At 51.2% G+C, this 43,833-nt stretch carries 40 protein-coding genes; 22 read left to right on the forward strand and 18 right to left on the reverse strand.

Translation table 11 applies throughout. The features are described 5' to 3' along the window. The first annotated feature begins 148 nt into the window (after window positions 1–148). The 3 genes from AAGJ81_12910 (at window position 149) to AAGJ81_12920 (ending at window position 5,654) form a co-directional block, all read left to right on the forward strand. Window positions 149–505, forward strand: a complete 357-nt coding sequence (locus AAGJ81_12910; protein ID MEM0967040.1) for a DUF3147 family protein — start codon at window positions 149–151, stop codon at window positions 503–505. 107 nt (window positions 506–612) lie between these two features. Beyond that, the gene (gene carB / locus AAGJ81_12915) at window positions 613–3,858 is read left to right on the forward strand and encodes a carbamoyl-phosphate synthase large subunit (GenBank protein MEM0967041.1); all 3,246 of its coding nucleotides are present in this window, start codon (window positions 613–615) and stop codon (window positions 3,856–3,858) included. Window positions 3,859–4,016: 158 nt separating this feature from the next. Further along, window positions 4,017–5,654 carry a hypothetical protein gene (locus AAGJ81_12920; GenBank protein MEM0967042.1) on the forward strand — a complete coding sequence of 546 codons (1,638 nt, stop codon included), beginning with the start codon at window positions 4,017–4,019 and terminating at the stop codon, window positions 5,652–5,654. 117 nt (window positions 5,655–5,771) lie between these two features. Here the strand turns inward: AAGJ81_12920 and AAGJ81_12925 are convergent, their stop codons facing one another. Then, complete coding sequence (locus tag AAGJ81_12925; GenBank protein ID MEM0967043.1) at window positions 5,772–5,939, reverse strand: hypothetical protein; 168 nt, start codon at window positions 5,937–5,939, stop codon at window positions 5,772–5,774. Here AAGJ81_12925 and AAGJ81_12930 point away from each other — a divergent pair. From AAGJ81_12930 to AAGJ81_12955, 6 genes are all read left to right on the forward strand, one after another. After that, the gene (locus AAGJ81_12930) at window positions 5,886–8,021 is read left to right on the forward strand and encodes a penicillin acylase family protein (protein MEM0967044.1); all 2,136 of its coding nucleotides are present in this window, start codon (window positions 5,886–5,888) and stop codon (window positions 8,019–8,021) included. The two genes, AAGJ81_12925 and AAGJ81_12930, sit on opposite strands and share 54 nt — an antisense overlap. Window positions 8,022–8,135: 114 nt before the next feature. Further along, window positions 8,136–8,561 (forward strand): DoxX family protein, encoded by a 426-nt coding sequence (locus tag AAGJ81_12935; protein ID MEM0967045.1) that lies wholly within the window; start codon window positions 8,136–8,138, stop codon window positions 8,559–8,561. Between the two features lie 42 nt (window positions 8,562–8,603). Then, a complete protein-coding gene (locus AAGJ81_12940) occupies window positions 8,604–9,086 on the forward strand; it encodes an Lrp/AsnC family transcriptional regulator (protein ID MEM0967046.1) in 483 nt (160 codons plus the stop codon). Window positions 9,087–9,089: 3 nt separating this feature from the next. After that, a complete protein-coding gene (locus AAGJ81_12945) occupies window positions 9,090–10,286 on the forward strand; it encodes an aminotransferase class I/II-fold pyridoxal phosphate-dependent enzyme (protein ID MEM0967047.1) in 1,197 nt (398 codons plus the stop codon). Beyond that, window positions 10,283–11,698, forward strand: coding sequence for a ribosome biogenesis GTPase Der (gene der / locus AAGJ81_12950; GenBank protein ID MEM0967048.1), 1,416 nt, complete (start codon window positions 10,283–10,285; stop codon window positions 11,696–11,698). Before AAGJ81_12945 ends, der begins: the two co-directional genes overlap by 4 nt. Window positions 11,699–11,951: 253 nt before the next feature. Next, window positions 11,952–12,896, forward strand: coding sequence for a methionyl-tRNA formyltransferase (locus AAGJ81_12955; protein ID MEM0967049.1), 945 nt, complete (start codon window positions 11,952–11,954; stop codon window positions 12,894–12,896). A 22-nt stretch (window positions 12,897–12,918) separates the two neighbouring features. On the opposite strand, the gene AAGJ81_12960 is transcribed toward AAGJ81_12955, so the two are convergent. The 5 genes from AAGJ81_12960 to trpS form a co-directional block, all read right to left on the reverse strand. Next, on the reverse strand, window positions 12,919–13,845 hold the full coding sequence (locus AAGJ81_12960; GenBank protein MEM0967050.1) for an SDR family oxidoreductase: 927 nt from the start codon (window positions 13,843–13,845) through the stop codon (window positions 12,919–12,921). Between the two features lie 107 nt (window positions 13,846–13,952). Continuing rightward, window positions 13,953–15,107 carry a glycosyltransferase family 1 protein gene (locus AAGJ81_12965; GenBank protein ID MEM0967051.1) on the reverse strand — a complete coding sequence of 385 codons (1,155 nt, stop codon included), beginning with the start codon at window positions 15,105–15,107 and terminating at the stop codon, window positions 13,953–13,955. A gap of 82 nt (window positions 15,108–15,189) precedes the next feature. Next, window positions 15,190–15,702 (reverse strand): dihydrofolate reductase, encoded by a 513-nt coding sequence (locus tag AAGJ81_12970; GenBank protein MEM0967052.1) that lies wholly within the window; start codon window positions 15,700–15,702, stop codon window positions 15,190–15,192. A gap of 90 nt (window positions 15,703–15,792) precedes the next feature. Beyond that, a complete protein-coding gene (locus AAGJ81_12975; GenBank protein MEM0967053.1) occupies window positions 15,793–16,365 on the reverse strand; it encodes a hypothetical protein in 573 nt (190 codons plus the stop codon). Window positions 16,366–16,368: 3 nt separating this feature from the next. Then, the gene (trpS, locus tag AAGJ81_12980) at window positions 16,369–17,454 is read right to left on the reverse strand and encodes a tryptophan--tRNA ligase (GenBank protein MEM0967054.1); all 1,086 of its coding nucleotides are present in this window, start codon (window positions 17,452–17,454) and stop codon (window positions 16,369–16,371) included. A gap of 193 nt (window positions 17,455–17,647) precedes the next feature. Between trpS and AAGJ81_12985 the strand changes: the two genes are divergently transcribed. From AAGJ81_12985 to AAGJ81_13000, 4 genes are read left to right on the forward strand one after another with little or no spacing between them, the layout of a single operon-like run. Beyond that, window positions 17,648–18,589, forward strand: coding sequence for a phosphopantetheine-binding protein (locus AAGJ81_12985; GenBank protein ID MEM0967055.1), 942 nt, complete (start codon window positions 17,648–17,650; stop codon window positions 18,587–18,589). Between the two features lie 29 nt (window positions 18,590–18,618). Further along, a complete protein-coding gene (locus AAGJ81_12990; GenBank protein MEM0967056.1) occupies window positions 18,619–19,893 on the forward strand; it encodes a glycosyltransferase in 1,275 nt (424 codons plus the stop codon). After that, the gene (locus AAGJ81_12995) at window positions 19,890–20,894 is read left to right on the forward strand and encodes a glycosyltransferase family 9 protein (protein ID MEM0967057.1); all 1,005 of its coding nucleotides are present in this window, start codon (window positions 19,890–19,892) and stop codon (window positions 20,892–20,894) included. The genes AAGJ81_12990 and AAGJ81_12995 overlap by 4 nt, the downstream gene beginning before the upstream one ends. Before the next feature lie 55 nt (window positions 20,895–20,949). Next, window positions 20,950–21,429, forward strand: a complete 480-nt coding sequence (locus tag AAGJ81_13000; GenBank protein MEM0967058.1) for a TspO/MBR family protein — start codon at window positions 20,950–20,952, stop codon at window positions 21,427–21,429. Between the two features lie 58 nt (window positions 21,430–21,487). On the opposite strand, the gene AAGJ81_13005 is transcribed toward AAGJ81_13000, so the two are convergent. After that, entirely contained in the window at window positions 21,488–21,868 is a 381-nt protein-coding gene (locus AAGJ81_13005; GenBank protein ID MEM0967059.1) for a hypothetical protein, read from the reverse strand. A 231-nt stretch (window positions 21,869–22,099) separates the two neighbouring features. Here AAGJ81_13005 and AAGJ81_13010 point away from each other — a divergent pair, with 231 nt between their 5' ends. Beyond that, window positions 22,100–22,231 (forward strand): hypothetical protein, encoded by a 132-nt coding sequence (locus AAGJ81_13010; GenBank protein ID MEM0967060.1) that lies wholly within the window; start codon window positions 22,100–22,102, stop codon window positions 22,229–22,231. A gap of 51 nt (window positions 22,232–22,282) precedes the next feature. On the opposite strand, the gene AAGJ81_13015 is transcribed toward AAGJ81_13010, so the two are convergent. The 6 genes from AAGJ81_13015 to AAGJ81_13040 form a co-directional block, all read right to left on the reverse strand. Further along, window positions 22,283–23,026: a hypothetical protein gene (locus AAGJ81_13015; GenBank protein MEM0967061.1), complete on the reverse strand. Its 744-nt coding sequence runs from the start codon at window positions 23,024–23,026 to the stop codon at window positions 22,283–22,285. 82 nt (window positions 23,027–23,108) lie between these two features. After that, the gene (locus AAGJ81_13020; GenBank protein ID MEM0967062.1) at window positions 23,109–24,125 is read right to left on the reverse strand and encodes a hypothetical protein; all 1,017 of its coding nucleotides are present in this window, start codon (window positions 24,123–24,125) and stop codon (window positions 23,109–23,111) included. A 714-nt stretch (window positions 24,126–24,839) separates the two neighbouring features. Next, on the reverse strand, window positions 24,840–25,985 hold the full coding sequence (locus AAGJ81_13025) for an RHS repeat-associated core domain-containing protein (GenBank protein ID MEM0967063.1): 1,146 nt from the start codon (window positions 25,983–25,985) through the stop codon (window positions 24,840–24,842). Continuing rightward, window positions 25,985–26,656 (reverse strand): transglutaminase-like domain-containing protein, encoded by a 672-nt coding sequence (locus tag AAGJ81_13030; protein ID MEM0967064.1) that lies wholly within the window; start codon window positions 26,654–26,656, stop codon window positions 25,985–25,987. Before AAGJ81_13030 ends, AAGJ81_13025 begins: the two co-directional genes overlap by 1 nt. Window positions 26,657–26,681: 25 nt before the next feature. Continuing rightward, entirely contained in the window at window positions 26,682–27,365 is a 684-nt protein-coding gene (locus AAGJ81_13035) for a hypothetical protein (GenBank protein MEM0967065.1), read from the reverse strand. 9 nt (window positions 27,366–27,374) lie between these two features. After that, window positions 27,375–28,148, reverse strand: a complete 774-nt coding sequence (locus tag AAGJ81_13040; GenBank protein MEM0967066.1) for a hypothetical protein — start codon at window positions 28,146–28,148, stop codon at window positions 27,375–27,377. Between the two features lie 200 nt (window positions 28,149–28,348). On the opposite strand from AAGJ81_13040, the gene AAGJ81_13045 reads away from it, so the two are divergent. After that, window positions 28,349–28,570, forward strand: a complete 222-nt coding sequence (locus tag AAGJ81_13045; GenBank protein MEM0967067.1) for a helix-turn-helix transcriptional regulator — start codon at window positions 28,349–28,351, stop codon at window positions 28,568–28,570. A 201-nt stretch (window positions 28,571–28,771) separates the two neighbouring features. Next, window positions 28,772–29,524, forward strand: a complete 753-nt coding sequence (locus AAGJ81_13050; protein MEM0967068.1) for a TlyA family RNA methyltransferase — start codon at window positions 28,772–28,774, stop codon at window positions 29,522–29,524. A gap of 5 nt (window positions 29,525–29,529) precedes the next feature. Here AAGJ81_13050 and AAGJ81_13055 read toward each other — a convergent pair whose 3' ends face one another. Then, window positions 29,530–30,567, reverse strand: coding sequence for a stilbene synthase (locus AAGJ81_13055; GenBank protein ID MEM0967069.1), 1,038 nt, complete (start codon window positions 30,565–30,567; stop codon window positions 29,530–29,532). Between the two features lie 121 nt (window positions 30,568–30,688). Between AAGJ81_13055 and AAGJ81_13060 the strand changes: the two genes are divergently transcribed. Both AAGJ81_13060 and glnD read left to right on the forward strand, forming a co-directional pair. Beyond that, window positions 30,689–31,255 carry a hypothetical protein gene (locus AAGJ81_13060; protein ID MEM0967070.1) on the forward strand — a complete coding sequence of 189 codons (567 nt, stop codon included), beginning with the start codon at window positions 30,689–30,691 and terminating at the stop codon, window positions 31,253–31,255. Between the two features lie 116 nt (window positions 31,256–31,371). Beyond that, the gene (gene glnD, locus AAGJ81_13065) at window positions 31,372–34,194 is read left to right on the forward strand and encodes a [protein-PII] uridylyltransferase (protein ID MEM0967071.1); all 2,823 of its coding nucleotides are present in this window, start codon (window positions 31,372–31,374) and stop codon (window positions 34,192–34,194) included. Between the two features lie 21 nt (window positions 34,195–34,215). On the opposite strand, the gene AAGJ81_13070 is transcribed toward glnD, so the two are convergent. The 3 genes from AAGJ81_13070 to AAGJ81_13080 form a co-directional block, all read right to left on the reverse strand. After that, complete coding sequence (locus AAGJ81_13070; protein ID MEM0967072.1) at window positions 34,216–34,734, reverse strand: hypothetical protein; 519 nt, start codon at window positions 34,732–34,734, stop codon at window positions 34,216–34,218. A 269-nt stretch (window positions 34,735–35,003) separates the two neighbouring features. After that, the gene (locus tag AAGJ81_13075) at window positions 35,004–35,969 is read right to left on the reverse strand and encodes a DUF697 domain-containing protein (protein ID MEM0967073.1); all 966 of its coding nucleotides are present in this window, start codon (window positions 35,967–35,969) and stop codon (window positions 35,004–35,006) included. Window positions 35,970–36,016: 47 nt separating this feature from the next. Continuing rightward, window positions 36,017–37,528 carry a Do family serine endopeptidase gene (locus AAGJ81_13080; protein ID MEM0967074.1) on the reverse strand — a complete coding sequence of 504 codons (1,512 nt, stop codon included), beginning with the start codon at window positions 37,526–37,528 and terminating at the stop codon, window positions 36,017–36,019. Window positions 37,529–37,852: 324 nt separating this feature from the next. Between AAGJ81_13080 and AAGJ81_13085 the strand changes: the two genes are divergently transcribed. Then, on the forward strand, window positions 37,853–38,179 hold the full coding sequence (locus AAGJ81_13085; GenBank protein MEM0967075.1) for a DUF4212 domain-containing protein: 327 nt from the start codon (window positions 37,853–37,855) through the stop codon (window positions 38,177–38,179). Next, window positions 38,176–40,014, forward strand: coding sequence for a sodium:solute symporter family protein (locus AAGJ81_13090; GenBank protein ID MEM0967076.1), 1,839 nt, complete (start codon window positions 38,176–38,178; stop codon window positions 40,012–40,014). Before AAGJ81_13085 ends, AAGJ81_13090 begins: the two co-directional genes overlap by 4 nt. A 95-nt stretch (window positions 40,015–40,109) precedes the next feature. Here AAGJ81_13090 and AAGJ81_13095 read toward each other — a convergent pair whose 3' ends face one another. Beyond that, window positions 40,110–41,423: an MFS transporter gene (locus AAGJ81_13095; GenBank protein ID MEM0967077.1), complete on the reverse strand. Its 1,314-nt coding sequence runs from the start codon at window positions 41,421–41,423 to the stop codon at window positions 40,110–40,112. A 273-nt stretch (window positions 41,424–41,696) separates the two neighbouring features. Here AAGJ81_13095 and AAGJ81_13100 point away from each other — a divergent pair, with 273 nt between their 5' ends. After that, window positions 41,697–43,229, forward strand: coding sequence for an arylsulfatase (locus AAGJ81_13100; protein MEM0967078.1), 1,533 nt, complete (start codon window positions 41,697–41,699; stop codon window positions 43,227–43,229). A gap of 80 nt (window positions 43,230–43,309) precedes the next feature. Continuing rightward, window positions 43,310–43,833: haloacid dehalogenase-like hydrolase (locus AAGJ81_13105; protein MEM0967079.1), on the forward strand; the 524-nt coding region annotated here is incomplete at its 3' end.

Here is a 43,833-nt window from a genome sequence, read left to right on the forward strand (position 1 = left end):
CTCAGAAGCCTTCGTCAGAGAACAGGCTGTGGCCCAGCCGCCGCCCGCTTCCGTAAGACCCCCGGGACCCAAGCCCATGAGAGGGGCAAACTGGCGGGGACTCTCCACTCTTGGAGGACTCAGAAAAAATCTCTTCGGGTAAAATCGGATGAATCCACTACTCTTTTTTCTGACAAAGGTCATTATCTCCGCTCTCGTTGTCGCAGTTGTGAGCGAAGTAGCAAAAAAATCCGGCCTCTTGGGTGCGCTGATCGCCTCGATCCCTCTGACATCGCTCCTTGCTATCATCTGGCTATATCTCGACACGGGAAATACTAAACAGATCGCATCGCTGGCAACGGGTATACTGTGGCTCATTCTCCCTTCCTGTCTCTTTTTCTTCGCATTACCCCTACTCCTTCGATCTGGACTCAACTTCTGGATCTCCCTTTTTATCTCCTGCGCTACTACTGCTCTTGCCTACGCGTTCACCCTATGGATCTTACAAAAACTTGAACGTGTATAGATCGGATACCGGTGGATCCCCATCGGATTTGACCTGAAAAAAGACGAAACCTCAAAAGTCATAGTTTTTGCTTCATCCTGTAGGGTCGATCCTTCATCTTGCGCTTAATGCCAAAAAGAGACGACCTCCAAACCATACTAATCATCGGCTCCGGCCCCATAGTAATCGGCCAGGCTTGCGAATTTGATTACAGTGGTGCCCAAGCATGCAAGGCTCTGCGAGAGGAAGGCTACAAGGTTGTCCTGGTGAACAGCAATCCTGCCACAATTATGACGGATCCGGAGTTTGCCGATGTCACCTACATAGAGCCCCTCGTACCCGAAATTTTAGAAAAGATTATTGCCAAAGAAAAGCCCGACGCCCTACTCCCGACTCTCGGAGGACAAACCGGACTAAATCTCTCCATGGATCTCGCCCGCGAGGGAATTTTAGAGAAATACAACGTCCAGTTAATCGGTGCAAATTTTGCAGCGATCGAAAAAGGCGAAGATCGAGAACTCTTCAAAGAGGCCATGCTCAAGATTGGTCTCGACGTTGCGCGATCCAGAACCGTCTCGTCCATGGCTAAAGCAGAAGAGGCACTCTCAGAACTTGGAAGTTTTCCCGTGATCATTCGTCCCAGCTATACTTTAGGCGGAAGCGGTGGAGGAATTGCCTACAATCGACTCGAATTTGTCGATATCGTCGAAAACGGCCTTGAATTATCGCCTGTGCATGAAGTCTTGATCGAAGAATGTCTACTCGGTTGGAAAGAATACGAGATGGAGGTGATGAGGGACCATAAGGACCAGTGCGTGGTCATTTGTTCTATCGAGAATTTTGATCCAATGGGAGTCCACACCGGAGATTCCATAACGGTCGCACCCGCGATGACATTGTCAGACAAGGAGTATCAGCTGATGCGCGACGCATCGTTTGCCTGTATCCGCGAGGTAGGCGTTGAGACAGGAGGAAGCAACATACAGTTCGCAGTCGATCCGGAAACCGGACGAATGGTCGTCATTGAAATGAATCCACGCGTCTCGCGAAGTTCGGCATTGGCCTCCAAGGCAACCGGCTTCCCAATCGCAAAAATTGCGGCCAAGTTGGCTGTCGGTTACAGTCTTGACGAGCTGTCGAATGATATCACGCGCAAAACCCCTGCCTCATTCGAGCCAAGTATTGACTATGTTGTGACAAAGATTCCCCGATTCACTTTCGAAAAGTTCCCCGGTGCAGATGACACCCTAACGTCTTCGATGAAGTCTGTTGGGGAAGCCATGGCAATCGGAAGAACGTTTAAAGAATCTTTCCAGAAAGCGTTTCGCTCGATGGAAATCGGAATCGAAGGATTTGCAGATGACCGGTGGAATAGTCATGAAGAGGAGGAAATTCGCTCAGGCCTGGCGAGGGCTACTCACTTGCGCCCTTTTCACGTGCGCAACGCCTTGAAGAACGGATTCTCCATTGAAGAAATTCACAAAATCACCGCTATCGACGTCTGGTTTCTTCATCAATTAAGAGAGATTTGCGAAATTGAAGAAGAGCTTCGAACAACAGACTTCGATGAGCTTGATTCTTCATTCTTCCGAAAAGCCAAGGAAGCAGGGTTTTCCGACCAGCAAATTTCGAGACTCTGCGACACCACCCGCCAAACTGTTCGCAAAAGAAGGGAGGGGCTCGGAATAAAAACGACCTACCGCCTGGTGGATACCTGCGCAGGCGAGTTCGAGGCCTACACTCCCTATTACTATTCGTCCTACGGTGATGAAAACGAGATCACCAAGTCTGACCGGAAAAAGATTATGATCCTTGGGGGAGGTCCAAACCGTATCGGACAGGGAATCGAGTTCGACTACTGCTGCGTTCATGCCTCATTCGCCCTACGTGAAGCCGGATTTGAGACCATCATGGTCAACTCAAATCCGGAAACCGTTTCGACAGACTATGATACTTCGGACCGACTCTTTTTTGAGCCACTTACCCTTGAGGATGTGCTTGAGATTTACTCACAGGAACAGTGCTCAGGAGTGATTGTTCAATTCGGCGGCCAGACTCCGTTGAATCTCGCGACCGACTTAAAAGCTCACGGCGTCAACATCATCGGCACCTCACCTGACAATATCGACCTCGCCGAGGATCGGGGAAGGTTTAAGAGGATTCTTGAGAAAACCGGACTGAAACAACCCGTGAACAAGGCAGCGATCTCTCCCGAGGAAGCCTATGAAATGGCAGGTGAAATCGGTTTCCCAATTTTGCTCAGGCCCTCCTTCGTCCTTGGAGGAAGAGGAATGTTCATCGTTTACGACACACAGGAGCTCAAGGCCGTCGTAAGAGAGGCCTTCGATGCGGCTCCCGGCAAACCTGTCCTTCTCGACAAATTTCTCGAAGACGCGATCGAAGTGGATGTTGACTGCATATCCGACGGCGAGACCACAGTCATTGGCGGAATGCTGGAGCACATTGAGTATGCAGGCGTCCATTCAGGAGACGCGGCCATGGTTCTACCGCCGCACACCCTAAAAAATGAACTGATAGACGAAATGAGGACGGCGACCCATAAACTGGCAAAGTCTCTCGGAGTCGTTGGTTTAATGAACATCCAGTTCGCGATCAAAGACGATGAAGTATACCTCCTAGAAGTAAACCCTCGAGCTTCCCGCACCGTGCCTTTTGTTAGCAAAGCAACCGGTGTCCCACTCGCAAAGTATGCTGCTCGGGTGATGGCAGGAGAGAAATTGATTGACCTTGGATTTACCAAAGAAGTCACCCCGCCCTACTTTGCGATTAAGGAGTCGGTCTTTCCGTTCTCACGATTCTTGGGGGCGCCCATCGTTCTGACTCCTGAGATGCGGAGCACTGGCGAAGTCATGGGTATCGACGAGGATCTCGGCATTGCATTCGCCAAAACCCAAATGGCTGTGCAACCGCCTTTACCGAAAGAAGGCAATGTTTTCGTTTCGGTGAAACCTGCGGACAAGCAAAGAAGTGTCGAGATTGTCAAAGACCTGATTGATCTCGGATTTTCAATCGTCGCCACACGAGGCACCGCAAAATTTCTGCAAGATAACGGTTTTGAGGTCACTACCATCGAGAAGATCAGCGACGGAGGACGACCAAACGTGTCCGACCTAATCAAGAACAATGACGTTCAGATGATCATCAATACCCCTGTCGGGATGATGCCGCGAAAAGATGAAGGAGTCATCAGACGGGAGGCAATTCTCCATCGGATCTGTATAATGACCACGCTTTCAGGTGCAGCAGCAGCCGTGAAGGGGATTCGTTCCATAAGAGAGAAGCCCATTGAGGTCCGTTCGATACAAGAATTTGTCGAGATGACCCGCAAAGCACACAAAAAAACTCTTAACTAAGGTCGCGCCCGTCTCTTGGATCTCCCTCAACCGCGAGGAAAGGTTGGAAAGCTAAAGGGCAAAATTCCCGTGAGTAATTTTTGACAAGGCTAATCCCGACCTGGTAGCAGGGCTTTCTGCTGGTTGACACCACTCGGTTCCATGCGTCAAAAGAGAGGATGATTTCTTGGATTCAGAACACCCTTGAGAAAAAGGGGCGGTTTATCTTCATCCTCCTTTTAGCGGTTGTGATCGTCTCATTTGTCTTCGTGATCGGAGAGACACCCGGGTGCGTAAGCGGCGAGGTTGGCGTCTCGTCCCGCGACTATTACGGCTATGACCTGAATTCTGAGTCAGAAACCCGTGGCCTTATTCAGGAGGTAATCGTCAGCTCTATCGTTACGCGGGGGCAAAGACCACAGAATCAGCAAATGCTGGAACAGGAAATCCTTTCGCGGGCCGCCCTCCTTCACCTTGCCGATGTCGCAAAAATTCCCGAGCCTTCCCAAGAAGCATTTGTCCAGTATCTAGCTTCCATCCCTTTTTTCCAAGATTCCGAGGGAATCTTTGACCCGACACGCGTCACCAGCTTTCTTGACCTCACCCAACTCAGCCGGCAATTCGACGAGGCAACGATCGACAGAACACTCAGCAACGACTATCGCATTCAGCAACTCATGAGTGCTATTGCAGCTCCTGGATTCACTCTACCTTTTGAAATCGAAGAGCAGGCTCGTCGGACAGCCGCAACCTACGATCTGTCGGTAGCCACCTTGTCCTCAGATAGTGTCCCAGCCCCGACCGGACCTTCCGAAGAAGATCTAAACGCGTTTTTCGAGCAGCGAGTCGAAGCTTACAGGATTCCAGAGACTCGACTTCTCTCCGTTGTCCGTTTCGACCCCCAGAAATTCGCTGAGACATCTGAAGAACCCACTGAAGATCAGATAGAGGAGTTCTTTTCCAACCGCCGTTCGGACTACATCGATCCAGATGCGGAAGACCCTGCGCTCGCGCTGCCAAATCTTGAGAATGTCCGCGATCGTGTCGTCTCAGATTGGAAGGCTGAACAATCACAAACCGTTGCCGGAGAATCTTCTGCCGAATTTGTTTACGCGCTTTTCGATCAGGAGATCGACTATGGAACCCCGGAATTTGAACAGACAGTCGATGCCTTTTCAGGTGATTTAGAGGAATTACCAGAGATGGTAGGCACCACCCTTCCATTGAACGCCGGCCTTCCTCAATCGGCTCAAAATGAGGCACTTCGCTTGGACCAGATCCGTTACTACTCGGACCCCATGTCGACAGACAAGGATATCGTCGTCCTGATTCTTCGCGAAATCGTTCCATCCTCCATTCCCACGTTGGATGCGGTAAAAGAAAAGGTGACCGCGGACTTCAGAGCAAGTGCCGAGCAGGAAGCATTCGTTGCGAAAGGAACCGAAGTTCAGAAGGAGCTCTCGGAAAAGATTGCTGCAGGAAGTACCTTTTCAAGCGCAGCTGAAACTCTAGGCCTCTCAATCGAAAGCTTCACGGGAGCAAGCTGGGAAGAAATTCCGGAAGGAATGGACAGCTCAATTCTTCAACGCGCAGAAAGCCTACCAGACGGAGAGGTTTCCTCTATGGTAGTTACAGGAGACTCTGGTAACTTCCTTTTTGTCAGTTCGCGGACGGCCCCGGAACTTGGTCCTGACTCTGAGAATTACGCCCGCACACGGGATATGCTCGCTTCCAGCACTGCCCGACTGTACCTGTCCTCTTTTATTGGTGATCTGATTCAGTTCGGGCTTGCTCAGGCGGACCCAAGCAGTCGGTAAGGCCTCTGATAAATCCCTGCCTTGCGAGTCAAAAGAATACTTCAGGCAGCTACGGCCGTTTGTTCAGCAACGGTCGCTATACTCATTCTTCTCTTTCTCGGAGTTGGGTGCCGCGCGCTATTTCCCAAACAAGTATCCAGCGAGAACCGGATCTCTAGTTTCCCCAGTAGCAATCTCCCGATCGAAGCTCCCATAGAGATATACTGGAACGAGTACCTCGTCCCGTTCATTATCGCCAAGTCCGACAACGACCTCGCTTTTGCCCTTGGCCTCTTTCACGGTCATTTTCGTGAAGGTCAATTGACCACCTTACGGATGATCTCTCAGGCAAGGCTTTCGGAAATGGCAGGACCCATCGCCGCCGATATAGACGATGCCTTGCGGAGACTCGACTTCGGGAAGGCAACCGAGGCCACCTTAGCGCTTCTGGAACCTTCCACCAAAGACTGGTTGGAAGCCTATGTCCGAGGTATCAATACAGCAATTGAACGATCTCCGCAGGTCCCGCCGGAATTTGGCTTTCTTGGCCTTAAGCGTGAGCCCTTTACCGTTGAGGATCTACTTACCTTCGGAAGGCTTGCGGGAACCGATGTAAACTGGCTCACCCTCATCTCGCTCCTCTCCGAACGAGGAACCGCACAGTTTCCGGAGATTCTCGACCACGCCAACCTCGTGAGCCGCAAGAGCACCACAAGCTTTTCATCAGCCAACAAGGAGGAGGGAACATTTCTCCATGGTGATTCTCAAGGATCCCAGCCTACCGGAAAGCATGCTCCAGACGATTCCCACCTTCTGCGAAAGCAAATTTCCCAAATTCTTCTATCGTCCAGTCGTAGTGGCAGCAATACGGTTGCGATTGGAGCTGATCGGTCTGCAGACGGTCACGCGATGATCGCAAGTGACCCTCATCTCGGCCAAGCTCTTCCCAATTTCTGGACCGTTGTTGGTATGAAATCTCCCAACTACCACGCAGTTGGACTGATGATTCCCGGTCTTCCATTTCTCGGCCTTGGCCGCAATGAGAACATCGCGTGGGGTGGCACCAACATGCGTGCAGCCAGCTCTGAGCTCATCGACGCAACAAACTTGCCGATCACCGAGACTCGCACCGAAACCGTGGGTATCCGTTTTTGGCCTGACCGTGAAATCGAAGTTAGAGAAACTGAGTTTGGACCAATCCTCAGCGATTCCGAAGTCTTTCCCGCTGCACCTGGAGAAACCATCGCCCTCCGCTGGATGGGTCACCAACCATCCGATGAGATAACGGCTTTCCTCAACGCAAACCGGGGGCAGAGTGTCGACGAGTTTCTTTCTGCCTTTGGTGGCTACTCGGTTTCCGGGCAGAACATGATCGCTGTCGACGACTCTGGAAGCATTGGAATGGTTCTCGCAGTCGCCCTGCCCCAAAGAAGTTACGACGAACTCGCGGACATTGTGCTCGACCCGGACGACGTTCGCGATGACTGGGATGTCATTCTCGATTCAGACGAACTCCCGCAAATCAAGGACCCTTCCTCTGGGTTTCTTGCCTCGGCGAATAACCTTCCGGTCGAGATGGTCCCACCGATCGGCTATCTATTCAACGAGTCGGAACGGATTGATCGGTTGATTGAGCTTCTGGAAACGCGTGAAAAGTGGACGGTTTCGGACCTGATGAGTTTGCAGCAAGATGTCTTCTCACCGGCCTCCTTCAAGCTTGCTCGTTTCCTAGTCGACTGGAATTCCACTGATGCGGATTCACCTATCATGCAGGCAATTGATTCCTGGGACGGAAACTATGACGTCAACTCAGAAGGAGCAGCTGCCTTTGAGCTGTGGCTGGCCAGTCTTCTGGAGCAATTTCCAAGCGATAAATTTGGTTCCTCGTATTTCAGCGATTGGCGTTACGTAGCCACAGGCTTCTTCGACGATCTGGCCGGTCTCAGTGATCGTGAAAAAGAAGAGCTAATCACCGTCAGCCTCGCAGAAGCAGAAGCACGGTTCGACGAATATCCGACCTGGGGTGATCTACATTTCATCGAAGCTGGCCACATCCTTAAGGCACTTCCAGTGGTTGGCGATCGTTTTGTCTACCAGCGCTTTCCGGTTCCCGGTTCCCGTGAGACCATCTACAAAACCGCTCATAGCGTAATTACGGAACCCCACACTTCACGATATGGTTCTCAATCACGTCATATTTCCTCCATGGCAGACGCCGACGACAATTGGTTTGTCCTCTTTGGCGGACAGGATGGATGGATTGGAAGCGCGCACTTTGACGATCAGATCCGCCTTTGGCAGGAGGGTAAATACATGAAAGTCCCACTGCGGATCAAGACGGTCGAGACGCAGTTTCGCAGAAAAATTGTATTGGAACCCTTGCAGTAGGATTGCAAACCGAAGGAGCAAACCGAGCTTGTGAGATAGAATCCGTCATAGTCGGGAGATTTCACCTCAAACTTCCCACTTGTTCCTGAGAAAGGAAACCACTACCTCTGCCTTATGACCAATTCCGTTCCGTCCTACTCAACTCCCGTTAAAATCGTTAGTTGGATACTCCGCCTACTCGCAGCTTTCATTTTACTGCAAACGCTGTTCTTCAAATTTACCGGCGCAGCGGAGAGTGTCTACATATTCTCTCAACTGAATGCTGAGCCATGGGGCAGGTATCTGAGCGGAGTTTTTGAGCTTATTGCCGGAATCCTGCTTCTCATTCCCAAAACAGTTGTTTACGGAGCAATTCTCGCCCTCGGAGTGATCTCTGGTGCCATTGGCGCCCACCTGACCAAGCTGGGTATTGTCCTTACCATCAATGGCGAGTCTGACGGAGGATCGCTCTTCGCGCTGGCCGTTACCATCTTTGTATCCTGTTTAATCATTTTGATTATCCATCGAAAAGAAATCCCTGTGATTGGTCAGAAACTTTGACCTAAGCAGCACTCCCTTTTTACTCATTCTAGACCCCTAACCATGAGTTCGGTTCTCAATCTTCTCCTTCGCGGTGAACGCCTTTCCACTTCTGAGATGGCGGAAGTTCTTCGCGTTGGGCCCGAAGTGGTAGAAAAGGAGATCCAGAAACTTCAGCAAGACGGAACCTTGCTCGGTTGGTTGCCAGTAATAAACCCGGAAAAAGTAGAAGAGCAACGAGTCTCTGCTGTGATTGAGTTGCGGATCAGCCCAGAGCGAGAAGGAGGCTTCGATCGAATCGCCCTCCGTGTCAGTAAATTTGAAGAAGTGCAGACGTGTTACCTGATGTCTGGCGCTTACGACCTGTTGGTGATTGTTCGAGGAAAAAACCTTCAAGACGTGGCGCGATTCGTCTCCGAGAAACTCGCCACCCTCGGTGGCGTTCTTTCTACTGCAACGCACTTCCTGCTACGCCCTTACAAGGAACAAGGCCACCTCCTCCTTCTTGAAGAAGGAGCATCCGAGAAACCAGCGGTAAGCCCCTAGGCTATGTCCAGTTCCGAACATTCAAACCGGACTGGTGACTCGGCCCGGTTCATCGCCGATCACGTGATTGACCTACCACGGTCGGGAATCAGGGACTTTTTTGCGATCGTTGCAAAAATGCCTCAGGCAATTTCCCTCGGGATCGGAGAGCCCGATTTTGTGACTCCGTGGCACATTCGGGAAGCGGCAATATTCGCCTTGGAAAGAGGGAAAACCTCTTACACGGACAACAAAGGTCTCCTCCGGCTTCGCAAAGAAATCAGCAAGTACTTGGAGCAGAAATTCTCCATTTCCTATTCTCCGGAGGAGGAAGTTCTGGTTGCAGTTGGGGTATCCGAGGCGATGGACCTTGCTCTTCGCGCGATGGTAAACCCTGGCGACAAAGTCCTCTTCCACCAGCCCTGTTACGTCTCCTATTCTCCGAGTATCCGGCTTTCACACGGTGTAGGCATCCCAATTCCCACGTCCGCAGACAACCAATTCGGTCTCGATCCGGAACAGTTGAGAAAATGTTGGGAACCTGGCTGCAAGATTCTGGTCCTCAATTTCCCGACCAACCCGACAGGAGGAACCGTTGATCGAGAAACCCTCGAACAGGTAGCCGCCTTTGCCCGCGAAAAGGATCTTCTCGTGTTTAGTGATGAAATCTACGCTGAGCTTACTTACGAAGGTGAACATCTAAGTATCGCATCACTTCCGGGAATGAAAGAGCGGACGATTTTCCTCCATGGCTTTTCAAAAGCCTACGCGATGACTGGGTTCCGGATCGGTTACGCTGCTGGTCCTGCGGCGTTAATCGAAGCCATGATGAAGGTGCATCAATACTCGATGCTGTGTGCTCCGATACTCAGCCAGGAAGCTGCCTGTGAAGCTCTTCGCAATGGACAGGATAGTGTTGAAAAGATGAAGGATCAGTATCGCGACCGGAGAGACTTTCTTGTCCATCGATTCAACGAGTCAGGCCTTCCCTGTCACCTGCCAAGAGGTACCTTCTACGCCTTTGCGGACATCCGCCAAACCGGAATGGACGAAATGACCTTTGCTAAAAAACTTCTCGAGGAGGAGGAGGTAGCAGTCGTTCCAGGGACCGCCTTTGGCGAGAGCGGAAAGGGTTACGTGCGAGCCAGCTTTTCAACCAGTTTTCGCAGGCTTCGCGAGGCAGCCGATCGTATCGAACGATTCGTGCAGAATTCACAATGAATGAGGCCACGGTGGAAGCCCTTCCAAAAGTCGCTCTGGTAGGCCGTCCCAATGTAGGAAAAAGCCGCTTGTTCAACCGGATTAGTGGTGGACGCGAAGCTATTGTTCACGACAAGCCGGGAGTGACCCGGGACGTAATGGAGCGTGTGGTCGATGACCGCTTCACCTTGCTGGACACCGGGGGGATCGGATTACCAGAAGAGAATGCGCCGGGGAGAATTGTAGATGCAGTGGAAGAGCAGGTCTTCGTCGCGGTAGAGTCATCTGAAGTGATCCTGTTCATCGTCGACGGGAGGGAAGGAATTGTTCCACTCGATGAAGAGATCGCCTCCCGACTGCGCAAAGATGCGAGGGGACCAGTGATTGTAGTAGCCAACAAATGTGACAATGAAAACGTCGCTAATGACATTCACGAGTTTTCTAAACTCGGATTTGGAAACGCCCTACCCGTTTCAGCTGAGCATCGAATCGGCATCGGACAGCTCCTGCGGGCAGTTGGAGTAGCTTTACCAAAAGATGCTTCGCCGAATCGGGGGACGGATACCGAAAGTCGAATTCGAATCGCCTTTGTCGGAAAACCAAACGTAGGAAAGTCATCCATCACCAACCATCTCCTGTCCTCTCAACGACTCATAGTCAGCGACGTCCCCGGCACCACGAGAGACTCGATTTCACTCAATTTGGATTTTCCCATGCCAGATGGGAGAACGGGTAGATTCCGCCTCATCGACACGGCCGGAATCCGCTCGAAGCATAAGGTCGATAGTTCCGTCGAGTATTTTTCCAACCTACGAACCCGTCGAGCGATCGAAGAGAGCGATGTAGTGTTTCTACTTCTAGACGCAATGACCGGTGTGACCCGTCAAGACAAAGCCCTTGCGGGCGAAATCCTCGAAGCGGGTCGATCATTGGTGCTTGTTGTAAATAAGTGGGATTTGGCGTTGGAGGCTTTTCGAAAGGGGGGTGTAGAAGGTTTTAAGAATCCGAAGGATTTTCAGGCCAACTATCGAAAAGCTGCCGAGAAGGAACTCTTCTTCCTTCCGCAGAGCCCTTGTCTATTTGTTTCAGCCAAGACTGGTTTCGAGACGATCTCTGTGCTTGGAACGGCCGAAAAAGTGGATCACCTCCAACGCATGACTCTACCAACCGGTCAGCTCAACCGGACCATCCACGATTTGGTAGAGGCCCGGCCGCCAAAACGAATGCACGGCAAGCCGTTCAAGGTCTTCTACGCGGTTCAAACAGGATTTCAGCCTTTTCGTTTCCGTCTTTACTGCAACCGACCCGAGAAATTCGAAGACACCTATCGACGTTATCTTGAGAACGGAATCATCAGCACCTTTGGTCTGGAAGGAAGCCCTATCCGTTTTCAACTAGTGGGGAAAGAGCGCCGAAATGCGGACGAACGGTAGGTGTTGAGCCTAATGACACTTAGATATTAGTTCTAAAGCGTCCCCCGTAGCGTCGGTCGTGAGACCGATGATCAGGAATGCCTACGGTAACTGACACGGCCAAAGTCATCCGCTTGGGCGGACTTCGGTCCTTCGACAGGCTAAGGGCGGTGAGCTTTGTCGAACCGCGAGTTCAGTCGAGTCTCAGCTGCTTTCGATACCGATTTCGATTTCGATTTTCGCAATCATCCTTTATCTACGGAGCGGTTGAACCATGAAACTACTCTTTCTCTCCAGCGATCCGATCTCCTTACCCTCTCTTCGTGTGCTGGCAGCTGGCGATATATCGTCCGTCAGCGTTAGCGGAGTCATTACCGGCACCGACCGAAAAAAAGGCAGAGGAAAAAAGCTACAGCGGAATCCAGTTGCCGAAGCTGCTGAAGGCTTTGGTCTCCCGGTTCTGCAAACTGAAAAACTGACCGCTTCCGAACTAGAGAACTTTACACCGTTCGACATGGCTTTGGTCTTTGCCTTTGGGCAGATTCTTTCGTCCAAGATTCTCTCTTTGGCTCCCCATCGCTTTATCAACCTTCACGCCTCTCCATTGCCACTGTTACGAGGGGCATCCCCCATCGAAACCGCCATTGCCGAAGGGTGGACGGAGACGGCCGTCTGCCTGATGCAACTCGTTCGTGAAATGGATGCCGGTCCTGTTGCGGCGAAAGTCGATATTCCGATTACGAGCAGTGAAACAGGTGTGGAGCTTAGAAGAAAAGTCGCAGATTCCTGCCCCACTCTTCTTTCCCTGCTTTCCGGTCAGTCCCTTTCATGGAAGGAGCAAAATCACTCCGAAGCCACATGGTGCCGCAAGATCACAAAGGCTGATGGTCTAATCGACTTTTCCATGACAGCAAAAGAAGTTGTTAATCGTGCAAGGGCTTTCGCCGGATGGCCCGGATCTTCTTTTTTGTTGAACGGAGAACTTGTGAAAGCTGAACAGATTGAAATGAACGACCAGACCGGACTCCCCGGCACCATCTTAGAGGCATCACACCGTCTAATTATTGCCTGCCAAGATAGTTCTGTATCCATTAAAAAGATACAACGACCCACCCGAAAGATGATCCCGTTCCAGGATTTCCAAAACCAAACTCCAGTCATTGAAGGGAGCCGCATTGACTTTCAAAAATCCCAGCCTCTTCAGTGGAGCAAAGTCTGAACGGAAAGGATAGTCTGGAAGCCTACAGGATTCCCTTCTCTCGAATCCAGCGATAGAGATGGGGCGGAGGCTTAAGCTCACTCATCTGCGCCTGAAGCGATGCCGGCCTTGTCTTTAGCTTTCCTGCAAGCGGTTCCAGCTCGAGGGTAAGGTCTTCCGGGCGAGTAGAGGAATCGGAGAACGAAGCGATCGAGGCCGCTTGAATCGAATCCTCAGGAAAACCAAACCGTTCAAGGATTGCTTTACCGAGGTCATAGCGGGAAACCGGCTCACTCCCCGCCCAATGAAAAATCCCGTGAAGATCGTTTCTCTCAATCAATTCGACAATTACCTCAGCCACGTTTTCCGCAGAACAAGGCTGCCGCTTTTCATCCGTGAAGAGAGATGGTTTCTCACCAGCAAAAACCGCGCTTAGGATCTTCTCGTGGACGCTACGCTGTCCCGAAACGCTATTGCCGTTCACGATTGTAATTCGGAGAACCACCGGTCTTTCGGAGTTAAACTTCAGCACTTCACGCTCCGCCATGAGTTTAAGCTGGCCGTAGAGACTAGTCGGATTGGGAACTGCCGTCGACCGGTAACCTCCTTCTCTCCCGTCGAAAACCATATCGGTCGACAAGTGGATCAATTGAGCACCGAGATGTCGGGTGAGCATTGCCAACTGTCGGGGAAACGCCACGTTGACCTTCTCGGCAAAAGACGGGTTTTGATCAACGTCCGCAGGACTGCTGACTGCAGCAGCATTGACCACTACGTCCGGCCACTCTTCGAGAATCAACCGCTCGACTGATTCCTGGTCAGTGATGTCGAAGGTTCTCTCGGAAGCAATTCCTTCTACGCCTGAAGCCCTACTTCCAACAAAGGAGAATGTCTCTATTCGCCTACGCACGAGCGACCTTGTCACAGCAGAACCGACTAGCCCGGAAGCACCGAATACGAAAACCTTCATAGGGAAACCTTACTTACTGCAACAAAGGCTACAATCGTAATACCAATGGAACTGTAGGGCACGTGAATCATCCTCTTTTCGAAACGGCTATTGCCGTTCCGCTATCTCTATTGCTCTACAGCGTTTGTTGGCTTATGATCCGTTGCGACGCGCGCAAGCATCTGCTCAAAGAGGTTGATCGTAGCTGTCCATGGGTAACCCTCCGCAGTTTTGCGCGCTTCCTGTCGAATCGAGCCCCACGAATCGTGATGTTTTACGAGGTCTCCTGCCATGCTTTGGAATGCCTCCCGGTCCCCCAGCGGGACCAACATTCCATTCTCTCCCGAATTAATGAACTGCCGGCCAGCCGCGTAGTCATAGGTGAGGACGACTAGACCGCTCGCTAGAGCCTCGACGACTACATTCCCGAATGTCTCCGAAGTACTTCCAAAGAGAAACAGATCCGCTGAAGCATAATGACGCCCCAAATCATCGTCGTAACGCATCCCAGCAAAAGTCACCTCGGGCCATCGTTTCTCCAGCTTTTTCCGCACGGGACCGTCACCCACGACTACCATCTTCAGCCCCGGAAAAACTTCCCGAGCCCTCTGCCACGCCGATAAAGCGAGCGGTACATCCTTTTCTGCGGCAGCCCTGCCCACATAAATCGCGACGGGATCATTTTCTGTAGCACCCCATTCTGCACGCAATCCAGGATCTCTCTTCGACGGATCAAAAAGAGCGGTGTCTGCCCCGCGTCCCAGCATCTCTAGCTTCCGGATTCCCTGTTCCTCGAGGCGTTCAATCAAGACCGGGTCGGGAACGTTCGTTAGAGCGCAGGCGTTGTGAAACCAACGGAGGTAACGCATCGTAACGCCTTCCAAAAACCGAAAACCATAATCCTTACAGTAATCCTGAAAATTCGTGTGGAAGGTCGAAGTTACCGGGATGCCGAGTTTGCGCGCAGCACGAAGGGCTGCAAAACCGAGGGGACCTTCTGTCGCTATGTGAACGACATCGGGTTGAACTCGTTGAAAAAGCGATCGCATCCTACCAGGGCGAGGTAGACCAAACGAGAGCCCTGCATAGCCGGGAATCGGAACTCCGAGAACAGGCACGAGCGCTAGATTCTCAACTTCCTCGCCGTTCCTCGCTTTTCCCGGTTTGATCAGCGTGATCTCATGCCCTTTCGCCAAAAGACCACGCACCAGCCTCTGATTTGTCATGGCAACGCCATTGACCTGTGGTGGGTAAGTCTCGGTAACGAGCGCTATCTTCATCATCAATCCAGTAGACACTCATCTACCTGACGACGAATGAATTGTGACCCAGAAGTCATTCGTTTCCGTCAATCTTCAGTCACAATTACCGGCCTGGCGCCAGCACCAGGAATGAATACGACCACCCGTTTTCGACACCTTCCCGTCTCATCAGTTCGCGGGTGTACCGCTCGCACCAGTCTGGAAAGTAAGTGTCCCCGACTACCTCAGAATCGATCAAAGTAAGGTAAAGAGCTCGCCAATGCAGAAAGCTCTCCCGGTAAAGCTGTTCTCCACCTGCAATCCAAACTGCTCGTTCAAAACCGGCGAGCGACGCGTAGGCCTCGGCTAGCGAAGAAACTCTCTCCGCTCCAAGAGGACTCCATCCTCTACGGCTGCTCACAACGACCGTTCGCAAGGCTCCTGGAAAACCGCCATTCCGGCTTTCATAGCACCGTCTTCCTTCAATGACTGCTCCCCCTCGGACGTTCTCGCGTAAATACCTTTCATCCGAAGGGATTTTCCAAGGGAGCCCTCCGTCCACCCCTATTACACCATTCCGCGACACCGCTACGATCGCCCGAAGGTCCATTCCGGGAGGTGGGGTAGTTTCAGCCATTTACCACCGTTAAAACGCAATCCACGAACGACGCAAATAACCGTCGCTGAATCGGCACCTTCGGAGCTTTTGAATGCTCAACCCTAGGGTTCAAGAGTCTTCTTTTGCGTCTTTGAACGGAAACCCTTTTCCTTTTCCTGCACCCGAGAGCGCTTTAGCGAGCAAACCGGAAGGGAGTCTCCGTTCAGCATCGTCCCGCTCATTCGGTAGGAGTGGACGCAACTGTTCCGCAAAGTCCTCGAAGTCGAGTTTTAGCCGTGAGAGGGCTTCCTCGAATTCGTCTTCGCGTTCTCTACCGAAGGTTTCACCAGCTTTCGACGTGGGCTGCCGGGCCATCTCTCCTACTCTCTCCAAGGCATCCCGAAACTCGCGCAGGTTCTCAAACACTTCGTCAAACGCCTCTTCGATTCGATCAGGAAGCGGTGGAGTCATCCGCAAGGCGGCATAGTAGCGAAAATACTCGGGCAACACCAAAAGGAGAGAACCCATTACTATCGAGACACCAAAAACAACTATTCCGATCAACGAGAAATCGCGCCAAACCGCTATTCCCGCAAACACCGCTGCTCCATAACAAAGGACCCCGGAAAATCGGGAAACCCATGGATGCCAGTCGGGCAGGCTACCGAATCGGTAGGAGCGGCTAGCAAAACGGTCCGTCATTCATCAACGAGGCCGCGGATAGTAGCCAACTTTACGATAGACTTTTGAAAGAGTCTTGTAAGCGCGCTTCTGCGCAGCCTCTGCCCCTCTCTTTAGAACTTCTTCCAAAAAGCCCTTGTCCGCCATCAAATCCGCATAGTCTTTCTGGACGGGTTCCAAAATGCTGACAACGGAATCAACTACGGCGGTTTTCAATTCCGCATACCCTTTACCAACAAACTCCTGCTCTAACTCGGGAACCTCAATTCCGCTGGTCACAGACAGAACCTGAAGAAGATTTGCCACTCCTGGTTTATCCTCAGTCGACCGAATCTCAGATCCAGAATCCGTCACCGCAGACATGATCTTACGCCGAATCGTTTTTGGCTCATCAAGGAGAAAGAGCGTAGCAAGAGGATCATCGTCTGACTTGGACATCTTTCGAGTCGGATCCTGCAAGGAGCGTATTCGAGAACCAGCTTTCGGAATTAGAGCTTTCGGAACTGTGAACGTGTCCGAGTACTGGTGGTTGAATCGGCGGGCAAGATCCCGGCATAGTTCAAGATGCTGCCGCTGATCCTCTCCTGTTGGCACCTGGTCCGCATTGTACAGTAAAATATCAGCCGCCATAAGAACGGGATAAAAGAGAAGACCGGAATTGACCGTTGCCTGGGCGCGGGCACCCTCATGGCTAAAACGCATCCCAGTTTCCTCAGCAGACTCGTCAGTCACTGAGAATCCGAGCCTCGCAGCTTTTTCCTTGAACTGAGTCATTCGCTGCAAATCACCAATTGGCGTCAGGCAGCTCAATATCCATGCCAACTCTGAGTGGCCAGTAACATGCGATTGAATAAATAGAGAGCACTTCTCAGGATCCATTCCAGACGCTATGTATTGCGCTAAACAAGACAGGGTATTCTTTCGGAGATCCGCTGGAACGGTTTTTGCTGTCAGCGAGTGCATGTCCACAATTCCAAAGAAACACTCCGACTCATCGAGCAGGCTTGACCAATTCCGGAGAGCACCCAGATAGTTGCCCAAGGTCAGCGCTCCTGAAGGCTGTGCACAGGTGAGTGTAACTGGTTTTTCCGACTGTTTTGGTGTTTTCATTCAAAAATTCGTGAACGTTCCGGGTGATTGTTGCGTCATACTTGCAGACAACCGGTAATATTACTATTGCAGGATACCATTAGGAGCTTCAATACTTCCGATCATTCAACTCAAAATTTCGGCATAACTCATTTTCATCCAAGGATCTTCGTTTTTTTAACCGAAGACGTGATCGCTTGAATTCTATTCAAAAGTGGCTACAGCAACCTTATCTCCTGAAGATACCCTTAGACTGAAAGAATCCTTGAAAAGGTGCCCCTCGGGGACTTTCGAGGCTGCCGTTGAGTACCGGGAAACCTCCAGACCTGAACTCGTGCCGGTAATCGTTTCGGGAATCATCGAACGTTTTCTTGAGCCAGAGGTTAAACCACAACTGAAGTCGGGTCGGCCCGACATTCGTCTGTTTGAAGATCTCGGGATTGATTCTCTCACCATGATGGAAATCGTCATTTTGGTCGAGGAAACACTCAACATATCATTCGAGAACGAAGAACTAAAGGAGCTTCGGACGCTGGAAGACATTCAGGCCTACATGGACAGCAAGGTGACTGGAGCCCCAGTTCCAAAACGCGCTGCTTCACTCAACTTCGAAGAAATCGCATCCGTTTTGCCACAGCAGCCTCCTTTCCTCTTTTTGAACAGAGCTTCGGTGAGCACCGACTCTGCGAAAGGCGAATACCAGGTGGAGGGCAGTGAGTTTTTTCTCGAAGGACACTTTAAAAACAATCCGGTAGTCCCCGCTTCAATTATGATTGAGGCACTTGGCCAGCTTGCCGTTCTTTTCCTGCTCAAATCCGGAGGGTCTGCGGTTCCGGGGAAAGTCTCGCCAGAGACGGTTTTCTTCAAGAGCTGCGACGGAGTTCGTTGCCACCGAATCTGCAAACCGGGAGACCTTTTCTCTATGGAGGTCAAGTTGAAGCGGATCCGTCGCCCAATTGCCATTTTCGAGGGAACCATTACCGTAGGCGATGAGAAGACTGCGTTTGCGGAAGAAATTTCTCTCGCCTTCGACTGTGTCCCAGAGGAAGAGACTACTCCTGATCCAGCCGCCAAAGTCCACACTAACGGCACCTCCCCAGCTGAGCCAGTTGTCAAGGTCAACGGCAACGCGCACGCTTCCGTCCACGCTTCCTAGGGAAACGGGCGTAGCATCGGGCGACAGCAGTGGGCTCCAGTCCCCACCGAACCGCAAACGTCAATCGCCCAAAAGTCCTCTACCTTTGCACAACGTTTCCGAGGTTATCGGAAACCTTTGTTGAGCGAGAGGTAAGGCACCTTTCTTCAAAAGTTCCGCTTCAGGTCATCTCCCTGTGGAAGGGCCACAACCTGGACGGGATCGAGGTAGAGCCGATTCGTTTTCACCGCCTGCTAAGCCTGGTGTTTCATCTTCCCTATTGGCTGGCTCGCAATCCGAGAGGTCTCGTTCGCATTTTGCAGCAACTTCTAGGGCGTTTCCCTCGATCCTTTCTCAATCTTCAGGAAACTCTGCTGGGAATGGGGATGGGAGTCCTGCTCGCCAAAAGAGTCTCCAAGGAACCTCCACTTTGGATCCACGGGGTTTGGGCCACTGCTCCGGCAACGACCGCATTGACCCTCCACCTTCTCACCGGCTCAAGATTTTCCTTTGGAGCCCACGCTTACGATCTCTTTCAAAATGGAGGTGACTGTTTACTCGCTGAGAAAATAAGATATGCGGCCTGGATCCGGACTTCGACCTTGGCTGCGGCGAAAGAAATCGAACGAAGAGGTGCATCCAGAGAACGCGTATTCGTGATCCGCCGTGGGCTGGAGGAGCTTCCCGATGAATCCACACCCCGCGAAACGAGGGAGCCACTTCATCTCGTTTCGGTAGGTCGTCTGGTGCCGAAGAAAGGACATCACCGATTTCTCAAGACCTGTCGTCTGCTCAGTCAGAGAAAGGTAGAATTTACCGCTGAACTGATAGGAGACGGACCTCTTCGCAAGAGTCTCGATCGGGAGATTAAGAAGTATCACCTCAATGAACAGGTCGCGTTGACCGGAGCACTACCGCATGAAGAAGTGAGTCTGAGATTAGCAAGAGCAGACCTCTTTTTGTTTACGGGCGGGGTTTCTGAAGACGGCAACCGAGATGGCCTTCCGAATGTGTTGCCGGAAGCAATGGCCCACGGTATTCCGGTGCTAACCACCCCCGTGGAGGGAGCTCTAGAGGCCATCAAAAACGGGGAAACCGGCATTGTCCTCGAGGCCGAAGATCCGGAGGCCTGGGTAGCGCAGATTCTCGATCTTTGGAGAAATCATCGTGCCCGAAAGACTCTCGCTGAAAATGCTCGACAGTGGGTGGAGGCGAATTTTCTCACTGCCATGAACACCGGTCAGCTAGTCGATTTGATTCTCGCTTCATCCTCCGATCCTTCGCCGAAAGAGACCGTCCATTCGGAAAGATGCCAGATCCAATGAAAGAGATCATCATCAGCCGAACGGATCGGATTGGAGATGTCATCCTCACAACCGCGACTTTCGCTCCGCTCCGGCAACGTTTCCCAAATGCGCACATTCGCGTGCTTGCCCAACCGGAGATTGCTCCTCTACTCAATGGACAGAAACACGTTGAACCGGTCGCCTGCGCTTCCGGTAAAGGAGCAAAGCGAATGAAATCCGACCGTATCCGTCAGTGGAAACGCTATTTCAGTGACAATCCGGCAGACTGCATTGTCTTTCTCCACCCTGACAACGACCTTCAGATTGCAGCGGCACTTGCACACATACCCCGACGAATCGGATACCGGAAGCAGATGGGTGGACTCGCCCTCAACGAAACGATCCCTTACAGACGCCACCTCGGCCTCAAGCACGAAGCCGCTTGCAATTTTGACCTTCTCACCAAAATCGGGTGCCCAGAACCCAAAAGGATAGAACCCCACCTGGTGGCACACGAATCTTCGCCTATCATCGGTGAATTTGCGGTCTTTCACACAGCAGCTTTTGGCAACAAGCCACGCTGGCCCACAAAACACTTTGCCGCTCTCGCTGAGGAGATCATTGAAGAGTTTGGCTGGAAGATCGTCCTGATTGGGGCCGAACCAGAAGTTGAGACTGTAGAAGCCTTTCACGAAAAAGGAATCTCTGCATCTTCTTGGGAGGATCGCTGTGGAAAGGATAACTTGGAGGCTACCGCTGCGATCTTACGAAACGCACAGGTAGTCGTTTCACGCGACAGCGGACCCGCCCACTTGGCGTCAGCATTGGGAACCCCGCTTGTCTGTTTAATGGGTCAATGCGATCCGATCCACTCTCCCCGCCGTTGGGCTCCTATCGGGGATAGGGTCGAGACCATTATCTCTGACTTATCCGCTTTGAAAGGAGAGAGCAGGGAGGCCCGTTGGCAGCGCTGCTTTGAAGCCATCCATCCCGATAGAGTCATGGCTGGCATCAAGTCCGTCTATCGTCAGCAATCGTAATCAGCCGCCATATTGTTTCTTTTGCGCTTAGCCGAACCTCTCTTAGCCTCTCCCCATGCCTTTTTGGAAAAAAGCCGTTATCTGTATAGTCACGATTGAAGTTCTCGGCAACGCAAGTGGACTGGTTACCCTTTTTTCACTGGAAGGATGGTATGACTCTCTCAAGAAACCTCCGGGAACTCCACCGACAGGAACGTTTGGTCCGGTCTGGCTGATCATCTACGCTATGATGGGTCTTTCGCTCGCACTCCTACTGAGCAAGGAGGCCCAACGGTCGCTTAAACGGAGGGCACTTACCTGGTTTGTGGTCCAGTTTTGTCTCAACCTATCGTGGACGCCGGCATTTTTCGGCCTTCAACGAATCGACCTGGCTCTTGTGATCATCATCCCCATGCTTCTCGCCATTCTCATGACGATTCGATCCTCCTGGCCAGTAAGTAAGACTGCGGCACTGCTGCTGCTGCCCTATCTCCTTTGGGTAGGCTATGCCACCTACCTAAACGCCGGTTTTCTCGTGCTCAATCCTCCCGGTTGACGGGTGTTCGAGTCGATTTGATCGCCTCTTTCCGAGGCTTCCACCAAATTTGGAATCACTATTCCAGCGGCGCGGCGCTTCGATTTCGACGAGCGTCTACGAAGGACTTCACGCAGAGCACCAAAAAAATTCCGCAGACGACCAGCATGGCGATCATCGAGCCGCCTGCGAGATTGAGCTGGAATTCGCCTTTTGCTGCGGTAGGAATGATTCGACCCAAAGGGGCGAGAAAACCCAACAACCCAAATGTCGCCGCGATGTGCATACCTAGCTTCAATCGATCAGGGTTTAAGGCGAGAAGAGATGAAAGGAGAATGGGCACTCCGGCTACCGCCGGAATGAACGCGGTAAAGCTCTTGGCTTCACTGGCAAAGTAACCAAAGAGAGAGATCGCGATGAGAAGAACACCGGTAACAATACCAATTTTTGCGTAATTCATCCCTCCGACTAGAAGGAAGACTACCCTTTAGGCAAGACCGACTTCCGCAACTTCACTCTCAACCGATTTCTCAAACTCCCCATGGACTGATCATCTTTCAGAATGAACACTCGCTATACCCATCCAACAAACCGCCAGCCTCGTAAACCATCCGAACTCGTCGTTTTACAAGCTTTGGCTCGAAATCTTCACTGGCGTAGCCTGTGGTCTATCGGTCATTAAGGTGAAAAAATGGGACACGATTCGGTCCTTGAGCAAATCGTGATGGCGAGTCTGCTGCACTCGGAGGGCCTGATCAACGACGGCCAAAAGCGACTGGAGGAAGGATTCACACTGGAAAAGGAAGTCGAGATACCCTCTTAACGACGAAGCAATTTCCTCTGTGTAGGTGACAGTTCTGAGCAACTTTTTAGTTCATCCTTTGCGGCTTCTCGTCCGTCGATCAAACAGGAGAACACCGATCGATACAACTGCCATCATGGAAAACGTGTTTGCCTCTGGGATAAAAGTCGTCTCAGCGTTGCCTCCTGGAGCAAGTAAACCGAGCGCGGTCTGGATGATCTGACGCTGATCGAAGTCAATGGCGAGAGCCCCAGAGTTCCCCAAGACTAGTTGTGAAAGACTTCCCGAATCGCCTACTACAATCGAGCCGCTCACTGTTACGCTACCCAAAAGCCCTTGCCCGCCTGAAGGATCGTAAAAATCCAAATGAAATCCGATGTATCTGTCCTGAGTAAGTCCGCGAAGAGCATCGGATGATGAATCAAACCCTCCTGTGTCAAACTCGATCTCGACCCCCAGAAAACCGAGCCCTCCAAAATTTAGTTCACTTTCAGGTCTCGATTCGATGATCAAAGAGTCTGCACTCCCGAGAAACTCTATATGAGCACTAGAGCTCTCGAATAGAAAGCCAGCTTCCGGAACCCCAAATTGGAAACTGGTCACATAGCTCTCAACAGTAGAAGGGTCGGTTTCCCAGCCTCCGATGGACTCATCGCTAAAATCAATCTCGAAGAGCACCTCCTGACCAATCTCAAATGCATCAGGCATCCCTGCATTCAAGTAGTTGAATGCGGTTTGAATCGAGACCGGATATCCCGAATGGGACAAAGCCATCCCAATGACGGTGGGGAGGAGGAAAATAGATTTACGATTCATAGGATTCTCTCATACAGGCTGAATCACTAAGCCGTTTATGTAACGAATACAATGCAGGTCTTCGTTATCGACCAGACGAATCTCACCATTCACCAAGATTGATTCGATCAAGTGCAGGAATGCCGGTTATCGGGGAAAACATGATGCGGTCAGGATCGCTTACTCTCTCGTATTCGAAATACTGCAAGCCAATCGCACGTTTAAGCAATTTAAGGGTTCTCACCATAAACACTTCAGAATTCTGGGGGTTTTTCTCATCAACACTCCCATACCTCCCGGTTCCTATGAGAGACAAACGTTCGTCCCAATGAGCACTGAAAACAAAACGGAAGTTAGCTGATTCTAGGTAGATATCTTTATCGGTGATAAAAATCACTGCCGTTCGGTCGGTTCTTTCAGGAAGCATCGCGGACACCTCTTCCATACCATGATGAAAAGACTCTGCCACATATTGGTCGCGAAACTGATTGTAGTAAGCGAAATCCATCGCGGATGCTGGCATTGCTTTTACAAATAATCCAGTGTCTTGGGAAAGCCAAGACGCCAGATCTTGCGCCAAAGGCTCCGGGAATCCGTCTAATGGAACAAGGTAAACCGCTGGCCTGTCGGAAAGAGAATGCACCGATGAATCCGTGCCGGGAGGAGGAGTTTTCTCAAAAGAGCCAGAACGTGCCCCAGAGATCGCACTTATAGTCGCTACAATCACAATCGGAACCGCAATCATTTTCAAGACTCTCAGCCAACTGCCCTTTGCAGACTCCTCATAGTCTTCCCATATCTCAGGTGGCACCCGCTCGTTACCAAGAGCGACAGATTCGATCTCTTGGCACTCAAGATCAAGAAATGCCATGTCCTCCTCGGAAAAGGACTGGCCAAACGAATTGACGCTATATTTCGCAACTAAAAAATCTCCTTTTCGATAGACGCGGACCCTCGTCCTAACCTTGCTCATATTGAAAGACAAAAGATTACCAAAGAAACTGCCCCGCTGGAAAACCTCTTCATCCAAGGTCCCTTGGATCTTTCTAAATCCACGCTCAACCAAATATTCGGACAAACGCGTCTGACCGACATGTTCGGATTCTTTCCATGGAATCATAATCCTCGTAAGCATTATTTCTTAACTAGCGCATTAGGTGGAAAGAACGCCTCGACATAATCTTCATCGATCTATCGAGGCAAGATTACTTCCAGCAACGCCTTGAAAACAAAACCAGAAACGCTATCGAGTAGATTGCTCCGACGGTACTACGCATCGAGCTTACGAAAGAGCAGGCCAACCCCACACATCCAGAAAAGCCGAGGGTTCGGAGGCGGCTCTCGGCAGAAACGGGCGATTCGGATCGGTGTTGGAGTTGCAGGGTTCGGATTGGAATTTCGTAAATAGTCAAGACGTGACGTCTTTCTGTCTGTCTTTAAGACGTGACGTCTTTCTGTCTGTCTTTCTGTCTTCGTGATGCAATCATTAAAGTCGAGAAGTGACGTGCTTACAGGTCTTGATCTGTTCCTGATCTCCTTGTGTTTAGACCATTTAGCATACGGCTCTGTTCCTCTGGAGGAAGTTCTTTAAATCTCAGTAATGCTCGGAAGTGGGTTAGGTATATTGGAATAGCCCCGATAAAAGTTATTAAAAAAAAGGCCAAAGACATAAAAATCGTGACGTGCTTTCCTTCTTGATAAGTCATAATTCCACAATAGTTCAAGGTGACACTTCCCACAATCCCAGCTAGAAAGCCGAGGGTAAGGCCAACTACAGGCATGGCTAAAAGAAACAGAACGAATATTCTAAGATGTTCTCGTATAAGAATAATTTTCATTTGAAAGAATTGCCTGTAAACGAATTACTATTTCCCCAATTACCGCCAAATTCGAAGCCATTGAATCCGTAGCTTTGTGCACTTACGGGAGAGTGGAAAAAATTAGAACCGCTCGATACTAGACTACTGGCAGCAGTGCCTACCACCTGGCCTATAGTTGGGAACGAAGAGGAGTTGGAGAGTTCCAATTGGCCTGATAATATCAAACTTTTAGCTAAGCCTGTTGCTCGGGTTTTAGTTAATGCTGAGAATACAGAGGTTACACCTTCCCCAGTGAGAGATCCAAGACCGCTAAAAGTAAAACCCAATGCTGCACTTCCCAGAACGCTCTGCTGGTCGGCTTCACTCCTGAATTGATTACGAATACCAGTGTTTACTGCCGACAAGCCTCCGCCAATGCCGGCATTCGCGAGTGTCCGAGCCCCTAATTTGCCAGCAGCACTAAAAGATGTTCTCGCAATATTTTTGGCAACTACCTGCGAAAGTCCTGCACCTGTGGCTCCTAGGGCAGCACTTCCAACAATTGAAATTATATTCACTTCACTTAGGGTTCTACGTTCGATTACGAGCTGCCCAAATAAGTCTGCAAAACCACCGATTATTGCACCGATAATTGCCAACTCCCCATCCGGATCGACATACATCAACGGGCTATTGTTCGCATACGCATACCAGTTGAGTCCTCCGTCGAAGCGGATGGGATCGCTGTTTATAAAACGCTGTAGTTCCGGTGAATAATACCGTGCGCGCATGTAGAGAAGTCCGTTTGTTTCCTGCTCGATCCCAAACTGACCCGCATAGAGATAGGGAGTATCCGTTGTTCCCATTCGATAAGTAATGGCTCCGAATGGCGAATATTCCATCCGGTCAGTGATCTCCCCTGAATCGTTGCTCAATGCTATGGTAGAACCTGACTGATCAAAGTGATAAGTAACGGTGGCATCGATCTCGTCTACTTCGTAGAGGAGACCGATCCCGTAAACGTAGTAGGTGAGCGAACCATCCGGCTTCTCTCTTATTAGCACACGGGGAAGGGCGTCGCCGTGTGGATCGATGACATAAGAGGTCGTGCCTATACCGTGGGTCTTCGCAACGCGGTTGTTTTCCGCATCGTACTGATAGGTGAGCCCGCCAACTCCCATCAGGCGGTTGCGTGCGTCAAACGCGTAGCTGACAAAGCTCTCTTCGGTCGGCAGAAATCCTGTAAAACTAAAGTCTCTTTATAGTGTTCGACGGTCCAATCCCATGCAATTCGTTCTGCTTCAGCAACCGGTCCCAACGGCACACCTGGTAAAGCTTCTTCAGGTAGGTTAAGCCACGAGAAACCGGTGGGTTCGAGCGAATTGAAACTGTCGTAATTAACGATGTTCCACTCAGTTGCGTATCCGGCCGGATATCCCGCTGCTCTCAGTAAGGCGACCAGCAGTGAGGCTTGGTCGTAATCGTTGCCTGCTCCTTCAAGTAGGGTGAGACGGGCCCCCCGCTTGCTGCCATAGTAGTGCTCGTAGGTGATCGAGTTAAAAACGAACTCGGTGATTTTTGCGGGATCGTTACCAAGCGAGTTGGCGAGGGCAGTGATTTCCGGGAAAATCTGGTCCGCCACGCCACTCGTAAGGCTCACAGCAGGAACGCTGACACTGAGAGCCGTGAAGACCTCAGGACCGGATGTAGAAACTTGAATCGCATCGATGATTTGATTCTCTGGATCGGAATAGTCGACACCGGATTCGAATTCCCAGTCTTGGGCGTTCACCAATTTGAGAGAGAGGAACAGCAAGAGTCCTGCGAGAGTATAGTCTCTGAGGGATTTCATAGGATTTTGGTAAAACTGTATGGAACTATTGCGCGGCCTCTACATTGCCCTCGGCGTCGTAGCTCAAGGTTCGTGGATTATCCTTCAGCTGGTGGGTCAGCAACCAACCGCGATCATCATAGGTGTATTGGTCCACCATAAAAACATGGTCTGCGGACTGGTCGATTGTTGGATCCGTCCGGGCTAGCCACTCGTATTTATCCAAGATTCCGTCGCCGTCATAGTCACCGCTCCCATCGCGGGATAGATCGCCAAAGTGGTATTGCTCCCAATAGTCCGGCAGTCCATCTGGTTCGCTGTCGGCAACGGTCTCAGCGGCGAAGATGTCGAAAGGGGGTCCTGCAACCAGTTCATCCCCATTACTGATGCCATCCTGATCCGCATCGAGAATGTAAGGGGGCGAGTTGGTATCGTCGGTGAAACTGAGGCGAAAAAAGAGGCGGTCAGCGGTCGTATCGAATTGAATCCCGGCTACATCGTCATCGCCGATGGTGGCATAACGAAACCAGCTCCAATCCATGAGGTCCGTCGATTGCTGAATAAAATAATAGTGATCAAGACGACTGAACCAACGGAGAGAGTAGGGCTTTGTGCCTCCCGGATCAATATGCTCAAGGACGAGGCCTTCGTTCAGGTCGTCCGAGGATTGCGCCGCTAGAATTGCCGGCGCGACGAGTCCTAGAAGCATAGAGTTTACTCGATTGTTCATGGGTTTGCCTTACCGGATTGGAGAGAAGTTTATGATTATGTCTTTCTCGACGGGGGGGTTTGCTTCTTTCCAACGCTTATGGGCGGCGGCTAGGGCCTCGCGGCGTTGGTAGAGAACTTTGAGTCGGTCCTCGTTTGCAGCATAGTATCGATGGAGTGCGTCCAGTTGCTCAAAAAGTTCTTCAGGAACGGCTTCTTCGCTTTTGGCGTACACGATATATTCTGGAGTCGTAGAAGAAAAGAGACTTGGGTCGGGTCCGGTTTTGGGTCGGTAGGTTGTTCCAAATAATCTGGCTCGCTCGCTCAAGTCCTGTTCTTGCTCCGAGTCGATGTTCCCGACCATCATCAAGGAACTCCAATGTGCAGCCTCATCCTCAAATGAAGCGAAGCCACTCAAGTAATTGAAATCAATGTTGCTGACGGCCTTAATCTGCCGGCCGGTTTCATCGCGATAGAGAATCTCGGAAATCTTTCGGTCGTAGACTGTAACCGAGAGTGATATAGTTCGATAGGGGCGTTCATCTAAGAACTCGTAGGGGAAAAGATCGCTTTCCCGCAAAGACCGGTTTTCAACTAAATCAGGCTTCAAGGGTGTTGGTCGGGCTAGAACCAGTGGACCTGCTGTCTCCCGTATGATCATTCGGGCAGACTTCTCCGGAGAGATCTTGTAGGTCGAAACGAACAAAGGCGTTTCGTTCAGAAGGGTCGACCGCTTCTCTGCTTCCCTATCAGCTCTCTCGGTCATCTTCCGCTCGACGATCAGGTCGGCCTCCGATTCGTTCAAATGGTGGTTTCCGGAGAGCGACGGATTTTCTCCTGCTAATTTAGATAAACTTACAAATATAGTTAAAAATATAATTATTGCTAATTTCTTAATAACGAACCTTGACAAACTAGGATTATGTCAACGGGTTTTGGCGTCAATGTTAATTTTACGGACTGTAGTCCGTTAACATCATCGCCCCGGGGGTGTATCCATGAAGGGTGCGTGTTGATCAAAAAGTTCTCGACAAGCTGGGGGAAAACATCAGGCGGGAGCGTGTAGCGGCAAAACTAACGCAGGAAAAGCTTTCCGAAAAAGTTGGAATGGATATTACCAATCTTCAACGAATCGAGTCTGGCCGCTACAATACCAAGGTCACGACACTCGTTCGTTTGAGAAATGTATTGGGAGTAGATTGGGAAGCACTCCTGCCGGATCAGTAAGCCTCTGAATCGAGGACGCCAAAGAGCGTTCACTGTAACTGTAAACCACTATCGGGGTGCATCCGTATACCTGAGGCCTCACAAACAGTCCTAGGAACGAAAATCTCTGCCCGCATATCGAAGGATGAATCAACTTCTCGCTATTCAAACGATCTTTCCCAATGCTGACTCCTAGAAGCTAGAAAACACTCGTCCGCATCCATGCCCTCTTCTTCCAGAGTCCGCCTTGATCAATTGCTGCTGACCCGTGGATATTGCGAGAGCCGCAACCAGGCCAGAGGGCTCATCCTTGCCGGCAAAGTTCGGAGCGGCACGACCATTCTGGATAAACCCGGGAAGGAGATTCCAATGGATGCAGAATTGGAAGTCGAGACGCCTCCCCGTTTCGTCAGTCGCGCTGGTGAGAAACTCGCCGGGTTTCTTGACGAATTTGGCTACGATCCATCCGGCAAGACGGTACTCGACGTAGGTGCTTCAACTGGAGGTTTCACCGACTGCCTTCTCCAGCGGGGAGCCGTTCACTCCACCTGCGTGGACGTAGGCCGGGCCCAGCTCCACCAGAAAATTAGGAGTGACTCGCGAGTATCCAATTTTGAACGACTGCATGCAGCAAAGCTTCCGGATACCAGACTTCCCTACCCAACATACGACTGGATCGTTATGGACCTCTCCTTTATCTCGCTTCGCAAGGTCCTACCTTCTGTCTGGCCCCGGTTGGATACGGAGGGGCTCTTGATTGCCCTCGTAAAACCGCAATTTGAGGCTACACGCAGCGAAGCGGATGCGGGAAAGGGAATCATTCGAGATCCCGGGATACGCGAGCGGGTGCTTAGCGAGGTCGTCGGATTTGCAGTTGATCACCTCGAAGGATGCCAAATACTCCAAAAAGTGGAATCAAAACTTCCCGGGACGGATGGCAACGTCGAATATCTGGCTTCTTTCTGCCACCGATGAAAGTCTCACCTTCGGGTAAATTCACAGGAATGGCAGGCAAAGCCAGCACCGAAAGACGTAGCCCACGCATTGAGCGGCCCGCTCTTTGTATTCTCTAGGAAACGTTCGAGCGCAAACAACACGGAGGGACTACTCATGTTTCCAAATTCCGCGAGAATCGATCGGGAATGACTTAAATCGGGAGATCCCAAGGCTTTCTCCACCTCGTCTAGGACATCGCGCCCACCCGCATGAGAGAGAATATCGACATTGTCGTTCATCCTACTATCGAAGAGTGTCTTCACTGCGGTCGCAGCCTTTTCTGGAACTGATCGATGCAAGCGATTCCGAAGTTTGCCTTCCGCATTTTCGAACCGTAAGAGATCACGGTCCTCCGGAACGTGAAGAGTGTCAAAATGGCTGCAGTGGACCGCCTCTCCGTTTAAACCTGAAGGAGACCCCTTCCATACCGACGCTGCTGCCCCATCGCCAAACAAGCAAAGACTAATCAAAACCCCGGGATCATCATCCAGGTAAAATGCAGCCGAGCAAATTTCGACAGCCACGCAAGCTATCGTCAGTTCCGGATCGGTCTTGGCTAGTGCATGTGCCTGCCTCAATAGCGGTATCGCAGCGCCGCATCCCAGTCCAACCACATCAGAAAGAAAGACATCCGAGCGCATCCCCATTTCTTCTGCCACGTAGCTGGAAACGCCCGGACACAGGTAACCCGTGCAAGTGCAGATGAGCAAAGCGTCGACGTCTTGCGGCTTCACATAAGACCGTCTCAATGCCGAATCCAGAGCGGTTGTTGCCAAGCGGGGAGCCTCTCTCTCGAATCCCCGATTCAATTCCTCGGCATCCAGGTCAAACAGCCTCTCTACTTGAGGCATCGCGAAATGGCGTGTTCCTATTCCGTTGTCGCCGGTAAGAACTTTCTCCAAAAGCCGCTTAGACCGGTCTTTTAGAGGTTTGAACTGTTCGCTGGCCTGCAAAATTTCCCAACAGTCCGCTTGGGAGAAGCGAGCTTCCGGAGTCTGGCATGAGATTCCCTGCAAATACACTCTCTGCACATCGCACAAATCTCAGAAAATCACAAACTTCGGTTATCCTCGAAAGCAACCAAGAGACGGTTCCGGAAGTTTTTGTTGGATTCTCCGAACTGGAGCACTACGGTTTCCTTCGATGAACCTCAAACTGCTTTCGGCTCTGGCATTTTTGCATGTGGTTGGTGTAGCCCTCTCCGCGCAGAATGAGACTATTGAGCAAAAGATCGAAGAGTTTGCTCCGAATTTTACCCTGACTGAGCAAGTACTCGCATTTGGTGGCAGCCCAGAAGCAGCGGAGCGGGCCGCAATGATCCGTGCCTGGGAAATCGCGCGGGAGGGCGTTTTCAAAGTGAAAAACGTCGGCCTCTCCAAGGCTGACGGTGAGGACTACTGTGTTCTAACGATTCAGCACCGGGTTTATCAACCGCCAGACACCAATAAGGTCGGTGAGATGGTAGTCGGTTATGGCCGCGACCCCCGACAGGCACTTGCAAACGCCTACACCAAAGCCATGCAGCGGATCCGAGACAACCCTCGATCCCGTCCGAATCTTACCCGTTCAACACTTCCTTTTCGTTCATCTGGCATCATGCCAATGCCTAAAGATAAAGAACGGGACTTTATCGACACCAGCATACGTTTTTGGGGAAAAGGGAGCGACTGGCGCTGTTATTTCAAGTTCGATTACCTCGAAATGAAGTAATCCCCTGGAGGACCCTCCATCCAAACCGCTCTCGACGCCTAACTCTCAAACCTGCATCCCTACCACGGAAGCTGGGTTGACCTTTTACAAGGCACTCGCCTCTAATTGATGGAAACATGGTTACTCTGGAAGATCCTCTCTATCGCCGGGTAAGGGCGCATGCCGAGTCACGGATCAACTTTTTAGGGGACGACATTCCTGAGAGAGCGGTTCGCACCGAAGCATACCGCAATTTTTTCCGCCTAGAGCAGTGCATGGTGGAACGTTACCATCGTAAAGGGGACTCTGGTCTCCGGGTCGCCCGAGCAAACGCTATCATCTACGATGTGCTCATGGAAATGATTTTTAAGGCGGCTGAGGTTGTGGTCTCTCATTCCATTAGCGGTTGGACAAATCGAGTTTCTCTACTCGCCCTTGGTGGGTATGGACGAGGTGAAATGTGCCCGTACAGCGACGTCGATATTCTTATTTTATATCCTAGCAAAGCGGAGGCCCCAAACCTCAGCGAGTTCGAGAAACTCTTTACAGAGGAAATGCTCTACCCGCTCTGGGACCTCGGATTTACCGTAGGGCACTCCAGTAGGAACGTCAAACAAGTGCTCGAAGAAGCGGCCGCAGAACCAAAATCAAAGAATGCGCTGCTTGAGTGCCGCTTTATCTGCGGGAATCCTGATCCTTATCGGCAGTTTCTAAAAAAATTTCGACCAACCTACCACCATAAGGCTCCACTGGAGTACATCGACTCTCAAATCCGTGTTCAAAGGGAGAGAAGGAAGAAGTCGGGCGATTCTATCTACATGCAGGAACCGGATATCAAGAACGGTGTCGGTGGCCTTCGTGACTACCAAAACGCGCTTTGGATGAGCCGCATCAAATTCGATGGCGGAGATCTTCGGACACTGCTCAGAAACGGTATCCTTTCAGAGGAAAGAGCATCTGCATTCCGCGAATCCTACAGCTTTCTTCTCCGTGTGAGAATAGACCTCCACTTTTTAGCGAAACGCGCAACCGATGTGCTCACCCTCGAGAGGCAGCCAACCGTTGCTGAGCGCCTTGGCTATCCGCAAACCGATATATTTGAACGAGTCGAAGCGTTCATGAAAGACTACTATGCCCACGCAAAAAACATACTTCGAACAGCATCCCTCGTCGAAGATAGAATTCTAAGGCGGAAACTCCCGATTCGGTCTGATCGATTCCGCCTGAAGGATGTTATTGCTTCGCGTAAGTATATCCGTGCAGAGAGGATCGACGGTTTTCTACTCAAAGAGGACACCCTATTCTACGAATCAAAAAACGTCTTCGATCAAGATTCTATTCGATTGGTCAAAGTGTTTCGGATCGCCCAAGAAAGAGGTGCTACCCTACACCCTGATCTGGAGGAGCTGATTGAGGACAAAGTGAATCTATTGATTACCGGAAACCACTGGCCGGAATCTCTCAGAAAGTGTTTCCAATCCATTCTCAGAGAAGCAGGCAGAGTTTACCCGACTCTGCTGAAAATGCATCAGTTGGGGGTCCTGGGCCGCCTCATTCCGGAATTCGGCCGCCTTACCTGCTTGGTTCAACACGAGTTTTTTCATCGCTACACTGCTGATATCCACACTCTAAACACCATCCGCCACCTCGACGAGGTGTTTCAGAAATCAGAGGAGCCATTCAACTACTATCTTAAGGCAATCCGAAAAACAGAAACTCCAACGCTGCTCTATCTGATCCTTTTACTCCATGATATTGGAAAGGCTGACGGCATCCGCGGGCACGACCGCCGAGGAGCAGAATTGGCAGGTCCGATTCTTGGCCGGATGGGTGTCCCAAGAAGCCTCCAACGTCAAATTTTGTTTATAATCGAGAACCATCTGGAAATGGCACGATTCTGGCAGAAGTTTGACCTCGATGACCCCGTCACGATTCAGTCATTCGCAGGTCTCATGGAAGAGGAGTCTCACCTCTGCTACCTTTACGTGCACACCTACTGCGACGCTCGAGGCACCGCTGAAGGCCTCTGGAACAGCTACAAACAGTCTCTTCACTCGATGCTCTACCTTAGAACCCTCGCCATCTTTACTGAGGAGAGGGATCCGGAGTTGGAAGAACAAAGGCTCCGTTCGATGGTAGAAGAAGACCTTTATTCGCGGCCGATAGCTTCCGAGCTTTCGAAAGACGAGCTGGACGCACACTTCAATCTGCTTCCGGATCGATACTTCGCCCACAATACTATTGGAGAAGTCGAGTTGCACCTCAGGATGGTGCATAAGCTGCTTACTCAAATCCAGTCAGCTGAATCCGTCGGAGCGTTGGCTCCGGTAATTGACTGGAAGAAGAACATGGAGTTGGGCCTCACCGTAGTAAACGTCGTCACGTGGGACCGCGCTGGCCTCTTTTACAAACTCGCTGGCGCTCTCAGTGTGTGCGGGCTAAACATCCTCAGCACAAAAGCAATTACCCGGACGGACCACATTGCTATCGACACTTTTTATGTTGTCGGCACGAAGGGCGAACCCGTCGGTGGAGATGAGCTTGAAAAGAAGTTTGAAGATCACGTCCGATCGGCATTGGTCGATGGCAAAGACCTAATGGAACTCATCGAAGTCGAGGCTCGAAAAAGCCGTTCGGGTTTCATGCCGAAACCAGCCACTCATCTACCAGTGCGCTTTGAACCTGTTGTTAATGTGTACCATGAGCTTTCGCTGAAAAGAACCATCATCGAGGTCCATGCTACCGATTCCGTTGGACTGCTCTACCAAATATCCAAGATCATTACCGAGCATGACTTCGACATTACCTTCGCGAGAATAGCTACCGAAAACGGTGTTGCGAACGACACTTTCTATATCGAAAGCATCAAGCCTAACGAACAAATCGATAACGAGAACCTTCTCGCGCTGCGACAGGTTCTTGCAGAGGCAGTTAAGAATACAGAAGCTAAGGCAAGCTAGGGCGAGAAACACTCGGTCGCGCTAGTCTCCGGTATTCGAAGGACTATCGTCTGCCGCACTCCAGATTTCTTTTAAAGATTGGCCTGCCTGGGTCCATGCTTCGGCGATCTCCTTCTTCACCTCAGGCCATTGCGCGGCAGTGGCATTGGAAACACGCTGGCTTGCATCGACAATTTCATCACGGGCCTTTTTCAGACCTTCGATACCCTCGTCCATTTTCGCTTTTGCCTTTCCGGTCAGCTCAGCAGCTTTCGATTGAGCAGCATCTATTTGGTCTTTCATCAGGGCCGACGCATTCTCGAGAGACGCCTTCACTTTCGCAGTATTTTCAACTGTCGACTCCTCGATCGAATCCCAAGTATCAATCATCCAATAGCCCGCGTCTCTGGTCCAATCCGAAGCTGTATCTCCGGCTGATTGGACAGCTGCAGCTGCACTCTCCACTGTGGGGCTTTCTGCTCCCTCGCCATCCTGTCGGTCATTTGCGCAGGAAACGAAAACTACAGGGAACAGTAGAATAAGAGGCCGTAAAATCTTCATGTCTTTGAAAATGTCAGATTAGCAACGTCTCGAAAAGCCCGTATTTACGCCTTCCAGTTCAGGATACGGCTTACCCTACGTTAGGCTGTCGATCCAACCTAGAGGATTGATGAGAATTTTTTAGAATGGAAAAACGGACAACTTCACCACCTGCGCAAGAGGACAAACTCTTCCCGGGAGCCTAATAAAGCCGCGACTCTACCAAACGACAAAATCCCATCTCTTCTCCACCCACTTGAGTGGAGCCAGTCTTAGGATGCAACCGCTCTCTAGTTCGGAAATGGATGAAGCCGCCGAACCATACGGTTCCCCAATCTCCTAACAAAAACGGCCGTTGTGAGTCCCTCAGCAATCTTCGGAGCGAGTGCTTTCGTGGCGGCTGCTCCAGTTTCAGCCGAAACCTGTGCGGTAAGACTATCGACAAGGTCGGAACTAACGTCTTCTACGACCACTGCAAGGAACGTGCTTAGAAAGGTGTCGAATGCAAAAGCAACTGCGACCGATTGATCCGGTCTGATTCCGTGGATCTTCAGAACTTCGTGAGCCGACTGGATCGCACCGTTGAACGCCACTATTGCATCCAAAATTCGCCAGGGGGAAAGAGCTGCACTCGCCCCAGCAGTCAGTGCAATCTGCCTTACTTTTCTGCGCGCCTCTATTCCCAAAGGTCCTAGAACCAATCGGTTGTAATCATTGAGCCACTCGCCCGCTGGATGAGACCTTGCCTCACTTTCCAGCCGGTCGAGGAGGTGTTCTATGTCGACACCCTCCGGTAGACCCTGATTCCGCAGATAGTCTAACTGCTTCAATAGCTGATCCCTGATCGCCTCCTTTCTCCCGCCTGACAACTGATTCAATTCTCCCGGCTCTAACCTATCGATAATCGGCATCCGTCGAATAGACCATAGGATCCTAAGCAGCCGGTAAACTGCATAGATCACTAGTGCGAAAAGCACCCCAAGCACCGGCCAGCCCACCCAAGCAGGCCATGTAAGAAGTAAGTTGATTGTTTGGACAAATTCCAGTGCGAGGAAAAAAAACAAAACCCCAAAACCAACCACAAGGAGTCCGCCTAGAGCTCTTCGAAAAACAGTCCGCCTACCATTTGATTGAAGAGGCCTCCCTACAGCTTCTGAGGAAATCCCTGGAGTGGAATTGTCAACTTCCTCCTCATTGAAGGGGGGTGGGACAACAGTCCGTCCTGAGGTCGCTCCTTCCAGGAGCTCACCGGGCATTGGCCAGTGTCTTCTCAACTCGTTGACCCGCCTCCTACCGGCCTCTTCTACTTCTCGTAAGTGAGGTAGTCGTAAGAAGTCTCCCTACTCCAAACATAAAGGGAATTGATCCCCTCTCGAAGGCTGTCAGCAACTTCGCTCAAAGAGGTCACCTTGTCTCTGTTAATCTCCACGATAACCATCCCTTCTTCAAAGTCTTGGTTCCGTGGAGTCACACGCTCAATCCGGGCGATGAGAACCCCTTCTACCGAAGACGGGATTGAATACTCAGACCTGAGTTCATCGGTTAACTCTTCTAATACAAGATATTCAATTGCACTACCTTCCTCGCCCTGTCGAGGAGTCGATGCCATTCGCTCTCCCAGAGAGCCGAGGGTTACCTCTTTTGTAATTTCATTTCCATCACGAATGATCTTGAGACTCACGGTTTCTCCAGGAGGAGTTTGCGCGATCGCAATCCGTAGCTCTGCGCCAGAGTCGATGAAGCGTCCGTCTACTTCGGTAATGATGTCGCGATGTTCGATGCCAGCGGCTTTTGCTGCACCTTCAGGCTCAACTTGACGAACAAGTGCCCCTTTCGTAGAGGAAAGGCCCCAAGCCTCAGCCAGCTCTGGTGTCAGGTCTCCCGGAACAACCCCCAAGAAACCGCGTGGCACCTCTCCTTGCTCGATTAGACTTTCCATCACATAACGGACAAGGCTGGAAGGTATCGCCAAACCGATTCCGATATTCCCGCCGGTTCTGGAAATGATTGCCGTGTTGATTCCAATCAACCGCCCGTTTGCATCCACCAGCGCCCCACCAGAATTGCCCATGTTGATCGCAGCATCGGTCTGGATAAAATCTTCATAGCCTTGAAAACCGAGAATGCCGATGTTTGTGCGGCCAAGTGCAGACACCAGTCCCTGAGTCACTGTCAGGCCAACCCGCAAGGGATTGCCGATAGCAAAACAAACATCACCCACCCTCAACAAGTCGCTGTCGGCAATTGTCAGTGCGGGAAGCTCCTCGTCGACATCTATTTTTAGCACCGCGACATCTGTTCGCTCGTCGCTTCCAACAAGCTCAGCGGTAAACTCCCTTCCGTCGATCAACTGGACGATAATCTCATCCGCCAGCTCATCAGATCGACCCACTCTGACTACGTGGTTGTTGGTGATAACGTATCCGTCGGAGGATACAATGACTCCGGAACCCATCCCAACGGCTTGACGCCTCTCGTCCTGATCGTCGCCATCATCAGGTTCTTGCGCAGGCGGCAAACCAAACAAGCGCCTCATGTAGTCCTCTTGAGACAGCCCCCGTCGTCCAGAGACTACCTCTGTCGTTACCACTCCCACCACGGACGGTGTAGCCTGTTCGAGAACGTCGGCATAGCTCACAGGCTGGCCGTTAGCCAACTCGCTGACTGGATTCTCGTCTACAAGGAGTGTCGGTAACTCTCTCGCTTCGTCGCTTCGTTCTCCGTTTTCATCAGCACCAACCCAAATAGCTGTGCCTGCAAAAAGACCAATTGTAGCCAGAATCAACGAATACCTAACAGATTTTTGAACCGTCATGACCCCTTATACGGTGCAAATCGCTTTAAGGAACGCAAATGGGAATCTACCTTCTCTCGATAAGCGATGAAACGAGAACCCGAGCGTAAAACCAATTGTTTTCCAAGAATACACCTCTTTATTGCCAATTCGCTACTTAAAGAGAACAAACTCGGGAATCGAAATCGGGTCTCGAGCGCTTTCGATAGCGATACCGATTTCGACTTCGATTTTTGCGATAATGCTTTCTATGCGGCGCGGTTTAATAAACCGTGACATTCAAAACCCGATCAAATATCCCTTCTGAATGACCGGTAAAGCCGTTCCGAGCCTCCAGACCACCCCATGATTTCGGAACCAAATACCCCTTCCACATCAGATTCTGAGAGAGATTCGCGAATCTTAAAGAGCTACTGGCGGAAAAACCTCGGCTTGATGCTGGTTCTTCTACTGATCTGGGCGGGCGTGAGTCTCGGCTGCGGAATACTTTTCGCCGACTCCCTCAACCAATACTACCTTCCCATGACCGGATATCCACTCGGCTTCTGGTTTGCTCAGCAAGGAAGCATTATAGTCTTCGTTCTCCTGATTCTGATCTATGCATTGGCGATGAACCAATTAGACAAAGCCCATCAAAAGAGCAGGACGTCTGGTAAAGACACTCCCTCATGACAGTTCAGGGCTGGACCTATCTTTTCGTGGGGCTCACTTTTGCGCTCTACCTCGGAATCGCATGGTGGAGTCGAGTCCGCGATACCAAGGGTTTCTACGTTGCCGGACGTGGGGTTCCTGCAGCCGCTAATGGAATGGCTACAGCAGCGGACTGGATGAGTGCTGCCTCATTCATCTCGATGGCAGGCCTTGTCTCGACCATGGGTTATGCTGGTGGCGTGTACCTGATGGGGTGGACTGGTGGTTTTGTGCTTCTGGCCCTTCTTCTCGCTCCTTACCTTCGCAAGTTCGGCCATTTCACCGTGCCGGATTTCATGGGCGACCGCTACGATTCGAAACTGGTTCGGATAGTCGCCGTGATCTGCGCTCTTTTCATCAGCTTTACGTACGTGGCGGGTCAGATGCGTGGTGTCGGCGTTGTCTTTTCCCGATTTCTTGAGGTCGACGTCAACGTCGGAGTCGTCGTCGGTATGGTCATCGTTTTTGTTTACGCAACGCTGGGCGGGATGAAGGGAATCACCTGGACTCAGGTAGCGCAGTACTGGGTCCTCATCACTGCCTTTCTCGTCCCCGCAATTGCGATTTCCATTAAGCTGACGGACACCGGCATCCCTCAAATTGGACTCGGGTCTGAGATCAAAGAAACAACCGTCAGTCTTCTCGCCCGTTTGGATGGGATTCAGGAGGAATTTGGGTTTGGGCCTTATACCGAACCTTTCGTCGGAAAATGGGACAAGGTAAACGTCTTTTTCGTGGCGCTCGCTCTGATGGTTGGAACCGCCGGCCTGCCTCACGTAATCGTCCGATTCTACACGGTCAAAAGTCCAAAAGCTGCTCGCTGGAGTGGCTTTTGGGCACTTCTGTTTATCGCATTCCTCTACCTGACGGCACCTGCAATCGCTGGATTTGCACGATACTTCATGCTCGATTCCCTCAACAGTGCGAAGGAGGAACAGCTTCCGGACTGGTTTGAAAGCTGGGAGAAAACGGGCCTTATCCTGTGGTTTGATGACGGAGATGATGCCGTTCGCTACAGCGCTGGAGATAGAAATGAAATTTTCCGGGCTGGTTCCATTTCAGGTCCGGAGCTAGCCAGAATTAGCCGGAACCACCAGCAATGGATCGAGTCCAAGGGAGAGCGCGGAACCGACGCGAGAACACTGCTGACCGAGGAAGGGCTCAGTGGCCCGGATCGGGACATCATCGTTCTTGCGACTCCTGAAATGGCAGAGTTATCCAATTGGATCATTGCTTTTGTAGCTGCGGGTGGTCTTGCGGCTGCACTGTCAACGGCCAGTGGCCTACTACTCGTCATTTCTTCCAGTGTAGCCCACGACCTGTATTACAAGATTCTCAATCCTTCTGCTTCGGAAAAACAAAGACTTTTAGTCGGGCGGGGCACTATTGGACTTGCAGTGGTTGTTGCGGGACTGTTCGGGATCTACCCTCCCGGATTTGTGGGCCAGGTGGTTGCGTTCGCATTCGGCTTTGCCGCAGCGAGCTTTTTTCCCGTCATCGTGCTCGGCATCTTTTGGAAGCGGGTCGGGACGATACCCGCTCTATGCGGAATGGTCGCTGGAATCGGAGTGACTGCGTACTACGTAGTTGGAGTCGTCTTTTTCGGAATGGATAAGTGGACCCTTGGGCTAAGCGCCCAAGGTATTGATCCTCAAGGCGTGGGAACTTTCGGCATGGTGGTTAATCTCGTGGTTACCGTGGCCCTGACACCTCTTTTCCCGGCACCGTCGAAAAAAGTCCAAGCTCTCGTCGACCGAGTTCGTGAGCCGGAAGGGTGGTCGCCACCGATCAACATCGACGAAAGCACCAAACAGTAGGGAACAAGACAGCGAACGCTAAACTTTTAACTTCCAACACAAAACGTCGAAGGAAGATGACTTTTGTTCAAAGTTGGACGTTTAGAGTTTGACGTTCAACGTTCGATATCCGATCGCGCGGATTTTCCCAGCAACGGAACCAGTAAAACTGTTCCCGCGACCGCCGCCACGGATGCCACCGTGGTCACCATACCGTAACTGTATTCCTGTGCAATGAATCCACCGACGACCGCTGCTCCCACGCTAGCGACAGCCATAGCCGCGTTAAAGATCCCCATGGCAGCCCCCTGGGAGAACTCGGCCAATTCGCCAGCAAGAGCGGAGCCACCCACGATCAATGGCGACCAGGCAATCGGTAAAATCCCAAAGGAAAGGGGCACGAGTATCATCTGCAGGACCGATGGCGCCGGGATGAGCAGGACCAGTGAAACGTTGGAGATGATGAGACCAATTGCTCCTACCAGGACGACCCGGGAACTCCCGATTTTCTCTGACCAAGAACCAGACGGAGCGTAAAGAAAAATCCCGATAGTGGCCGCGATTCCATAACAAAGGGATGATTGTGCAGCAGTAATCCCGTAGTTGGATTTCATCATGAGCGGGAGAAAATTCATGATCATCCAGAACCCTATCATTAGAAAGAACCAGCTGGTGATCCACAAGACGTACTTGCTGAAAAGCTTACTCAGGCCACCGAAGAAGCCGTCCAAGGAAAAGTGCTCGTAGTGGCGAACAACACACGCTGGCGAGATAGCAGGACCCATGGTCGGTTTGCGATGATGAACCTTCTGTTCCCGTCTCACTTCACCCTTGTTTTTGCCTTTCCCAACTGCAGGCAAACCCACTCGCGCAAGAAGGAGTCCTGGAATCATGAGGATTGCGCAAAGCACCATTCCGAAAGCAGTAAAGGACTGAAGAAGTGCTGCTAGTAATAAACCCATAGCTTGCCCGGTTCCATAAAACGTCTGAAGCCATCCCAGATGCCTATCCCACTCATCGTGAGGGCGAAATTCAACGATGTAGCTAAATGCAGTGGTATTTGTCATACCGGCACCAATTCCTAGCAGAAGCGCACACATCACCCAGAGACGAGTCGAATCCACAAAGACGAATCCAGCTGATCCAGCTGCAATCAGAACAAAGCCTCCGAGAAAAAACCCCGCAAACCATTGCGTCTTATCGGCAATCTTCCCTACCAGTGGCGAGAACACCTGCCCAAAATAAAATGCACCCACGACCAGACCGACAGCAGAAGGAGACCCATTTCGCGCAACAAGGATCGGGATAAGAATTGGCATCATCCCAAGAATAACCGCCCCTTGAAACAGATAGCCCCAAAACCAAGGATCGGTGTTGGCCTGCTCCTCTTTCCCAAGGCGAATGGCAAGTTTCCTGGCAAGCCTGGACACAGCGCAATCGTGGGTGAGTTGGCAGAGACGTGAAAGAAGAAAAACCGTTTGCACTTTTTCGTGGAACCCGTGTTCTCGAAATCCCTCCGCCCGAAGCCGCTCGAGGCAAATTTTCAGTCTTGATCGCGACTCCAATCACCCTCGAGTTCATCCGCCTCACTTGCAAATCCTTCCAAAGTAGGCTTTTCTCGCCACCTTGGTACTCTCTTGATTCACCCAAACCCCACCCAAATGAAAAGACTGTGTCCTCTAATTACCCTCCTCGCTTCTGGAATGCTCTTTACGCTCTCCGGGCAAGATAAGCCAAATATCGTCGTCATCTGGGGAGATGATATTGGTCAGTCGAACATCAGCGCCTATACCAAAGGCTTGATGGGCTACCACACTCCCAACATTGACCGGATCGCAAAGGAAGGGATTATCTTCACTGACTATTATGGCGAGCAGTCTTGCACTGCTGGCCGTTCTTCTTTCATCACCGGCCAAAGTGTTTTTAGGACCGGCCTTTCAAAGGTGGGTCTTCCGGGCGCGAAAGAAGGAATGATGGCCGAGGACCCAACGATTGCGGTAATCCTGAAGGACCTCGGCTACGCAACCGGACAATTCGGTAAAAACCATTTGGGGGATCGTGACGAGCATCTTCCGACCAACCACGGCTTCGACGAATTTCTCGGAAACCTCTACCACCTCAATGCGGAAGAAGAGCCGGAGAACGAAGATTACCCGGGCGACTTTATTCTCAGGGATGGCAGGACCTTCTTGGAGGCCTACGGTCCACGAGGTGTCATCAAATCTTCGGCAAACGGCTCTATCGAGGATACCGGTGCCCTCACCAAGGAGAGGATGGAAACCATCGATGATGAAACCGTTGCTGCAGCCCTTGATTTTATGGAACGCAAAGCGTCCACCGATGCACCGTTTTTCCTTTGGTGGAACGGCACCCGGATGCACTTTCGCACCCATGTCAGTGAAGAGAAAATGGCCGCGATCAAGGAAAGGTATCCTTACGCAGATGAATACACGATGGGCATGATCGAACACGACATGCACGTTGGTGAGATCCTCGACAAGATCGATGAGCTTGGTATCGCCGACAACACCCTTGTCTTCTACTCCACCGACAACGGCCCGCACTACAATACTTGGCCGGACGCAGCGGCCACTCCGTTTCGCGGTGAGAAAAACACCAATTGGGAAGGTGGATGGAGAGTTCCTTCCATGGTGCGTTTTCCCGGCACTATTGAGCCCGGGTCTGTGTCCAACGGAATCGTCCATCACATGGATTGGCTGCCGACCTTCGCAGCGATTGCCGGAGATCCAAGCATCAAGGAACAATTGAAAGGGGGATACACCTCTCCAGAACTGGGTCGCAACTACAAGGTTCACTTGGATGGCTACAACATCCTGGATCATCTCAAAGACCCGCAAGGAGTAGAGAGTCCTCGAAAAGATATATTTTACTTCTCGGACGACGGTGATATGACTGCCCTTCGTTATGGTCCGTGGAAGTTGATTTTCATGGAGCAGAAAACGGACGGAACATTCCGAACATGGATGGAGCCCTTCACACCGCTCCGCGTTCCTTTGATTTTTAACTTGCGCCGTGACCCATACGAGCGCGCGGAAATTACTTCGAACACCTACTACGACTGGTTGCTCGACCGTGCGTACCTCCTTGTACCCGCTCAGGTATACGTCGCTCAGTTTATTGAAACCTTCAAAGAGTTCCCCCCCAGGCAAAAAGCTGCAAGCTTCAACCTGGAGCAGGTCATGGAGATGCTCGAGAAACCCGTTGGAAATCCCTAAGTCCGACGCCATTTCACAGAGCCTCTATGACAGTCCGTCGCGGCTCGCTCGAACACCTCTTCATTGACCCCAGGAAAGCTATGAACCCTATCAAACTTCTGTTGCCCCTGATTTGGTTATCCGGCGGCGTATTCTCTGATCCACTTCCTTCTTGGAATAACGGCGAAACCAAAGAGGCGATTATCACTTTTGTTGATAGCGTTACAGACGAGAACTCAGAACTTTTCGTCCCAGTTGAAGACCGGATTGCGGTATTCGACAACGACGGCAACCTATGGGCGGAAAAGCCGGTCTACCCTCAAGTTTATTTTGCACTCGATCGAATCAAAGCCATGGCTCCCGATCATCCGGAGTGGCGAACACAGGAACCATATGCCTCGGTTCTTCGCGGCGATCTCCAAGGCCTTGCCTCCTCAGGAGAGGATGGCATCGTGGAAATCGTTGTAGCCAGCCACATGGGCATGACGACCAGTGAATTCGAAGAAATCGCACGAGAGTGGATTCAAACGGCGAGAAATCCTGAAACCGGGCTTTTGTTTACCGAAATGGTTTACCAGCCCATGCTCGAACTACTCGACTACCTGAGAGAAAACGATTTCGAGAC

The organism is Verrucomicrobiota bacterium (assembly GCA_038744685.1).
Taxonomy (GTDB): domain Bacteria; phylum Verrucomicrobiota; class Verrucomicrobiia; order Opitutales; family Puniceicoccaceae; genus Puniceicoccus.

Bases quoted from the DNA above. Each gene is read 5' to 3' on its own strand.
- AAGJ81_12955 (MEM0967049.1), top strand. From the start codon at position 11,952: ATGAAACTACTCTTTCTCTCCAGCGATCCGATCTCCTTACCCTCTCTT.
- der (MEM0967048.1), top strand. From the start codon at position 10,283: ATGAATGAGGCCACGGTGGAAGCCCTTCCAAAAGTCGCTCTGGTAGGC.
- glnD (MEM0967071.1), top strand. From the start codon at position 31,372: ATGGTTACTCTGGAAGATCCTCTCTATCGCCGGGTAAGGGCGCATGCC.
- AAGJ81_12975 (MEM0967053.1), bottom strand. From the start codon at position 16,365: ATGACGGACCGTTTTGCTAGCCGCTCCTACCGATTCGGTAGCCTGCCC.
- AAGJ81_13025 (MEM0967063.1), bottom strand. From the start codon at position 25,985: ATGGGAGTTGGCGGGCTCACCTATCAGTACGATGCGGAAAACAACCGC.
- AAGJ81_13060 (MEM0967070.1), top strand. From the start codon at position 30,689: ATGAACCTCAAACTGCTTTCGGCTCTGGCATTTTTGCATGTGGTTGGT.
- AAGJ81_13005 (MEM0967059.1), bottom strand. From the start codon at position 21,868: ATGAATTACGCAAAAATTGGTATTGTTACCGGTGTTCTTCTCATCGCG.
- AAGJ81_13085 (MEM0967075.1), top strand. From the start codon at position 37,853: ATGATTTCGGAACCAAATACCCCTTCCACATCAGATTCTGAGAGAGAT.
- AAGJ81_12945 (MEM0967047.1), top strand. From the start codon at position 9,090: ATGTCCAGTTCCGAACATTCAAACCGGACTGGTGACTCGGCCCGGTTC.
- trpS (MEM0967054.1), bottom strand. From the start codon at position 17,454: ATGAAAACACCAAAACAGTCGGAAAAACCAGTTACACTCACCTGTGCA.
- AAGJ81_13050 (MEM0967068.1), top strand. From the start codon at position 28,772: ATGCCCTCTTCTTCCAGAGTCCGCCTTGATCAATTGCTGCTGACCCGT.
- AAGJ81_13000 (MEM0967058.1), top strand. From the start codon at position 20,950: ATGCCTTTTTGGAAAAAAGCCGTTATCTGTATAGTCACGATTGAAGTT.
- AAGJ81_12920 (MEM0967042.1), top strand. From the start codon at position 4,017: ATGATTTCTTGGATTCAGAACACCCTTGAGAAAAAGGGGCGGTTTATC.
- AAGJ81_12925 (MEM0967043.1), bottom strand. From the start codon at position 5,939: ATGACCGTGAAAGAGGCCAAGGGCAAAAGCGAGGTCGTTGTCGGACTT.
- AAGJ81_13070 (MEM0967072.1), bottom strand. From the start codon at position 34,734: ATGAAGATTTTACGGCCTCTTATTCTACTGTTCCCTGTAGTTTTCGTT.
- AAGJ81_13020 (MEM0967062.1), bottom strand. From the start codon at position 24,125: ATGATTCCATGGAAAGAATCCGAACATGTCGGTCAGACGCGTTTGTCC.
- AAGJ81_13080 (MEM0967074.1), bottom strand. From the start codon at position 37,528: ATGACGGTTCAAAAATCTGTTAGGTATTCGTTGATTCTGGCTACAATT.
- AAGJ81_12960 (MEM0967050.1), bottom strand. From the start codon at position 13,845: ATGAAGGTTTTCGTATTCGGTGCTTCCGGGCTAGTCGGTTCTGCTGTG.
- AAGJ81_13035 (MEM0967065.1), bottom strand. From the start codon at position 27,365: ATGAACAATCGAGTAAACTCTATGCTTCTAGGACTCGTCGCGCCGGCA.
- AAGJ81_13075 (MEM0967073.1), bottom strand. From the start codon at position 35,969: ATGCCCGGTGAGCTCCTGGAAGGAGCGACCTCAGGACGGACTGTTGTC.
- AAGJ81_13090 (MEM0967076.1), top strand. From the start codon at position 38,176: ATGACAGTTCAGGGCTGGACCTATCTTTTCGTGGGGCTCACTTTTGCG.
- AAGJ81_12995 (MEM0967057.1), top strand. From the start codon at position 19,890: ATGAAAGAGATCATCATCAGCCGAACGGATCGGATTGGAGATGTCATC.
- AAGJ81_12910 (MEM0967040.1), top strand. From the start codon at position 149: ATGAATCCACTACTCTTTTTTCTGACAAAGGTCATTATCTCCGCTCTC.
- AAGJ81_12940 (MEM0967046.1), top strand. From the start codon at position 8,604: ATGAGTTCGGTTCTCAATCTTCTCCTTCGCGGTGAACGCCTTTCCACT.
- AAGJ81_12935 (MEM0967045.1), top strand. From the start codon at position 8,136: ATGACCAATTCCGTTCCGTCCTACTCAACTCCCGTTAAAATCGTTAGT.
- carB (MEM0967041.1), top strand. From the start codon at position 613: ATGCCAAAAAGAGACGACCTCCAAACCATACTAATCATCGGCTCCGGC.
- AAGJ81_12965 (MEM0967051.1), bottom strand. From the start codon at position 15,107: ATGATGAAGATAGCGCTCGTTACCGAGACTTACCCACCACAGGTCAAT.
- AAGJ81_13100 (MEM0967078.1), top strand. From the start codon at position 41,697: ATGCTCTTTACGCTCTCCGGGCAAGATAAGCCAAATATCGTCGTCATC.
- AAGJ81_13015 (MEM0967061.1), bottom strand. From the start codon at position 23,026: ATGAATCGTAAATCTATTTTCCTCCTCCCCACCGTCATTGGGATGGCT.
- AAGJ81_13010 (MEM0967060.1), top strand. From the start codon at position 22,100: ATGGGACACGATTCGGTCCTTGAGCAAATCGTGATGGCGAGTCTGCTG.
- AAGJ81_13030 (MEM0967064.1), bottom strand. From the start codon at position 26,656: ATGAAATCCCTCAGAGACTATACTCTCGCAGGACTCTTGCTGTTCCTC.
- AAGJ81_12970 (MEM0967052.1), bottom strand. From the start codon at position 15,702: ATGGCTGAAACTACCCCACCTCCCGGAATGGACCTTCGGGCGATCGTA.